68 protein-coding genes, 1 rRNA gene and 1 other annotated feature (1 of these 70 running past the window's edge) are annotated in these 55,895 nt (G+C 44.0%); of the genes, 1 reads left to right on the top strand and 68 read right to left on the bottom strand.

The window, feature by feature from the left end:
- A protein-coding gene (locus tag M3204_RS21155; RefSeq protein ID WP_251487450.1) for a hypothetical protein crosses the window boundary here: on the top strand, positions 1-445 show its 3' portion. The gene continues 272 nt to the left of window position 1, outside the view; 445 of the gene's 717 nt are visible here — the last part of the coding sequence; the start codon falls outside the window, past its left edge; its stop codon occupies positions 443-445.
- A 291-nt stretch (positions 446-736) separates the two neighbouring features.
- On the opposite strand, the gene rpsI is transcribed toward M3204_RS21155, so the two are convergent.
- The 68 genes from rpsI to rrf form a co-directional block, all read right to left on the bottom strand.
- Entirely contained in the window at positions 737-1,129 is a 393-nt protein-coding gene (gene rpsI, locus M3204_RS21150) for a 30S ribosomal protein S9 (protein WP_125482115.1), read from the bottom strand.
- A gap of 20 nt (positions 1,130-1,149) precedes the next feature.
- The gene (gene rplM, locus M3204_RS21145) at positions 1,150-1,587 is read right to left on the bottom strand and encodes a 50S ribosomal protein L13 (RefSeq protein ID WP_251487446.1); all 438 of its coding nucleotides are present in this window, start codon (positions 1,585-1,587) and stop codon (positions 1,150-1,152) included.
- A gap of 194 nt (positions 1,588-1,781) precedes the next feature.
- On the bottom strand, positions 1,782-2,528 hold the full coding sequence (gene truA, locus M3204_RS21140; RefSeq protein ID WP_251487443.1) for a tRNA pseudouridine(38-40) synthase TruA: 747 nt from the start codon (positions 2,526-2,528) through the stop codon (positions 1,782-1,784).
- 4 nt (positions 2,529-2,532) lie between these two features.
- Entirely contained in the window at positions 2,533-3,330 is a 798-nt protein-coding gene (locus M3204_RS21135; RefSeq protein ID WP_251487440.1) for an energy-coupling factor transporter transmembrane component T family protein, read from the bottom strand.
- Positions 3,327-4,196 (bottom strand): energy-coupling factor ABC transporter ATP-binding protein, encoded by an 870-nt coding sequence (locus M3204_RS21130; RefSeq protein WP_251487437.1) that lies wholly within the window; start codon positions 4,194-4,196, stop codon positions 3,327-3,329. Before M3204_RS21130 ends, M3204_RS21135 begins: the two co-directional genes overlap by 4 nt.
- Positions 4,172-5,011: an energy-coupling factor ABC transporter ATP-binding protein gene (locus M3204_RS21125; RefSeq protein ID WP_251487434.1), complete on the bottom strand. Its 840-nt coding sequence runs from the start codon at positions 5,009-5,011 to the stop codon at positions 4,172-4,174. Before M3204_RS21125 ends, M3204_RS21130 begins: the two co-directional genes overlap by 25 nt.
- 422 nt (positions 5,012-5,433) lie before the next feature.
- Positions 5,434-5,796 (bottom strand): 50S ribosomal protein L17, encoded by a 363-nt coding sequence (rplQ, locus tag M3204_RS21120; RefSeq protein ID WP_041966509.1) that lies wholly within the window; start codon positions 5,794-5,796, stop codon positions 5,434-5,436.
- An 82-nt stretch (positions 5,797-5,878) separates the two neighbouring features.
- Entirely contained in the window at positions 5,879-6,823 is a 945-nt protein-coding gene (locus tag M3204_RS21115) for a DNA-directed RNA polymerase subunit alpha (protein ID WP_251487431.1), read from the bottom strand.
- Positions 6,824-7,000: 177 nt separating this feature from the next.
- A complete protein-coding gene (gene rpsK, locus M3204_RS21110; RefSeq protein WP_023626407.1) occupies positions 7,001-7,390 on the bottom strand; it encodes a 30S ribosomal protein S11 in 390 nt (129 codons plus the stop codon).
- Between the two features lie 24 nt (positions 7,391-7,414).
- Positions 7,415-7,780, bottom strand: a complete 366-nt coding sequence (gene rpsM / locus M3204_RS21105; RefSeq protein WP_251487428.1) for a 30S ribosomal protein S13 — start codon at positions 7,778-7,780, stop codon at positions 7,415-7,417.
- 23 nt (positions 7,781-7,803) lie between these two features.
- Positions 7,804-7,917, bottom strand: a complete 114-nt coding sequence (rpmJ, locus tag M3204_RS21100; RefSeq protein WP_003156543.1) for a 50S ribosomal protein L36 — start codon at positions 7,915-7,917, stop codon at positions 7,804-7,806.
- A gap of 35 nt (positions 7,918-7,952) precedes the next feature.
- Positions 7,953-8,171: a translation initiation factor IF-1 gene (gene infA, locus M3204_RS21095; RefSeq protein WP_075980338.1), complete on the bottom strand. Its 219-nt coding sequence runs from the start codon at positions 8,169-8,171 to the stop codon at positions 7,953-7,955.
- 228 nt (positions 8,172-8,399) lie between these two features.
- Positions 8,400-9,146: a type I methionyl aminopeptidase gene (map, locus tag M3204_RS21090; protein WP_251487425.1), complete on the bottom strand. Its 747-nt coding sequence runs from the start codon at positions 9,144-9,146 to the stop codon at positions 8,400-8,402.
- On the bottom strand, positions 9,146-9,796 hold the full coding sequence (locus M3204_RS21085; RefSeq protein WP_251487422.1) for an adenylate kinase: 651 nt from the start codon (positions 9,794-9,796) through the stop codon (positions 9,146-9,148). The genes map and M3204_RS21085 overlap by 1 nt, the downstream gene beginning before the upstream one ends.
- A 57-nt stretch (positions 9,797-9,853) precedes the next feature.
- Positions 9,854-11,149, bottom strand: a complete 1,296-nt coding sequence (secY, locus tag M3204_RS21080; RefSeq protein ID WP_251487418.1) for a preprotein translocase subunit SecY — start codon at positions 11,147-11,149, stop codon at positions 9,854-9,856.
- Positions 11,149-11,589: a 50S ribosomal protein L15 gene (rplO, locus tag M3204_RS21075; protein WP_251487416.1), complete on the bottom strand. Its 441-nt coding sequence runs from the start codon at positions 11,587-11,589 to the stop codon at positions 11,149-11,151. Before rplO ends, secY begins: the two co-directional genes overlap by 1 nt.
- 31 nt (positions 11,590-11,620) lie before the next feature.
- Positions 11,621-11,803, bottom strand: a complete 183-nt coding sequence (gene rpmD / locus M3204_RS21070) for a 50S ribosomal protein L30 (RefSeq protein ID WP_023626413.1) — start codon at positions 11,801-11,803, stop codon at positions 11,621-11,623.
- Between the two features lie 13 nt (positions 11,804-11,816).
- Positions 11,817-12,317, bottom strand: a complete 501-nt coding sequence (gene rpsE, locus M3204_RS21065) for a 30S ribosomal protein S5 (protein WP_251487413.1) — start codon at positions 12,315-12,317, stop codon at positions 11,817-11,819.
- A 24-nt stretch (positions 12,318-12,341) separates the two neighbouring features.
- Positions 12,342-12,701, bottom strand: coding sequence for a 50S ribosomal protein L18 (gene rplR / locus M3204_RS21060; RefSeq protein ID WP_251487410.1), 360 nt, complete (start codon positions 12,699-12,701; stop codon positions 12,342-12,344).
- Positions 12,702-12,733: 32 nt separating this feature from the next.
- Complete coding sequence (gene rplF, locus M3204_RS21055; protein ID WP_251487405.1) at positions 12,734-13,270, bottom strand: 50S ribosomal protein L6; 537 nt, start codon at positions 13,268-13,270, stop codon at positions 12,734-12,736.
- 31 nt (positions 13,271-13,301) lie between these two features.
- Positions 13,302-13,700 (bottom strand): 30S ribosomal protein S8, encoded by a 399-nt coding sequence (gene rpsH / locus M3204_RS21050; protein ID WP_079504257.1) that lies wholly within the window; start codon positions 13,698-13,700, stop codon positions 13,302-13,304.
- A 30-nt stretch (positions 13,701-13,730) separates the two neighbouring features.
- Positions 13,731-13,916 (bottom strand): 30S ribosomal protein S14, encoded by a 186-nt coding sequence (gene rpsN, locus M3204_RS21045; protein WP_009499044.1) that lies wholly within the window; start codon positions 13,914-13,916, stop codon positions 13,731-13,733.
- A 25-nt stretch (positions 13,917-13,941) separates the two neighbouring features.
- Entirely contained in the window at positions 13,942-14,481 is a 540-nt protein-coding gene (gene rplE / locus M3204_RS21040; RefSeq protein WP_251487402.1) for a 50S ribosomal protein L5, read from the bottom strand.
- Between the two features lie 26 nt (positions 14,482-14,507).
- Complete coding sequence (gene rplX, locus M3204_RS21035; protein WP_207503075.1) at positions 14,508-14,819, bottom strand: 50S ribosomal protein L24; 312 nt, start codon at positions 14,817-14,819, stop codon at positions 14,508-14,510.
- A 34-nt stretch (positions 14,820-14,853) separates the two neighbouring features.
- The gene (gene rplN, locus M3204_RS21030) at positions 14,854-15,222 is read right to left on the bottom strand and encodes a 50S ribosomal protein L14 (RefSeq protein WP_251487400.1); all 369 of its coding nucleotides are present in this window, start codon (positions 15,220-15,222) and stop codon (positions 14,854-14,856) included.
- Positions 15,223-15,262: 40 nt separating this feature from the next.
- Positions 15,263-15,526: a 30S ribosomal protein S17 gene (gene rpsQ, locus M3204_RS21025; RefSeq protein ID WP_251487396.1), complete on the bottom strand. Its 264-nt coding sequence runs from the start codon at positions 15,524-15,526 to the stop codon at positions 15,263-15,265.
- A 19-nt stretch (positions 15,527-15,545) separates the two neighbouring features.
- Positions 15,546-15,746, bottom strand: coding sequence for a 50S ribosomal protein L29 (rpmC, locus tag M3204_RS21020; protein ID WP_023626422.1), 201 nt, complete (start codon positions 15,744-15,746; stop codon positions 15,546-15,548).
- Complete coding sequence (gene rplP / locus M3204_RS21015; protein WP_251487393.1) at positions 15,736-16,170, bottom strand: 50S ribosomal protein L16; 435 nt, start codon at positions 16,168-16,170, stop codon at positions 15,736-15,738. Before rplP ends, rpmC begins: the two co-directional genes overlap by 11 nt.
- 1 nt (position 16,171) lies before the next feature.
- A complete protein-coding gene (rpsC, locus tag M3204_RS21010) occupies positions 16,172-16,828 on the bottom strand; it encodes a 30S ribosomal protein S3 (protein WP_251487375.1) in 657 nt (218 codons plus the stop codon).
- A 3-nt stretch (positions 16,829-16,831) separates the two neighbouring features.
- Entirely contained in the window at positions 16,832-17,173 is a 342-nt protein-coding gene (gene rplV, locus M3204_RS21005) for a 50S ribosomal protein L22 (RefSeq protein WP_023626425.1), read from the bottom strand.
- Between the two features lie 18 nt (positions 17,174-17,191).
- Positions 17,192-17,470 (bottom strand): 30S ribosomal protein S19, encoded by a 279-nt coding sequence (gene rpsS / locus M3204_RS21000; protein ID WP_251487372.1) that lies wholly within the window; start codon positions 17,468-17,470, stop codon positions 17,192-17,194.
- 57 nt (positions 17,471-17,527) lie between these two features.
- Entirely contained in the window at positions 17,528-18,358 is an 831-nt protein-coding gene (gene rplB, locus M3204_RS20995; protein ID WP_251487369.1) for a 50S ribosomal protein L2, read from the bottom strand.
- 29 nt (positions 18,359-18,387) lie between these two features.
- Positions 18,388-18,672, bottom strand: a complete 285-nt coding sequence (gene rplW / locus M3204_RS20990) for a 50S ribosomal protein L23 (protein WP_125482137.1) — start codon at positions 18,670-18,672, stop codon at positions 18,388-18,390.
- Positions 18,672-19,295 (bottom strand): 50S ribosomal protein L4, encoded by a 624-nt coding sequence (rplD, locus tag M3204_RS20985; RefSeq protein WP_251487366.1) that lies wholly within the window; start codon positions 19,293-19,295, stop codon positions 18,672-18,674. The genes rplW and rplD overlap by 1 nt, the downstream gene beginning before the upstream one ends.
- Before the next feature lie 26 nt (positions 19,296-19,321).
- Complete coding sequence (gene rplC / locus M3204_RS20980; protein ID WP_251487364.1) at positions 19,322-19,951, bottom strand: 50S ribosomal protein L3; 630 nt, start codon at positions 19,949-19,951, stop codon at positions 19,322-19,324.
- 37 nt (positions 19,952-19,988) lie between these two features.
- Complete coding sequence (gene rpsJ / locus M3204_RS20975) at positions 19,989-20,297, bottom strand: 30S ribosomal protein S10 (protein WP_207503082.1); 309 nt, start codon at positions 20,295-20,297, stop codon at positions 19,989-19,991.
- A 756-nt stretch (positions 20,298-21,053) separates the two neighbouring features.
- Positions 21,054-22,241, bottom strand: a complete 1,188-nt coding sequence (tuf, locus tag M3204_RS20970) for an elongation factor Tu (protein WP_251487361.1) — start codon at positions 22,239-22,241, stop codon at positions 21,054-21,056.
- A 123-nt stretch (positions 22,242-22,364) separates the two neighbouring features.
- Entirely contained in the window at positions 22,365-24,443 is a 2,079-nt protein-coding gene (gene fusA, locus M3204_RS20965) for an elongation factor G (RefSeq protein ID WP_251487356.1), read from the bottom strand.
- A 48-nt stretch (positions 24,444-24,491) separates the two neighbouring features.
- Entirely contained in the window at positions 24,492-24,962 is a 471-nt protein-coding gene (gene rpsG / locus M3204_RS20960) for a 30S ribosomal protein S7 (RefSeq protein ID WP_251487353.1), read from the bottom strand.
- A 41-nt stretch (positions 24,963-25,003) separates the two neighbouring features.
- Positions 25,004-25,426 (bottom strand): 30S ribosomal protein S12, encoded by a 423-nt coding sequence (gene rpsL / locus M3204_RS20955; RefSeq protein ID WP_251487350.1) that lies wholly within the window; start codon positions 25,424-25,426, stop codon positions 25,004-25,006.
- Positions 25,427-25,527: 101 nt separating this feature from the next.
- Positions 25,528-25,776 (bottom strand): 50S ribosomal protein L7ae-like protein, encoded by a 249-nt coding sequence (locus M3204_RS20950; RefSeq protein WP_251487347.1) that lies wholly within the window; start codon positions 25,774-25,776, stop codon positions 25,528-25,530.
- Between the two features lie 175 nt (positions 25,777-25,951).
- Positions 25,952-29,551, bottom strand: a complete 3,600-nt coding sequence (gene rpoC, locus M3204_RS20945) for a DNA-directed RNA polymerase subunit beta' (protein WP_251487344.1) — start codon at positions 29,549-29,551, stop codon at positions 25,952-25,954.
- Between the two features lie 113 nt (positions 29,552-29,664).
- The gene (gene rpoB, locus M3204_RS20940; RefSeq protein ID WP_251487341.1) at positions 29,665-33,228 is read right to left on the bottom strand and encodes a DNA-directed RNA polymerase subunit beta; all 3,564 of its coding nucleotides are present in this window, start codon (positions 33,226-33,228) and stop codon (positions 29,665-29,667) included.
- Between the two features lie 244 nt (positions 33,229-33,472).
- The gene (locus tag M3204_RS20935; protein WP_251487338.1) at positions 33,473-34,075 is read right to left on the bottom strand and encodes a class I SAM-dependent methyltransferase; all 603 of its coding nucleotides are present in this window, start codon (positions 34,073-34,075) and stop codon (positions 33,473-33,475) included.
- Between the two features lie 248 nt (positions 34,076-34,323).
- The gene (rplL, locus tag M3204_RS20930; protein ID WP_079504276.1) at positions 34,324-34,686 is read right to left on the bottom strand and encodes a 50S ribosomal protein L7/L12; all 363 of its coding nucleotides are present in this window, start codon (positions 34,684-34,686) and stop codon (positions 34,324-34,326) included.
- 55 nt (positions 34,687-34,741) lie between these two features.
- Positions 34,742-35,242, bottom strand: a complete 501-nt coding sequence (gene rplJ / locus M3204_RS20925) for a 50S ribosomal protein L10 (protein ID WP_251487335.1) — start codon at positions 35,240-35,242, stop codon at positions 34,742-34,744.
- A gap of 32 nt (positions 35,243-35,274) precedes the next feature.
- Positions 35,275-35,412 (bottom strand) — a sequence feature (ribosomal protein L10 leader region).
- 50 nt (positions 35,413-35,462) lie between these two features.
- Positions 35,463-36,155 (bottom strand): 50S ribosomal protein L1, encoded by a 693-nt coding sequence (gene rplA / locus M3204_RS20920; protein WP_251487331.1) that lies wholly within the window; start codon positions 36,153-36,155, stop codon positions 35,463-35,465.
- A 190-nt stretch (positions 36,156-36,345) separates the two neighbouring features.
- A complete protein-coding gene (gene rplK, locus M3204_RS20915; RefSeq protein ID WP_023626445.1) occupies positions 36,346-36,771 on the bottom strand; it encodes a 50S ribosomal protein L11 in 426 nt (141 codons plus the stop codon).
- Between the two features lie 171 nt (positions 36,772-36,942).
- Positions 36,943-37,476, bottom strand: a complete 534-nt coding sequence (gene nusG, locus M3204_RS20910) for a transcription termination/antitermination protein NusG (protein WP_251487467.1) — start codon at positions 37,474-37,476, stop codon at positions 36,943-36,945.
- 280 nt (positions 37,477-37,756) lie between these two features.
- A complete protein-coding gene (gene secE, locus M3204_RS20905) occupies positions 37,757-37,939 on the bottom strand; it encodes a preprotein translocase subunit SecE (protein ID WP_251487328.1) in 183 nt (60 codons plus the stop codon).
- Between the two features lie 51 nt (positions 37,940-37,990).
- A complete protein-coding gene (gene rpmG / locus M3204_RS20900) occupies positions 37,991-38,140 on the bottom strand; it encodes a 50S ribosomal protein L33 (protein WP_207503092.1) in 150 nt (49 codons plus the stop codon).
- Positions 38,141-38,268: 128 nt separating this feature from the next.
- Positions 38,269-38,919 carry an RNA polymerase sporulation sigma factor SigH gene (sigH, locus tag M3204_RS20895; protein ID WP_251487325.1) on the bottom strand — a complete coding sequence of 217 codons (651 nt, stop codon included), beginning with the start codon at positions 38,917-38,919 and terminating at the stop codon, positions 38,269-38,271.
- A gap of 68 nt (positions 38,920-38,987) precedes the next feature.
- Entirely contained in the window at positions 38,988-39,497 is a 510-nt protein-coding gene (locus M3204_RS20890; RefSeq protein WP_251487321.1) for an NYN domain-containing protein, read from the bottom strand.
- Between the two features lie 2 nt (positions 39,498-39,499).
- Complete coding sequence (rlmB, locus tag M3204_RS20885; RefSeq protein ID WP_251487466.1) at positions 39,500-40,279, bottom strand: 23S rRNA (guanosine(2251)-2'-O)-methyltransferase RlmB; 780 nt, start codon at positions 40,277-40,279, stop codon at positions 39,500-39,502.
- Between the two features lie 198 nt (positions 40,280-40,477).
- A complete protein-coding gene (locus M3204_RS20880; protein WP_251487465.1) occupies positions 40,478-40,882 on the bottom strand; it encodes a Mini-ribonuclease 3 in 405 nt (134 codons plus the stop codon).
- Positions 40,883-40,885: 3 nt separating this feature from the next.
- Positions 40,886-42,283, bottom strand: coding sequence for a cysteine--tRNA ligase (gene cysS, locus M3204_RS20875; RefSeq protein ID WP_251487317.1), 1,398 nt, complete (start codon positions 42,281-42,283; stop codon positions 40,886-40,888).
- The gene (gene cysE, locus M3204_RS20870; RefSeq protein ID WP_251487314.1) at positions 42,273-42,959 is read right to left on the bottom strand and encodes a serine O-acetyltransferase; all 687 of its coding nucleotides are present in this window, start codon (positions 42,957-42,959) and stop codon (positions 42,273-42,275) included. Before cysE ends, cysS begins: the two co-directional genes overlap by 11 nt.
- 439 nt (positions 42,960-43,398) lie before the next feature.
- Positions 43,399-44,856 carry a glutamate--tRNA ligase gene (gene gltX, locus M3204_RS20865; RefSeq protein WP_251487286.1) on the bottom strand — a complete coding sequence of 486 codons (1,458 nt, stop codon included), beginning with the start codon at positions 44,854-44,856 and terminating at the stop codon, positions 43,399-43,401.
- Between the two features lie 81 nt (positions 44,857-44,937).
- A complete protein-coding gene (gene ispF / locus M3204_RS20860; protein ID WP_251487283.1) occupies positions 44,938-45,414 on the bottom strand; it encodes a 2-C-methyl-D-erythritol 2,4-cyclodiphosphate synthase in 477 nt (158 codons plus the stop codon).
- A 55-nt stretch (positions 45,415-45,469) separates the two neighbouring features.
- Complete coding sequence (ispD, locus tag M3204_RS20855; protein WP_251487281.1) at positions 45,470-46,165, bottom strand: 2-C-methyl-D-erythritol 4-phosphate cytidylyltransferase; 696 nt, start codon at positions 46,163-46,165, stop codon at positions 45,470-45,472.
- A 270-nt stretch (positions 46,166-46,435) separates the two neighbouring features.
- A complete protein-coding gene (locus M3204_RS20850; RefSeq protein WP_251487278.1) occupies positions 46,436-47,521 on the bottom strand; it encodes a PIN/TRAM domain-containing protein in 1,086 nt (361 codons plus the stop codon).
- Positions 47,522-47,807: 286 nt separating this feature from the next.
- Entirely contained in the window at positions 47,808-48,881 is a 1,074-nt protein-coding gene (disA, locus tag M3204_RS20845; RefSeq protein ID WP_251487274.1) for a DNA integrity scanning diadenylate cyclase DisA, read from the bottom strand.
- A gap of 4 nt (positions 48,882-48,885) precedes the next feature.
- Entirely contained in the window at positions 48,886-50,265 is a 1,380-nt protein-coding gene (radA, locus tag M3204_RS20840) for a DNA repair protein RadA (protein WP_251487271.1), read from the bottom strand.
- A gap of 210 nt (positions 50,266-50,475) precedes the next feature.
- Positions 50,476-52,914 (bottom strand): ATP-dependent protease ATP-binding subunit ClpC, encoded by a 2,439-nt coding sequence (clpC, locus tag M3204_RS20835; protein WP_251487268.1) that lies wholly within the window; start codon positions 52,912-52,914, stop codon positions 50,476-50,478.
- Positions 52,915-52,918: 4 nt separating this feature from the next.
- The gene (locus M3204_RS20830; RefSeq protein ID WP_251487265.1) at positions 52,919-54,001 is read right to left on the bottom strand and encodes a protein arginine kinase; all 1,083 of its coding nucleotides are present in this window, start codon (positions 53,999-54,001) and stop codon (positions 52,919-52,921) included.
- A gap of 2 nt (positions 54,002-54,003) precedes the next feature.
- Positions 54,004-54,552: a UvrB/UvrC motif-containing protein gene (locus M3204_RS20825; protein ID WP_251487264.1), complete on the bottom strand. Its 549-nt coding sequence runs from the start codon at positions 54,550-54,552 to the stop codon at positions 54,004-54,006.
- 29 nt (positions 54,553-54,581) lie between these two features.
- Positions 54,582-55,043, bottom strand: a complete 462-nt coding sequence (locus tag M3204_RS20820) for a CtsR family transcriptional regulator (RefSeq protein WP_251487262.1) — start codon at positions 55,041-55,043, stop codon at positions 54,582-54,584.
- A gap of 590 nt (positions 55,044-55,633) precedes the next feature.
- Positions 55,634-55,749: ribosomal RNA gene (gene rrf, locus M3204_RS20815) — 5S ribosomal RNA — on the bottom strand.
- Between the last annotated feature and the right edge of the window lie 146 nt (positions 55,750-55,895).

Below are 55,895 nucleotides of genomic sequence, written 5' to 3'. Positions count from 1 at the left end.
CGATGCTGTTCACGAGGGTTTCCACGACTACATAAATGATGACAATGAAGATCTCGATGTCATTTATGCAGCGGATGATGATGACACATTATACGTGGATACCTATGAAGATGGCGATATAAATGAAATGGATGAAGATGAAGAACAAGAACTCTATGTGGCTGAATTTGCAGACGAGGACGATATCTTTGAAGTAATAGATGTGGAGTGGGAAACTCCAGAGGTCACAGCTTTCTTGAAAGAAGATGAAGTAGAAGTGACGTACCAGTTTGGACTTGTACAGGAAACAGGAGACGGAGTACTGCGCCGCATAAACCGTATATGGACTGAGGATGATGAAATAATCAAAGACGAAACAAACTTTATTTTCACGAAAGAAGAAGCTTCCACGATCATTGCGATGATTGCTAGCCATATGGAATCCATGCAGGGATACGAAGATTAAAGCATGAAGACGGAGGTATCTACTGATTTCCTCCGTCTTTTTAATTGATTTCGCCTAATTCCTCAATCATTATGTTTATTTTCAGGCCTTTTTCAGGCATGAGAAATTTTTATTGGCGATTTTCAAAATTTATTGGCGATAAAAACTTTTTATTGGCGATATCCACACACTTATTGGCGAAAATCAAAGTTTATTGGCGAACTGGAAATTCTTCGTGTTTTTTCCAGTTTGCAATTCCCACAAAAAAAGACCCCCAACCAAAGGTTGAGAGTCTTTCCGAAGCGCCAAAAATTAACGCTTTGAGAACTGAGGTGCACGACGAGCGCCTTTAAGACCGTATTTCTTACGTTCTTTCATACGAGCGTCACGAGTCAGTAGTCCTGCACGCTTAAGTGTTGGACGGAATTCTGGGTCAGCTTGAAGTAACGCACGAGCGATACCGTGGCGGATTGCGCCAGCTTGACCAGTGTATCCACCGCCATTTACGTTTACAAGGATATCGTAGCTTCCTACAGTTTCAGTAGCCACAAGTGGCTGCTTAACTACTTCACGTAATGCTGCGAATGGGATATAGTTTTCAATTTCACGATCGTTGATTGTAATTTTTCCAGTGCCTGGTACTAAACGAACTCGTGCAACGGAGCTCTTACGACGACCGGTACCGATATATTGAACCTGTGCCAAGTTAATTACCTCCTTAATTATTATCCGCGAAGTTCGTAAACTTCAGGTTGTTGTGCTTGATGTGGATGCTCGTTTCCAGCATATACATGAAGCTTTCTAAACATTTGGCGTCCAAGAGAGTTCTTTGGAAGCATACCTTTGATTGCAAGTTCAAGCATCTTTTCAGCGTAGTTAGTACGCATTTCAAGAGCTGTTCTTTGCTTCAATCCACCTGGGTGCATTGTGTGGCGGTAGTAGATTTTGTCAGTCAATTTCTTACCTGTAAGTTCGATCTGAGAAGCGTTGATGATGATAACATGATCACCAGTGTCAACATGTGGTGTGAAAGTTGGTTTATGTTTACCACGTAGAATAGCTGCAACTTCAGTTGAAAGGCGACCTAGAGTCTTGCCTGCAGCGTCAACTACGTACCATTTACGCTCGATATTGTTGGCATTTGCCATAAACGTTGTACGCATGAGTTTCCCTCCTAAATAGTCAAAAAAAAATCAAGTTCATTTGTGAGTATATTTTCAAACACGATAAAGCTCTTCCGGGGCTGATCGTGGGTTTAAAATACATACATATGATATATTAACCTGTGGTTGAGAGATTGTCAACACCAGGATTAGTTGTCATAATGTTTTTTTAAAATTAATTTCCTATTTGATATTCAATCCTCATCATAGAAAACCTTCCAAAGGTACAATCCATGACCAGGGGCTGTCTTTCCGGCGAGTGTGCGATCCTTACTTTCCAGGAGCCCTTGCATCGTACCTGCTGCTCTCCTGCCATTCCCGACCTCTAGAAGCGTGCCTACGAGGATTCTAACCATATTGTATAGAAACCCATTGCCGACAAACCTGAATACAAGCATGCCATTCTCTTCGTAAAAATCTATTTCCTTCAATGTCCTGACGCGGTCTTCCACTTCCGTTTTCGCGGAGCAAAAACTGGTAAAGTCATGCGTGCCGAGCAGTTGCTTGCTGGCTTCCCTCATTGCATCATAATTGAGCTCTAGAGGATATTGGTACGCATAATTCCGCTGGAAAGGGTCTCGATGCTTGGATAGCAGCAGAAAGTACCGATATTCCTTCCCTGACGCATCAAAGCGGGCATGGAATTCCTGTTGGACAATTTCCGCTGAGCTGACGGCAATGTCGGCAGGAAGCAATGAATTCAGGGCAATTTGCCACCTGGCAGGCTCTATTTCGAGCGATGTGTCAAAATGGATAACCTGCCCGCGGGCATGGACTCCCGCGTCTGTTCGGCCCGATGCACTCACCCTGATATGCTCGCCCTTATTAAGCTTCGTCAGAGTCTTTTCAATTTCACCCTGCACCGTCCGCTTTCCAGGCTGGACCTGGTAACCGGAAAACTGAGTGCCATCATATGAAACGATACATTTTAATCGCGGCATTTCATTACCCTCTTAAAACAATTAATAGAATCGTGACTGCAGCCAAAAATAGAATCATGCCTGTATCAGCCATGCCCCATGTCAGCTGTCGGTATTTTGTGCGTCCTTCGCCGCCCTTATAGCCTCTTGCCTCCATTGCGACAGCCAGCTCCTCTGCCCGCTTGAACGAGCTGATGAACAGCGGGATCAATAATGGCACGATTGCTTTGATCCGTTCTTTGATGGGACCGCTGTTATATTCTACCCCTCTGGCAGTTTGTGCCTTCATGATCTTATCCGTTTCTTGCATGAGCGTCGGAATGAACCTCAAAGATATGGACATCATCAGCGCCAGCTCGTGAACGGGAAAATTAACCTTCTTTAATGGATTTAACAACGTTTCCAGACCGTCGGTAATTTCGATCGGAGTCGTCGTCAATGTTAATAGAGAAGTAATGAGAATCAGCAGGAAAAAACGCAATGAAATAAATATACCCTGCCTGATTCCTCCCTCATAAATTTTCAGCCAGCCTAATTCAAATACTATGTCGCCTTCTTTTGTCATGAAGATATGGAGCAGGAAAGTAAAGACAACCAGAAGGAAAATCGGTTTCAACCCCCCGTACAGGAATCTTGGAGAGATTTTTGACATCCCGACCATGATAAATGTATAAGCCGCTAAAATTCCATATGTCCATGCATTATTGGCGATAAAAACGACACAGACAAACAGGAAGACAATAATAAGCTTGGAGCGGGGGTCCATCCGATGCAGGATTGAATCTCCTGGCACATAGCGGCCAAAGATCATTTTCTCCATCATTTCAATCCGCCCCCTTCCAAAAACTCAGCAACCATTTCAGCGAGTTCATCCTCAGAAAGACTGATTTTCTTGAATTTCGTTTTGAAGGATTCTTCAATCCTCAACTGCAACCCTACCACTTCCGGAACATCTAGGCCCAATTCGATCAATGCCTGCGGATTGGAGAAAATCAGTTCAGGCGTTCCTTTTGTAAAAACTTTGCCTTGATGCATGACGACAATCTCGTCCGCATAGCGCGCTGCGTCCTCCATGCTATGGGTCACGAGAACCGTTGAAAGGTTTTTCTGTTTATGAAGACTATAAAATAAATCCATAATTTCTTTTCGTCCACGCGGATCCAATCCTGCAGTCGGCTCGTCCAGAACAATGACCTCTGGCTCCATCGCCAATACCCCGGCAATTGCCACGCGGCGCATCTGCCCGCCGGACAAATCGAAAGGCGATTTCTCAAGGATCTCTTCAGACAATCCAACTAAATTAATCGCGGCCCTTGCTCTTGCCTTCGCTTCCTTCTCTGAGACTCCGAAATTCATCGGTCCAAACATGATATCTTTTTCGACGGTCTCTTCAAATAACTGGTGTTCCGGGAACTGAAAGACAATGCCTACCTTTTCTCGGACACCCTTTAGATTCTTTTCCTTCCGCTTAGCCCTGATTTCTCTGCTTCCGATTACCACAGAACCTCTCGTTGGCTTTAAAAGAGCATTTAAATGCTGTAGCACGGTTGATTTTCCGGAACCGGTGTGGCCAATGATCGCCAGATAGGTTCCTGAAGGAATGTCAATCGATACATCGGAAATGGCAAGGCGCTCGAACGGAGAATCAGCCTGGTAACGATATTCTACATTTTTGAGTGAGATGTCCATAGTTCAGTCACCAGCTCTTCTTCTGTTAAATAAGATTTTGTTAGTCCAATTCCTTTTTGACGCAGCTTTTTGCTCATTTTAACCGGGAAGGGGATATCCAGTCCCAGTTTAATCAGCTCTTCGTCCATTTCAAAAATTTCTTCAGGAGTACCTTCACGGTAAAGCTTCCCTTTATTCATAACGATGATCCTGTCCGCCTTCGCAGCTTCCTCAAGGTCATGTGTAATGGAGATGACCGTAATGTTCTCACGTGTTTTTAGTTCCCTTACTGTTTCGATAACTTCTGCACGGCCGCGCGGATCGAGCATCGACGTTGCTTCATCCAATATGATGATCGACGGCTGCAAGGCAAGGACGCCTGCAATCGCGACCCGCTGTTTTTGGCCGCCAGACAGATGGTGCGGCTCTTGATTTAGAAAGGTTCCCATTTTGACTTTATCAAGTGAAGTCTGCACGCGATCGACCATGATTTCTCTTGGCACTCCGTGATTTTCCAGACCAAAAGCCACATCATCCTGAACCGTTGTCCCAACGAATTGGTTATCAGGATTTTGAAAAACCATTCCAACATTTTTTCTTATATCCCAGACTGTCTCCTCTGAGAGAGTAATCCCACATACTGAGATTGTACCTTCCTGAGGAAATTGCAGCCCGTTTAACAATTTGGCCAGTGTTGACTTGCCCGAACCATTATGGCCAACTATCGCCAGCCATTCACCTTCATATATATCAAAACTGATATTATTCAAGGCAGGATCCTGCTGCCCTTCATAACTAAATGACACATTTTCGATGCTCACAAGGGGCTTGCTCATCTCCATCCTCCTCTCAACTCTTCTTTTCTCGCTCTGCTCTATATATTGTCGAGACTGTTTTTTTGGATACCAGAAAAAATCTCTCCATATAAAAAAAGCCTGCACCTCTCCCCGAGCGGAAACGATCCGCAAATTACTGTGTCCTTGAACGGACTGGGGAGAAGTGCATGAGCTAGACGAGACAGGCAGAAAAGCTCCGGTGAAGGAGTGGTCGATCACCGATTCAGGACAAGGGAATAAGTCCTGAAGTAACCGGACTTCTAAAGGCCAGTGAACTTTCCTTCTTTAAAAGCCTGCTCATCATAACGCTCGTTTTGGCTTGTGCTGCTCTATTCATTTTTTTGCCATTGGTGTAAGAAAAAAAGGGGATGAAACAAGTTTGTATAAACTGTCCATCGCCCTTGCCCGAGTGTTTAAAGATATTAAACTAACTCGATAATTACCATTGGCGCACCGTCGCCGCGGCGTGGTCCAAGTTTCATAATACGAGTGTATCCACCTTGGCGCTCAGCATAGCGTGGAGCGATGTCAGCGAATAATTTTTGAACTGCATCTTGGTTAGTTTCAGCGTTTGCAACTTCATTGCGAACCCAAGCAGAAGCTTGACGGCGAGCATGAAGATCTCCGCGCTTTCCAAGAGTAATCATTTTTTCAACAACTGAACGAAGTTCTTTCGCACGTGTTTCAGTAGTTTCAATACGCTCATTGATAATCAAATCTGTTGTTAAGTCACGGAGCATTGCTTTACGCTGGGCACTTGTGCGTCCTAACTTTCTGTATCCCATGAGTGTTTCCCTCCTTTGTTGAAGTCATAAGCCGGCATTTCGTTGAGACTGACAGCAAAATGCCTAGTTAATCTGCAATTAACTAGTCATCTTTACGTAAGCCTAAGCCTAGCTCTTCTAGTTTTGCTTTTACTTCTTCTAATGATTTTCTGCCAAGGTTACGTACTTTCATCATATCTTCCTCTGTCTTGTGAGCAAGCTCCTGGACAGTGTTGATACCAGCACGCTTTAAGCAGTTATATGAACGAACAGAAAGGTCAAGTTCTTCAATTGTCATTTCCAGAACTTTTTCTTTTTGATCTTCTTCTTTTTCAACCATGATCTCAGCATTTTGAGCTTCGTCAGTCAGGCCGACAAAAATGTTCAGATGCTCAGTCAGGATTTTTGAGCCTAGTGCAATTGCTTCCTTAGGACCTGTGCTGCCATCTGTCCAAACATCGAATACCAGCTTGTCATAATTCGTCATTTGCCCTACGCGAGTGTTTTCTACTTGATAAGATACACGTGAAACCGGTGTATAGATTGAGTCGATTGGAATGACACCGATCGGCTGGTCTTCCCGCTTGTTTTGATCAGCAGGTGTGTAACCACGGCCTCTGCGAGCAGTCAAACGCATACGCAATGATCCTTTGCTAGAAAGAGTCGCAATGTGAAGATTCGGATTAAGAATTTCAACATCACTGTCATGCGTGATTGCAGATGCAGCAACTGGACCTTCGCCCTGTAAATCGATTTCGAGTGTCTTCTCTTCATCAGAGTAGATTTTCAACGCTAATTTCTTAACGTTTAAAATGATTGATGTAACATCTTCTACGACGCCTTCAATTGTTGAGAACTCATGAAGTACTCCATCGATTTGAATCGATGTAACAGCTGCACCTGGGAGTGAGGATAATAGGATACGACGTAAGGAGTTACCCAAAGTTGTACCATATCCACGCTCAAGCGGTTCTACGACAAACTTGCCGTACTTGGCATCATCGCTGATCTCAACCGTTTCGATTTTTGGTTTTTCTATTTCGATCATCAAATATACCCTCCTTCAAAACGTCGAAACCCCGGCTGGTTTTGCACCACACCGAAATTCCCCCATGTATACGTTCCCGTCTGTGCACAACAACTGGACTTAATTATTTCTGTATACCTAGAAAATATTTGTATCATATCCCATTATAGACAGGACTACAAATTCTATACAGAAAAATTAAACACGGCGACGTTTTGGCGGGCGGCAGCCGTTATGTGGAACTGGAGTTACATCTTTGATCGCTGTAACTTCAAGGCCTGCTGCTTGAAGAGCACGGATTGCTGCTTCACGGCCAGCACCTGGTCCTTTAACAGTTACCTCTAAAGTTTTCAAACCATGTTCCATTGAAGTTTTAGCTGCAGTTTCTGCTGCCATTTGTGCTGCGAATGGAGTGGATTTACGTGAACCCTTGAAACCAAGCGCACCTGCACTAGACCATGATAATGCGTTACCATGTACGTCTGTAATAGTTACGATAGTATTGTTGAAAGTTGAACGAATATGCGCAACTCCACTTTCAATATTCTTTTTGACGCGGCGTTTGCGTGTATTAGTTTTACGAGCCATTTAAATGTTACCCTCCTTTACGGATTATTTTTTCTTGTTAGCTACAGTCTTACGAGGACCTTTACGAGTACGTGCGTTGTTCTTCGTGTTTTGTCCGCGAACAGGCAATCCACGACGATGACGCAAGCCACGGTATGAACCGATTTCCATTAGACGTTTGATGTTTAATGAAATTTCACGGCGAAGGTCACCTTCAACCTTTAGCTTGTCGATAATATCACGGATTTTGTTAAGTTCTTCTTCTGTAAGATCGCGAACACGAGTGTCTTCAGAAACACCAGCTTCAGCAAGAACCTTCACAGCAGTTGAACTTCCGATTCCGTAAATGTATGTTAAAGAAATAACTACACGCTTTTCACGTGGAATATCTACACCAGCAATACGTGCCATCTAGATGCGCACCTCCTTTATTATTAACCTTGTTTTTGTTTATGTTTAGGGTTTTCACAGATCACCATTACTTTGCCTTTTCTGCGGATAACTTTACACTTTTCACAGATTGGCTTAACAGATGGTCTCACTTTCATTACTCTAACCTCCTTGATAGTACGGAGTCACGGTTTTATTTAAAGCGGTAGGTAATTCTTCCGCGAGTCAAATCATATGGAGAAAGCTCAACTGTTACTTTATCTCCAGGCAGGATCCGAATGAAGTGCATTCTGATTTTGCCGGAAACATGAGCCAACACTGTATGACCATTCTCTAATTCTACCTTAAACATTGCATTCGGCAAAGTTTCAGTTACTGTGCCTTCGATTTCAATTACATCATCTTTCGCCATGTACTGGTCTCCCTTCTTAATTCGAATACGTATTAAATCATATACCCCACGTTCGCGGAGTTCAGCTTTCTATTTGTGACACTATCTAAACAGCAAGCAATTGACAACATTGATGAGAAAATACTCAACCTTATGATTATATCATAAAGCTGGCATCCCGTCCGCATGGAAATTACAATTTGCCTTTTTAAAAGACTAAAAACAGAATCAGGTGTCGACCACTATCAATTAGGCTTTTGTCAAAATCTCAAAACCAGTTTCAGTGATCGCAATTGTATGCTCGAAGTGGGCACACATTTTACCGTCAACCGTTACGACAGTCCAATCATCGGCTAACGTTTTTACATAGCGGCTTCCTGCATTAACCATTGGTTCTACGCATAGAACCATTCCAGGCTTCAGCCTAGGACCCTTGTTTGGCGGGCCGTAGTGTGGAATTTGCGGGTCTTCATGCAATTCTTGCCCAATTCCATGGCCGACATACTCGCGAACAATAGAAAAGCCTTCTGATTCCACATACGTTTGAATCGCATGGGAGATGTTCGAAAGACGTTCTCCTGGCTTGGCTTCTTTCAAGCCCCTGAACAGAGACTCTTCAGTAACGTCCAATAGACGCTGCGATTCTTCATCAATACTGCCTACCGGATAAGTCCAAGCAGAGTCCCCGTGGTATCCGTTGTACTTCGCGCCGATATCAATGCTGATGATCTCGCCTTCCTTTAGAACTCGTTCTCCAGGAATCCCGTGAACTAGTTCGTTATTGACGGATGCACAGATGCTGCCGCGAAAACCATTATAACCTTTAAAAGAAGGAGCTGCACCTTGTTTGCGGATAAAATCTTCAGCAATGGCATCCAGTTCTTTAGTTGTAATGCCAGGAGCAATATGCTTCTTCAACTCCTGGTGTGTCAACGCTACAATGCGACCTGCTTCTCGCATAATTTCTATTTCACGAGGGGTTTTGCAGATGATCATTATTTTAAGCCCCCAAGCAATTCTTCGATATCAGCAAATACGACATCAATGTCCTGCTGACCGTTGATATTGCGTAAGTAACCTTTATCTTCATAGAAGTTCAACAGTGGCTTAGTTTGCTGGATGTTAACATCCAAACGGTTCTGGACTGTTTCAGCATTGTCATCAGCACGCTGATAAAGCTCGCCGCCACAACGGTCACAAACGCCTTCCTGAGAAGGTGGATTGAAGACGAGGTGGTAAGTAGCCCCACAGTTTTTGCAAATCCTGCGTCCTGTTAAACGCTCCATTAAAATACTTTGATCTACATCGATGTTAATGACATAATCGATTTTCTTTCCAAGATCAGCGAGCATAGTGTCCAGTGCTTCAGCCTGTGCAACTGTGCGCGGGAATCCGTCTAAAAGGAATCCATTTCCACAGTCGTTTTTGCTTAAGCGCTCACGGACGATCCCGATTGTAACTTCATCAGGAACCAGCTCTCCTTTGTCCATAAACGATTTTGCCTGTAATCCAAGTTCCGTTCCTTCTTTGATAGCTGCACGGAACATATCTCCTGTTGAGATATGAGGGATGTTGTATTTCACAACAATTTTATCGGCTTGCGTGCCCTTACCGGCACCCGGAAGCCCCATCAGAACCAAATTCACAAGATTTCCCCCCTCAGTCTCTATTTAAAGATTCAGGGAACTTAGGTCCCCTAAATCTTATTTAATAAAGCCTTTATAGTGGCGTTTTACAAGTTGAGCTTCAAGCTGCTTCATTGTTTCCAGCGCAACGCCGACAACAATCAGCAAACTTGTTCCGCCAATCTGTACGGATTGAGGCAGACCAGCAAATTTTATGAAAAATACTGGCAGCACAGAAATAACTGAAAGGAAGATCGCGCCGACAAGAGTCAAGCGGTACAAAACTTTCGTCAAGTATTCCTGTGTGTTTTTACCAGGACGGATGCCCGGCACATATCCACCTTGCTTCTTCAGGTTTTCGGCAACTTGTTCAGGATTCACTTGGATGAACGCATAGAAATACGTGAACGCCACGATTAGAGCTACATAGACGACCATACCGATCGGCTGTGTGTAATCAAACGTCTTCTGGATCCAAAGTGTCACATCATTCGTGCCAAAGAACTGAGCGATTGTCGGAGGTGTAACGACAAACGAGATTGCAAAGATAACCGGGATGACACCAGCAGCATTCACTTTCAAAGGAAGGTGAGTGTTCTGGCCGCCAACAGCGTTGTTCCCTGCGCTCATGCGTTTAGCGTACTGGATCGGTATTTTGCGTGTTGCCTGCTGGATGAAAATTACACCAACAATGATTGCGATAACAGCTAAAAGAATTAACAAAACAGTAACAATACGCAAGAACAAAGCGTCGCCTGCATCCGCAAACTGTTGTGCATAAATCTGGTTAGCCATTGTCGGAAGACCAGCAACAATACCTGCAAAGATAATGATTGAAATACCGTTACCTACGCCTTTTGATGTGATCTGCTCACCTAACCACATAAGGAATGCAGTTCCGGCGGTCAAGACCGTAGCAATCAGCAAGTAAGTTCCGATACCAGCATTTTGGATTAATAATCCGCCTGCCATATTATTAAAGCCATAAGACATACCGAGTGCCTGGATAAAACCAAGAACGATCGTGAAATAGCGGGTAAACTGAGCTAATTTACGGCGTCCGACTTCTCCTTGTTTGGACCATTCAGTAAACTTTGGCACAACATCCATCTGTAAAAGTTGAATGATGATCGAAGCAGTGATATACGGCATGATTCCCATCGCGAAGATGGAGAAGTTCTGCAGCGCACCGCCGCCGAATGTATTAAGCACTCCGAAGACACTCATGTCATCCTGTGCTTTTAAAATATCTGCATTAACGTTCGGGACAGGAATAAATGTCCCAAAACGAAATACTATCAACATTAAAAGGGTGAAGAAGATTTTATTTCTAATTTCACCCACGCGCATAAAATTGGAGATTGTCTGGAACATTAAATCACCTCAGTTTGACCGCCGGCAGCTTTAATCGCTTCTTCGGCTGCAGAGGAGAACTTATGAGCTTTAACAGTTAGTTTCTTTTCCAAGCTTCCCTTAGCAAGTACTTTCACACCTGCTAATTCTTTCTTGACAAGACCTGTCTCAATTAAAAGTTCTGGAGTCACTTCAGTTCCATCTTCGAATACATTTAGAGCATCAAGGTTAACGACTGCATATTCTTTGCGGTTGATGTTTGTGAAACCGCGTTTTGGCAAGCGTCGGAATAAAGGAGTTTGACCACCTTCAAATCCAAGGCGTACACCGCCGCCAGAACGAGCGTTTTGACCTTTATGACCTTTACCAGCAGTCTTACCTTGTCCAGAACCGATACCGCGTCCAAGACGCTTGCGTTCTTTACGGGAACCTTCTGCAGGCTTTAATTCATGAAGTTTCATGTTGGCACCTCCTTATTTTAAAAAGGTTAAATTATTTTTCGTTTACAGTAACAAGATGAGAAACTTTGTTGATCATGCCGCGGATAGCTGCATTATCTTGCTGCTCAACTGTTTGATTCATTTTACGTAAGCCAAGAGCCTTAACTGTTTCACGCTGATCTTGCGGACGGCCGATCAAGCTGCGAGTGAGGGTAATTTCTAATTTGTTAGCCATTTGATTTCCCTCCTTATCCTAACAGTTCTTCCACAGATTTACCGCGTAACTTTGCTACGTCTTCTGCACGCTTAAGTTGCTTTAAGCCGTCAAGAGTTGCACGTACCATGTTGATTGGTGTGTTAGTTCCTAGTGATTTAGAAAGGATGTCAGCAACACCAGCTAATTCTAGCACCGCACGAACTGGTCCACCAGCGATAACTCCAGTACCTTCTGAAGCAGGCTTCAAAAAGATTTCACCAGCACCAAAGTGTCCGATTACTTGGTGTGGAATTGTTGTACCAACCATTGGTACTTGGATTAGGTTCTTCTTCGCATCTTCGATAGCTTTGCGAATCGCTTCAGGTACTTCTTGTGCTTTACCAGTACCCATGCCGACATTACCGTTTTTATCTCCTACTACTACAAGAGCAGAAAAACGGAAACGACGTCCACCTTTTACAACTTTCGCAACACGGTTAATCGTAACTACGCGTTCTTCAAGTTCAAGTTTGTTTGGATCAATACGACGCATCTTTGTATGTCCCTCCTTTTTTTATTAAAATTCTAAGCCGTTTTCGCGGGCAGCATCAGCAAGTGCCTGTACGCGACCATGATAGAGGTATCCGCCACGGTCAAATACTACTGATTTGTAACCTTTTTCAACAGCGCGCTGAGCGATAAGTTCACCGATCTTCTTAGCTGCTTCAAGGTTATTGCCTTCAACATTAACTTCTTTATCTAAAGTAGAAGCACTCGCTAGAGTTACTCCCTTTACATCGTCAATTAATTGAGCGTAAATGTGCTTGTTTGAACGGAACACATTTAGACGAGGACGAGCTTCAGTTCCGCTAAGTTTCGCACGTACACGACCATGTCTTTTACGGCGAGTAGCGTTTTTATCAGCCTTCGTAATCATTTACGTCACTCCTTTCGTTAACCTATGCGGCATTACTTACCTGTTTTACCTTCTTTGCGGCGTACAAATTCGCCTTCATAACGAATACCTTTGCCTTTGTATGGCTCTGGCGGACGTACGTCACGGATGTTAGCAGCTAATGCGCCAACACGCTCTTTGTCAGTTCCTTTAATGATGATCTTTGTATTAGAAGGAACTTCGATTTCAAGGCCTTTTTCTGCCTCGATTTCTACTGGATGAGAGTATCCTACGCTAAGTACAAGTTTGTTGCCTTGCTTTGCAGCACGGTAACCAACCCCGATTAGCTCAAGACCTCTTTCGAATCCTTTAGATACACCTTCAACCATGTTAGCAAGAATCGCGCGAGTCGTTCCGTGCAGTGCACGATGTTCTTTTGCTTCAGATGGACGAGAGATGTTGATTACGTTATCTTCAACCTTAATTTCGATATCAGCGTGAAAAGTACGAGACAATTCACCTTTTGGTCCTTTAACTGTTACGTTGTTGTTATCAAGAGTAACAGTTACACCAGCTGGAATTTCAATTGGTTTTTTACCTACGCGTGACATTTGTTGCACCTCCATTCATTCAGAAAATCTATTACCAAACGTATGCTAAAACTTCTCCGCCAACTTGCTTTGCGCGAGCTTCTTTGTCAGTTAAAACGCCGTTTGAAGTTGAAACTAATGCGATTCCTAAACCGTTAAGTACCTTAGGTACTTCGTTTGATTTTGCATAAACGCGAAGTCCTGGCTTGCTGATTCTCTTAAGACCAGTGATAACACGCTCGTTGTTTGCACCGTACTTCAAGAAGATACGGATGATACCTTGTTTGTTGTCTTCGATATATTCAACATCACGTACGAAACCTTCACGCTTAAGGATCTCAGCGATTTCTTTTTTCATGTTAGAAGCAGGTACTTCTAATTTTTCGTGACGTACCATATTCGCATTACGAATACGAGTAAGCAAATCTGCAATCGGATCTGTCATGACCATTTAATTTACCTCCTTCCAGAGCTTTCAGTTTTACCAGCTAGCTTTTTTCACACCAGGAATTTGTCCTTTGTATGCTAATTCACGGAAACAAATACGGCAAAGCTTAAATTTGCGGTATACAGAGTGCGGACGGCCGCAGCGCTCACAGCGAGTGTACTCTTGTACTTTATATTTAGGCGTGCGTTTTTGTTTCGCAATCATTGATTTCTTAGCCACGTTTTCGCCTCCCTCTTATTAGAGATTACTTTTGAAATGGCATTCCGAATTGTGTTAATAGTTCACGAGCTTCTTCATCAGTGTTAGCAGTCGTTACAATAACAATGTCCATGCCACGAACTTTATTTACTTTATCGTAATCAATCTCAGGGAAGATCAATTGTTCTTTAACACCAAGTGTGTAGTTACCGCGTCCGTCGAAAGACTTCTTAGAGATACCGCGGAAGTCACGTACACGTGGTAAAGAAACTGAAATTAACTTGTCGATGAATTCGTACATGCGCTCTCCGCGAAGAGTTACTTTCGCGCCGATTGGCATACCTTCACGAAGGCGGAAACCAGCGATTGATTTCTTAGCGCGAGTCACGATTGGCTTTTGGCCTGTGATTGTTGCTAATTCTTCAACTGCAGTATCAAGAGCTTTAGCATTGGCAACTGCTTCACCAACACCCATGTTGATTACGATCTTATCAAGCTTCGGAACTTCCATGATTGACTTATAGTTAAATTTGCTCATAAGAGCAGGAGTGATTTCAGTGTTGAACTTTTCTTTTAGGCGGTTCATCGATTGTACCTCCCTTCTTCAATAGACTATTTATCTAGAACTTCACCGGATTTTTTAGCAACGCGTACCTTCTTGCCGTTTTCAACTGTGTAACCAACTCGGGTTGGCTTACCAGACTTCGCATCGATAGGCATTACGTTTGATACATGGATAGGTGCTTCCTGGTTTAAGATTCCACCCTGTGGATTCACTTGAGAAGGCTTAGCGTGTTTTTTCACGATATTGATTCCTTCTACAAGAACACGGCTTTGCTTAGGATAAGCTTCAAGGATGATCCCTGTTTTGCCTTTGTCCTTACCAGAGATGACCATTACTTTGTCACCTTTTTTTACATGCATCTGTGTGCACCTCCTTAAAGGCATTTGAAATAGATTATAGTACTTCTGGAGCTAATGAAACGATTTTCATGAAGTTGTTTTCACGAAGCTCACGTGCAACTGGTCCGAAGATACGAGTTCCACGAGGGCTCTTATCATCACGGATGATTACACAAGCATTCTCGTCAAATTTGATGTATGAACCGTCTGTACGGCGCATACCAGTCTTTGTACGAACAATTACTGCTTTAACAACGTCACCTTTTTTAACAACGCCACCTGGTGTTGCTTGTTTTACTGTGCAGACGATAACGTCACCGATATTAGCAGTCTTACGGCCAGAACCGCCTAGAACCTTAATAGTCAGAACTTCACGAGCACCTGAATTGTCAGCAACTTTTAAACGTGTTTCCTGTTGGATCATGCGAGTAACCTCCCTTCGGAATAAACCTTAATCCGAACAATTAGATAATAACAGCTTTTCCCACCACTTCTACTAGGCGGAAACGTTTTGTGGCAGATAGCGGACGAGTTTCCATGATACGTACTACGTCGCCGATTTTTGCCTCATTTTGCTCATCATGAGCCTTAAACTTCTTAGAGTATTTTACACGCTTGCCGTATAATGGATGCTTTTTGTATGTTTCAACAAGAACAGTAACAGTTTTGTCCATCTTGTCAGATACTACGCGTCCAGTATAAACTTTGCGTTGGTTGCGTTCACTCATTGTGAGAACCTCCTCTCAATTATCTGTTAACGCCGATCTCTCGTTCACGAATTACAGTTTTCATGCGAGCAATCGCTTTGCGTACTTCACGAATGCGAGCTGTATTTTCAAGTTGTCCAGTCGCTAATTGAAAGCGCAGGTTGAATAGCTCTTCTTTTAAAGATTTAACTTTTTGTTCAATTTCAGCAGTGGTAAGGTCACGAATGTCATTAGCTTTCATTAGATTCACCACCAATTTCTTCTCGTTTAACAAACTTGCACTTTACAGGAAGCTTGTGTGCTGCAAGGCGTAATGCTTCACGTGCGATCTCTTCAGAAACGCCAGCTACTTCGAACATTACTTTGCCTGGTTTAACAACTGCTACCCAGCCTTCAGGAGCACCTTTACCGGAACCCATTCGCACCTCTAGAGGCTTTGCAGTGTAAGGCTTATGAGGGAAAATTTTGATCCAAACTTTACCGCCACGTTTCATGTAACGAGTCATCGCAATACGGGCAGATTCGATCTGACGGTTTGTGATCCATGAAGCTTCCATAGCTTGCAAACCGAATTCACCGAAGTTCACTTCAGTACCGCCTTTTGCTTGACCGCGCATTTTACCACGGTGTTGACGGCGATATTTAACGCGTTTTGGCAATAACATATTATTTGCCTCCTTCCTCAGTTTTCTTCTTCGTAGGAAGGACCTCTCCACGGTAAATCCATACTTTTACGCCAAGTTTTCCGTAAGTTGTATCTGCTTCAGCAGTAGCGTAATCGATATCGGCACGAAGAGTATGAAGTGGAACTGTTCCTTCGCTGTATTGTTCTGAACGAGCGATGTCTGCTCCGCCAAGACGGCCAGATACCATTGTCTTGATACCTTTAGCGCCTGCACGCATAGCACGTTGGATAACTTGCTTTTGAGCACGACGGAAAGATACACGGCTTTCTAATTGACGAGCGATATTCTCAGCAACCAATTTCGCATCAATATCAGCTCTTTTAATTTCAAGAATGTTTATATGAACACGTTTGCCAGTAAGTTGGTTTAACGCTTTGCGAAGAGCTTCAACCTCAGTACCGCCCTTACCGATCACCATTCCAGGCTTAGCAGTGTGGACAGTTACATTTAAACGGTTTGCAGCACGTTCGATCTCTACTTTAGAAAGAGAAGCATCGCGTAAACGCTTTGTGATGTACTCACGAACCTTAAGGTCTTCGTGTAAAAGATCAGCGTAGTCTTTGCCTGCGTACCACTTGGATTCCCAATCACGGATGATTCCGATACGCAAACCGACTGGATTTACTTTTTGACCCACTGATTATCCCTCCTTCTTTTCTGATAAAACGATAGTAATATGGCTAGTACGTTTGTTAATTGCACTTGCACGGCCCATAGCACGTGGACGGAAACGTTTTAACGTTGGTCCTTCATTTGCATACGCTTCGGATACGACAAGGTTATTAACATCCATTTCATAGTTGTGCTCTGCGTTTGCTAATGCAGATTTCAACACTTTATCTACGATTGGAGAAGCAGCTTTTGGGGTAAGGTTTAAGATAGCTACCGCTTCACCAACTTGCTTTCCTCGAATTAAATCTAGAACTAGTCGAGCTTTACGAGGAGCAATACGAACTGTTCTTGCAACAGCTTTAGCTTGCATTTGGATGCCCTCCTCTCATTAACGTCTTGTTTTCTTATCGTCATTTCCATGACCTTTGTAAGTACGAGTTGGAGCGAATTCTCCAAGCTTGTGGCCTACCATGTCTTCAGTGACATATACAGGAACATGTTTACGACCATCGTAGACAGCAATCGTGTGTCCGATGAATTGTGGGAAGATCGTTGAACGGCGAGACCAAGTTTTAACAACTTTCTTGCCTTCAGTTTCATTTAACTTTTCGATCTTTGTGATTAAGTGATCATCAACAAAAGGTCCTTTTTTTAAGCTACGACCCATGAGTGAACCTCCCTTCGTGATTGCCCTACGGTTCCCGCGAACCGTAGCTCAATCCCGTTATTTTTTACGACGACGAACAATAAACTTATCGGATTTGTTTTTCTTCTTACGAGTCTTGTAACCAAGAGTCGGCTTGCCCCAAGGAGACATTGGTGATTTACGTCCGATTGGAGAGCGTCCTTCACCACCACCGTGTGGGTGATCGTTAGGGTTCATTACAGATCCACGAACAGTTGGGCGCTTGCCTAACCAACGATTACGACCTGCTTTACCGATGTTGATCAATTCGTGTTGTTCGTTACCAACTTGACCAACAGTTGCACGGCACTCAGAAAGGATCATACGTACTTCGCCTGAGTTCAAACGAATCAATACATATTTGCCTTCTTTACCAAGAACCTGTGCTGAAGTTCCTGCAGAACGAACTAATTGTCCGCCTTTACCAGGCTTCAATTCGATGTTGTGTACTACTGTACCAACTGGGATGTTAACTAGTGGAAGAGCATTACCTACTTTAATGTCAGCTGTTGGGCCAGACATAACTTCCATACCTACTTCTAGGTTTTTAGGAGCTAGGATATATCTCTTTTCACCATCTACATAATTAATTAACGCAATGTTTGCTGAACGGTTTGGATCATACTCAATTGTGGCAACGCGTCCTGGAATGCCATCTTTTGTACGTTTAAAGTCGATGATTCTGTACTGACGCTTATGGCCGCCACCTTGATGACGAACAGTTAACTTACCCTGGTTGTTACGACCGCCTTTTCTGTGCAACGGAGCAAGCAAGGATTTTTCCGGCTTGTCAGTTGTAATTTCAGCAAAATCAGATGCTGTCATATTACGACGACCGTTGGAGGTAGGTTTGTACTTTTTAATCGCCATTTCGTTTCCCTCCTCTTCTAATTAAGTTTTTATACTTCGAAGAATTCGATTTCTTTGCTGTCTTGAGTAAGTTTAACGATAGCTTTACGACGCTTGTTTGTATAACCGCCGAACTTGCCCATACGTTTGAACTTACCTTTGTAGTTCATGATGTTAACTTTTTCAACTTTAACGCCGAAAATAGTTTCGATCGCATCTTTAACTTGTGTCTTATTCGCTCTTGTATCAACTTCGAAAGTATACTTCTTCTCAGTCATAAGATCTGAAGAACGTTCTGTAATAACGGGGCGCTTAATGATATCGCGTGCATCCATTATGCAAGCACCTCCTCTACTTTTTCAACAGCTGCTTTTGTCATGATCAGCTTATCATGATTTAAAACATCTAGTACGTTAATTCCATCGGCAGCAACAACAGTTACTCCTGGAATGTTACGTGCAGATAGAGCAACGTTTTCTTCTAAACCTGCTGTTACGATCAAGGCTTTAGTGTTAACTGAAAGACCTTTTAGTACGTTTGTGAATTCTTTTGTCTTAGGAGCGTCAAAAGCAAGGCTTTCAAGAACTAAGATGTTTTCAGCTTGTACTTTAGATGATAGAGCAGATTTAATAGCTAAACGACGTACCTTTTTAGGTAATTTATAGCTGTAGCTGCGTGGAACAGGACCGAATACAGTACCGCCGCCGCGCCATTGTGGAGAACGAATAGATCCTTGACGAGCACGTCCAGTACCTTTTTGTTTCCAAGGCTTGCGTCCACCGCCCGCTACTTCAGAACGAATTTTAGTTTTATGAGTTCCTTGACGTAATGAAGCTCTTTGCATTACTACTGCTTCAAACATTACGTGGTTGTTAGGCTCAATACCAAATACTGTGTCGTTAAGTTCGATTTCTCCAACTTGTGAACCAGCTTGGTTAAATAATGCTACTTTAGGCATTCTTGTTTCCTCCTTTCCTGTGAAAATTACTTAGCTTTTACAGCGCCTTTAATTTTTAAAAGGGCTTTTTTAGCACCAGGAACGTTCCCTTTGATTAGAAGAAGGTTACGTTCTGCGTCAACTTTAACGATTTGCAGGTTTTGAACAGTGATCTGATCTCCACCCATGCGTCCAGGTAATAGTTTACCTTTGAAAACACGGTTTGGAGCAACAGGACCCATTGAACCAGGGCGGCGGTGGTAACGAGAACCGTGAGCCATTGGTCCGCGAGATTGTCCGTGGCGCTTGATTACACCTTGGAAACCTTTACCCTTAGAGATTCCTGTAACATCTACCATTTCGCCTTCTGCGAAAATATCAACTTTGACTTCCTGACCAACTTCATAGCCTGCTAAGTCAACTCCGTTAATTTCTTTTACGAAGCGCTTAGGAGCAGTGTTTGCTTTTGAAACGTGGCCTTTTTCTGGTTTGTTAGAAAGCTTTTCGCGCTTGTCTTCAAAGCCAAGCTGTACCGCTTCGTAACCATCTGTTTCAACAGATTTCACTTGAAGCACTACGTTTGGAGCAGCTTCTACCACTGTTACCGGGATAAGGTCGCCGTTTTCAGCAAATACTTGAGTCATACCGATCTTTCTTCCTAAGATTCCTTTGGTCATTTCAGTCACACCTCCTGTGAATTATAATGTTTTATTATTAAAGTTTGATTTCGATATCTACACCTGATGGCAGGTCTAAACGCATTAGTGAATCGACCGTTTGTGGTGTCGGATTGATGATGTCAATCAGACGCTTATGCGTACGCATTTCAAACTGCTCACGAGAATCTTTGTACTTGTGCACCGCACGAAGAATTGTGTAAATCGTCTTTTCAGTAGGTAGTGGGATTGGACCAGACACCGCCGCACCAGAACGCTTTGCTGTTTCAACAATTTTCTCTGCTGATGTATCAAGAATTCTGTGATCATAAGCTTTCAAACGTATACGAATTTTTTGTTTTGCCATTACTTTCCCTCCTTTTCGCCTATTTTTAAAATAGACATTCTCAGCGAAAATTTCCCACACACTCGCCATGGCAAAGCGGCCGGGTGTGTCAGCAACCTTTCGCATCATCGCAGTCAAAGACCAACATTGTCTATTATACATAAAACATAACTCAAACGCAACATCTATTCCGCAATTTCATTATGTTCAACACACTTTTACTATTATAGCTGGCGTTTGAGTATTTTACAAGTGGCGGAGAAGATTTCTAACTATTTGGACGTGGAGAAAATAATTCCTTTTAATGCGGTTTATATTATATAGAAGAAACTGATTCGAGGATTTCCTATTAGGGGAGATGGTTAGTTGCTAAACACGTGATCCAGTAAGGAGAAATGTCACTTTTCCAGTTTAAGATAGGCATTTTAATTAGTATGTGGCGATAAATTCTCTTTCTTCTCTTTTATGGGTACATTAATCTTCTTTATGTGACGATAAACTTTCTTGCTTCCCTTTTATGTGCACATTATTGCTTTTTATGTGACGATACATTTCCTTTCTTATCTTTTACGGGTACATTATTGTTCTTTCTCCCCTTCCGCTTTTTTATATGGTCACATATAAAGTGATCAACCAGTCTTTCTTAGATCTTGAGGGATAGTATTTTAAATATCAATGAGTCGCAGCGAATTGTATATTTAAATCAAATCTTATCAAAATAAATTTAAACGCAAAAAAGCAGCTGGATCGTCATCCAGCTGCTTTGTATCAATAAAATTATTCTTGGATAGTTGCAACTACGCCAGCGCCTACAGTACGGCCGCCTTCACGAATTGAGAACTTAGTTCCTTCTTCGATCGCAACTGGAGCGATTAGTTCAACAGTCATTTCGATGTTGTCGCCAGGCATAACCATTTCTACGCCTTCAGGAAGGTTACAGATACCTGTAATATCAGAAGTACGGAAATAGAATTGTGGACGGTAGTTAGTGAAGAATGGAGTATGACGTCCACCTTCTTCTTTAGAAAGAACATAAACTTCAGCTTTGAACTTTGTGTGTGGAGTGATTGATTTTGGCTTAGCCAAAACCTGTCCACGCTCGATTTCTTCACGTGCTACACCACGAAGAAGTGCACCGATGTTATCTCCAGCTTCAGCATAGTCAAGAAGCTTACGGAACATTTCTACGCCTGTAACAGTTGTAGATTTTGGCTCTTCAGTGAAACCAACGATTTCGATTACGTCACCAACGCGTACTTGTCCACGCTCAACACGGCCAGTAGCAACTGTTCCACGTCCTGTGATTGAGAAAACATCCTCAACAGGCATCATGAAAGGCTTGTCAGTGTCACGTGTTGGAGTTGGGATGTACTCATCAACAGCGTTCATAAGTTCAACGATCTTCTCTTCCCAAGCAGCTTCGCCTTCAAGAGCTTTAAGAGCAGAACCTTTGATTACTGGGATGTCATCGCCAGGGAATTCATAATCAGAAAGAAGGTCACGAACTTCCATTTCTACTAATTCAAGTAGCTCTTCGTCATCAACCATATCACACTTGTTCATGAATACAACAAGGTAAGGTACGCCTACCTGACGAGAAAGAAGGATGTGCTCACGAGTTTGTGGCATTGGGCCGTCAGTTGCAGATACAACTAGGATTCCGCCGTCCATTTGTGCAGCACCAGTGATCATGTTTTTAACATAGTCAGCATGTCCTGGGCAGTCAACGTGTGCATAGTGACGAGTTTCAGTTTCGTACTCAACGTGTGCAGTAGAGATTGTGATTCCACGCTCGCGCTCTTCTGGAGCAGCATCGATTTGGTCATAACCTTTTGCTTCAGCACCGCCAGCTTTTGCAAGAACAGAAGTGATTGCAGCTGTTAAAGTTGTTTTACCATGGTCAACGTGACCAATTGTACCAATGTTAACGTGTGGCTTGGAACGATCGAATTTAGCTTTTCCCATTAGAAAAATCCTCCTTTAATATATGAAAATTAAGTATATTTTAAAGTGCTGTGAAATAGGTAAACCTATCCCACAGCGTATTCTTACATTAGTAGTTATACTTGATTAAAAGATGAAAATCAATTATTCACCTTTATTTTTTTTGATGATTTCTTCAGAAACTGATTTTGGAACTTCTTCATAGTGATCGAAGTGCATTGAGAATACGCCGCGACCTTGTGTGCTTGAACGAAGAGCAGTTGCATAACCGAACATTTCTGAAAGTGGAACCATCGCACGAACTACCTGTGCATTACCACGAGCATCCATACCTTCGACGCGTCCGCGACGAGCAGTGATCATACCCATGATATCACCTAGGTATTCTTCAGGGATAACAACTTCAACCCTCATGACTGGCTCAAGAATTACAGGCTTACATTTTGAAGCAGCATTCTTAAGTGCCATTGAAGCAGCGATTTTAAACGCCATTTCAGAGGAGTCAACATCGTGGTAAGAACCATCGAATAGTCTTGCTTTGATGTCAACTAGTGGATATCCTGCAAGAACTCCACGGTTAAGTGAATCTTCTAATCCAGCTTGTACTGCAGGGATGTATTCACGTGGAACAGTACCACCAACGATGCCGTTCACGAATTCAAAGCCTTTTCCTTCTTCGTTTGGCGCGAACTCAATCCAAACGTGTCCGTATTGACCGCGTCCACCAGACTGACGAGCGAATTTACCTTCAACAGAAGCTGATTCGCGGAAAGTTTCACGGTAGGCAACCTGAGGTGCACCAACGTTTGCTTCCACTTTAAATTCGCGACGCATACGGTCAACGATGATATCAAGGTGAAGCTCTCCCATTCCAGCGATGATAACCTGTCCAGTTTCCTGGTCTGTATGGGCGCGGAATGTCGGATCTTCTTCTTGAAGCTTTTGCAATGCTGTCGTCATTTTATCCTGGTCTGCTTTAGACTTAGGTTCAACTGACAACTGGATTACTGGTTCAGGGAAGTTCATTGATTCCAAGATCACAAGGTTCTTTTCATCACATAAAGTGTCACCTGTAGTAGTATCCTTTAAACCTACAGCAGCTGCAATATCACCCGCGTAAACCTTTGAGATTTCCTGACGGCTGTTCGCATGCATTTGAAGGATACGTCCGATACGCTCACGCTTGCCTTTAGTTGAGTTCTGAACATATGAACCAGACTCAAGAGTACCAGAGTAAACGCGGAAGAACGTTAATTTTCCAACATAAGGGTCAGTCATAACTTTAAATGCTAGAGCAGAGAATGGCTCGCTGTCATCTGAATGACGCTCAACTTCTTCTTCTGAATCCGGAAGTGTACCTTTGATAGCTGGTACATCTAGTGGAGATGGAAGGTAGTCGATTACTGCGTCAAGCATTAGCTGAACACCTTTGTTTTTGAATGCTGAACCACAGATAACTGGGTAGAATTCAACGTTTGTAGTACCTTTACGGATAGCAGCTTTAATCTCTTGGATTGTAAGCTCTTCTCCGCCAAGGTATTTTTCCATTAATTCTTCATCAAGCTCAGCAACCGCTTCAACTAACTTTTCACGGTATTCTTCAGCCTGAGCTTTGTATTCTTCCGGAATTTCACCTTCAGTAATTTCTGTACCAAGGTCATTACCGTAGAAGATTGCCTTCATTTCGACTAAGTCGATGATTGCTTCGAACTCATCCTCAGCCCCGATAGGAAGCTGGATTGGGTGAGCGTTAGCTTGAAGACGATCGTGTATAGTATTAACAGAATAAAGGAAGTCCGCACCCAGCTTATCCATTTTGTTAACGAATACTACGCGTGGTACTCCGTAAGTTGTAGCTTGGCGCCAAACTGTTTCTGTTTGCGGCTCAACACCGGACTGCGCATCAAGTACAGCAACTGCTCCATCAAGTACACGAAGTGAACGTTCAACTTCAACAGTGAAGTCTACGTGTCCAGGAGTGTCAATGATGTTAACGCGGTGTTCTTTCCATGAAGCTGTTGTTGCAGCAGAAGTGATCGTGATTCCACGCTCTTGTTCCTGCTCCATCCAGTCCATTTGAGAAGCACCTTCGTGAGTTTCACCGATTTTATGAATACGGCCTGTATAATATAGAACACGCTCAGTTGTTGTTGTTTTACCAGCATCAATGTGAGCCATGATTCCAATATTACGAGTTTTTGCTAAGGAGAACTCTCTTGCCATTTGGTCTTTCTCCTTCCTAGTATAAGGGTTTTTAGAATGAAGGTAAGATTACCAACGATAGTGAGCGAATGCTTTGTTTGCTTCCGCCATTTTGTGTGTATCTTCGCGCTTCTTAACAGAAGCACCAGCGTTGTTGGCTGCGTCAAGAATTTCGTTAGCAAGACGCTCTTCCATTGTTTTCTCTCCACGAAGACGTGCATAGTTCACTAACCAGCGAAGACCTAAAGTTGTACGGCGGTCTGCACGCACCTCGATTGGTACTTGATAGTTAGCTCCACCTACACGGCGTGCTTTTACTTCTAGAACAGGCATGATGTTCTTCAGTGCTTGTTCAAACACTTCCAAAGGCTCTTTGCCTGAACGCTCACGAATGATATCAAAAGCTGAATAAAGGATCTTTTGTGATTTACCTCTTTTGCCGTCGATCATCATTTTATTGATTAAACGAGTGATAAGCTTTGAGTTGTAAATCGGATCCGGCAATACGTCTCTCTTTGCAACAGGACCTTTACGTGGCATGTTTATTTCCTCCTTTCAGAAAGGCTAATTAGTTTGTTTTATTATTTCTTTGCTGCTTTTGGTCTCTTAGTTCCGTACTTAGAACGGCCCTGCATACGGTTGTTTACACCAGCAGTATCAAGAGCACCACGAACGATGTGATAACGTACACCCGGTAAGTCCTTTACACGTCCTCCGCGGATAAGAACAACACTGTGCTCTTGAAGGTTGTGCCCGATACCAGGGATATAAGCAGTTACCTCGATTCCGTTAGTCAAACGTACACGAGCGTATTTACGCAACGCTGAGTTTGGCTTCTTTGGAGTCATTGTACCAACACGAGTACATACACCACGCTTTTGTGGAGATGATACGTTTGTTTGTGCTTTTTTGAAGCTGTTATAACCTTTATTTAGCGCAGGAGATTTTGACTTCTCCTCTTTTGTGCTACGTGGCTTGCGCACTAATTGGTTAATTGTAGGCATGATTTTTTCCTCCCTTCATTTTTTTGTAAGCCCACACATCCAGGTGGTTCATTTTTTTACAAAAAACAAAGTTTTTACAGTCATTTCTGTAAAAACAGTTTTTACTTGGTTATCGCTACAGCTGCCGCACCTACTGCAATCCCGCATGCCTTCCCCAGTTTTTTCATAGAGTCGACATAGGTGATGGCGGAGTTCATTTCCCTGGCCGTACGCAATAGTTCTGCCGTCACTTTCGCGTCTGCATCCCTTGCAATCACCAGTTCCATTACTTCGCCTGCTTTCAGGGCTTTAACTGTTTGCTTTGATCCTACTATGATCTTTTTAGCCTGAGCTACTTTTTCATAAGACATGATATCCTCCAAAGTAACCGGAAAATAGGAGCACCTTTGAAATATTAACATTTCATTCTGTTGATGTCAACCGCATTTGAAAAAAAATATCAAGATACATAACTTTTATTCATTATTTTTACTTTAAAAACGCGGCACTTTCTTTTTAATAGAAAGCACCGCGCATGTTATTTCTTTACTCTACAGTGATTACATCAGCATTTTCTTCTTCCATGGTGATAGGCTCAGCTCTTCTGTAACGCTGCATGCCAGTTCCAGCTGGAACAAGTTTACCGATGATAACATTCTCTTTCAAGCCGAGAAGCTCATCGCGCTTGCCTTTGATTGCAGCATCTGTAAGCACTCTTGTTGTTTCCTGGAAGGAAGCAGCTGACAGGAATGAATCCGTCTCAAGTGATGCTTTTGTGATACCAAGCAATACTGGACGTCCTGTTGCTGGCATTTTGCCATCAAGAAGTGCTTTGCGGTTAGCGTCAGTGAACTGATGGATCTCAAGCAATGTGCCTGGAAGTACATCTGTTTCACCCGCATCGATCACCCTGATTTTGCGCATCATCTGGCGAACCATTACTTCTACGTGCTTATCGCCGATTTCAACACCCTGCATACGGTATACCTTTTGAACTTCTTTCAACAGGTATTCCTGCACGGACTGAACATCTTTGACTCTTAGGAGTTCTTTAGGGTCGATTGATCCTTCAGTAAGCTCCTGTCCGCGAGCTACATGATCATTTACAGCAACCTTCAGGCGAGCTGTATATGGTGCAGTGTAAGTGCGGCTTTCGATTTCACCCTGGACAACGATTTCCTGCTGGCGGTCTTTTCCTTCGTTGATGCCGACTACGACACCTTCAAGTTCAGAGATGACAGCTTGACCTTTAGGGTTACGTGCTTCAAACAATTCCTGGATACGCGGAAGACCTTGTGTAATATCGTCTCCTGCAACACCGCCGGTATGGAATGTACGCATCGTAAGCTGCGTACCAGGCTCTCCGATAGACTGGGCTGCGATGATACCAACTGCTTCGCCCACTTCAACTTCCTGGCCAGTAGCAAGGTTGCGTCCGTAACATTTCTTACAAACACCATGGCGAGTGTTACATGTGAAGGCAGATCGGATCCAGACTTCTTCGATTCCTGCTTCTGTTACTTCAACAGCCAAGTCTTCTGTAATCAACCCATTTTCAGGTACAATCACAGCCTTGGTCTCCGGATGTTTGATTGCCTTTCTTGCATAACGGCCGATTAAACGCTCATCTAGAGGTTCGATTACTTCGGTACCGTCTTTAAGTGATCTGATAAATAAGCCTCTGTCCGTTCCGCAATCATCTTCGCGAACGATGACATCCTGGGCAACGTCTACAAGTCGGCGAGTCAGGTAACCTGAGTCTGCTGTCTTAAGCGCTGTATCCGCAAGACCTTTACGAGCACCGTGAGTGGAAATGAAGTATTCCAATACTGTCAGACCTTCACGGAAACTTGATTTGATTGGCAATTCAATGATTCGTCCAGCCGGGTTGGCCATCAGACCACGCATACCAGCAAGCTGAGTAAAGTTAGATGCGTTACCACGGGCACCAGAGTCACTCATCATGAAGATTGGGTTTGTTGTATCAAGTGATTTCATTAGTTTGGCCTGGATTACATCCTTGGCCGCACTCCAAATGGAAATAACTCGGTCATAACGCTCATCCTCGGTGATTAGACCGCGTCTGAACTGTTTTAGGACATTATCAACTTTAGTTTGTGCATCCGAGATAATCTCTTGCTTTTCTTTAAGAACCACGATATCAGCTACACCGACCGTAATACCCGCTTTAGTGGAGTATTTGAAGCCAAGATCCTTCATGCGGTCAAGCATTTTTGATGTTTCAGTAATCTTGAAGCGCTTGAACACTTCAGCAATGATATTACCAAGAATTTTCTTCTTGAACGGATCAACTAACGGCATAGACTTGATAACTTCCTTGATATCTGCGCCTTTTTCAACAAAATACTTCTCAGGAGTCTTCTCCTCTAGATTTTGTTTAGATGGCTCATTGATATAAGGGAATGACGCTGGAAGGATTTCGTTAAAAATCAGCTTACCAACAGTCGTGATCAAGAGCTGGCCATTTTGCTCTTCAGTGAATGTCTGGTTGCCAAGAGATGCTGCGGCAACAGCTACACGTGTATGAAGATGCACATAACCATTCTGGTACGCAATCAATGCTTCGTTTGCATCCTTGAAGACCATACCTTCCCCAACAACGCCTTCTCTTTCCAAAGTCAGGTAGTAGTTACCTAAAACCATATCCTGTGAAGGAGTAACAACTGGCTTTCCGTCTTTCGGGTTCAGGATGTTCTGGGCTGCAAGCATCAATAGACGAGCTTCAGCTTGAGCTTCAGCCGACAGCGGAACGTGGACAGCCATCTGGTCACCATCAAAGTCAGCGTTATACGCTGTACATACTAGCGGGTGAAGACGGATTGCGCGTCCTTCTACTAACGTTGGCTCAAACGCCTGGATTCCCAATCTGTGAAGAGTTGGGGCACGGTTAAGCAATACTGGGTGCTCTCTGATTACATCTTCAAGAACATCCCAAACCTCAGGGCTAACACGCTCAATTTTACGTTTAGCAGACTTAATGTTGTGTGCTAAACCTTTTTGCACTAATTCTTTCATTACGAATGGCTTGAACAGCTCAAGTGCCATTTCTTTAGGCAGACCGCACTGGTACATTTGCAGGTTTGGACCTACTACGATAACCGAACGGCCTGAGTAGTCAACACGCTTACCAAGAAGGTTTTGACGGAAACGTCCCTGCTTACCCTTAAGCATGTGCGATAGGGATTTCAATGGACGGTTACCAGGACCTGTTACCGGACGGCCACGGCGGCCGTTATCGATCAAGGCATCAACAGCCTCCTGAAGCATACGCTTTTCATTCTGGACGATGATGCTAGGAGCACCAAGGTCAAGAAGACGCTTTAGGCGGTTGTTACGGTTGATTACACGGCGGTACAAATCATTTAAGTCGGATGTCGCAAAACGTCCGCCATCTAACTGAACCATTGGGCGAAGCTCCGGCGGAATGACAGGAAGTACATCAAGGATCATCCATGATGGTTCATTGCCTGATCCACGGAAAGCTTCAACGACCTCAAGACGTTTGATCGCACGAGTACGGCGCTGGCCTTGCGCAGTTCTTAGCTCTTCTTTCAGCATGTCAGCTTCTTTATCAAGGTCGATATCCGAAAGCAGCTTTTTGATTGCTTCTGCTCCCATCGCGGCCTGGAATTTGTTTCCGTATTTTTCACGGTATGCGCGGTATTCTTTCTCGGATAACAACTGCTTCTTTTCAAGGGCAGTGTCACCTGTTTCAGTTACCACGTAAGAAGCGAAGTAAATAACTTCTTCCAACGCACGCGGAGACATGTCAAGAACAAGTCCCATGCGGCTAGGAATACCTTTGAAATACCAAATGTGAGAAACAGGAGCCGCAAGTTCGATATGCCCCATTCTTTCACGACGGACTTTAGCGCGAGTTACTTCAACACCGCATCGGTCACAGACTACGCCTTTATAGCGAACTCTCTTGTACTTTCCGCAATGACATTCCCAGTCCTTAGTCGGTCCGAAGATACGCTCACAGAATAAGCCGTCTTTTTCTGGTTTTAAAGTACGATAGTTGATTGTTTCTGGCTTTTTAACCTCACCGAAAGACCATGAACGGATCTTGTCAGGTGAAGCGAGGCCGATTTTCATGTACTCAAAATTATTAACGTCTAGCAAGGGGCCTACCTCCCTTTTAATCTAGGGTTTTACCCTTATGGCCATCCAAAAAGGAACACACGTGGACAATACTGTTATTCAACTGTTTGTACACGTGTGCCAATTAGATGGTCCTATTCTTTCATTCCTACTTTTTCAGAATTCATTTCTTCTGGTTCTGGAGCAATTGTCAATGTTTCAGCATGCTGCAGTTCTTCTTCATCGTCGAAGTCGCGCATTTCGATTTCTTTTTCATCGCCTGACAGGATCTTAACGTCCATACCCAGACTCTGAAGTTCCTTCATCAATACCTTGAATGACTCAGGTACGCCTGGTTCAGGAACATTTTCACCTTTTACAATTGCTTCGTATGTCTTAACACGTCCAACAACGTCATCGGACTTGACAGTTAAAATTTCCTGCAATGTATATGCAGCGCCGTATGCTTCAAGCGCCCAAACCTCCATCTCCCCGAAACGCTGTCCGCCGAACTGGGCTTTACCGCCGAGTGGCTGCTGTGTAACAAGTGAGTATGGTCCAGTAGAACGGGCGTGAAGCTTATCGTCTACCATGTGGGCTAGCTTGATCATGTACATGACACCGACAGATACACGGTTGTCGAACGGTTCGCCTGTACGTCCATCATAAAGGATGGTTTTTGCGTCACGGGCCATGCCGGCTTCCTCGATCGTTGCCCATACATCTTCCTCACGGGCTCCGTCAAATACAGGAGAAGCAACATGGATTCCAAGGTAACGCGCCGCCATTCCAAGGTGGAGTTCAAGCACCTGACCAATATTCATACGTGAAGGAACCCCTAGAGGGTTAAGCATGATATCGACTGGTGTGCCATCCGGAAGATAAGGCATATCTTCTTCTGGAAGGATCTTCGAGATAACCCCTTTGTTACCGTGGCGTCCGGCCATCTTATCACCTTCAGAAATCTTACGCTTCTGAACGATGTAAGCACGGACTAACTGGTTTACACCTGGAGGAAGCTCATCGCCATCTTCGCGGTTGAACACTTTGACGTCGAGGACAATACCGCCGCCGCCGTGCGGAACACGCAATGATGTATCACGGACTTCCCTTGCTTTTTCACCGAAGATTGCATGCAAGAGACGTTCTTCAGCTGTCAATTCAGTAACCCCTTTAGGTGTTACCTTACCAACAAGAAGATCTCCGTCTTTCACTTCGGCACCAACACGGATGATTCCACGCTCGTCAAGGTTTCTTAATGCATCTTCCCCGACGTTTGGAATGTCGCGTGTGATTTCTTCAGGCCCAAGCTTAGTATCTCGAGACTCTGATTCGTATTCTTCTATATGGATCGATGTATAAACATCATCTTTAACAAGGCGCTCACTCATGATGATCGCATCCTCGTAGTTATAACCATTCCATGTCATGAATCCAACAAGAACGTTACGTCCAAGGGCAAGTTCACCTTTTTCCATTGATGGGCCGTCAGCAAGGATCTCTCCTTTAACAACACGGTCACCAAGGCTTACGATTGGGCGCTGGTTATAACAAGTACCCTGGTTGGAACGGATGAACTTAAGCATACGGTATTTATCAAGGTCACCCTTAACTTCCTGGCCGTCTACTTCTTTGACGCGGCGAACCCATACTTGGCGCGCTTCCACGTGTTCTACGATTCCTTCATGCTTACAGATGACTGCAGCACCGGAATCCTTTGCATTCACGTGCTCCATTCCCGTTCCTACAATCGGCGCTTCTGGCTGCATCAACGGAACAGCCTGACGCTGCATGTTCGCACCCATCAGAGCACGGTTGGAGTCATCGTTTTCCAAGAACGGAATACACGCTGTCGCTGCGGATACAACCTGTTTAGGCGATACGTCCATGTAATCGACGCGGTCGCGCTTAACGACAGTGTTTTCACCGCGGAAACGGGCAATAACTTCTTCATCTATGAAGGATCCGTCTTCAGCAAGACGTGCATTTGCCTGGGCAACAACATAATTGTCTTCTTCATCAGCTGTTAAGTAATCAAAGTGGCTTGTCACTTTTCCTGTTTCAGGGTCAACACGGCGGTATGGAGTCTCAATGAAACCAAAACGGTTAACCTTCGCGAAACTTGAAAGCGAGTTGATCAAACCAATGTTCGGACCTTCAGGCGTTTCAATTGGACACATACGTCCGTAGTGGGAGTAGTGAACGTCACGCACTTCGAAACCAGCGCGTTCACGCGTAAGACCACCAGGTCCCAATGCAGAAAGACGCCTTTTATGTGTTAATTCAGCCAGCGGGTTTGTCTGGTCCATGAACTGTGAAAGCTGTGAACTTCCAAAGAACTCTTTAATGGACGCAATTACCGGGCGAATATTGATCAATTGCTGAGGTGTAATCGTGTTTGTGTCCTGGATGGACATTCTTTCGCGGACTACACGCTCCATTCTGGACAAACCAATTCTGAATTGATTCTGAAGCAGCTCACCTACAGAACGAAGGCGTCTGTTTCCTAAATGGTCGATATCATCCGTGTCGCCTACACCATGCAACAAGTTAAAGAAGTAGCTGATTGAAGAAATGATATCAGCAGGCGTAATATTTTTAATTGGTTCAGGGACATAGGCATTTGCTAAAACATTAATTTCTTTCTCGCCTTCAACATCGTTCGGAGAGTAGATTTTAATGCTTTGCAGCGTTACATCCTCTTCAACCACGCCGCCATATGGGCTGAAATTCTTGAAGCCAACATTCTTCTCCAACGCAGGAATGATCTTATCAAGTGTACGGCGATCCAAAGTCACGCCTTTTTCCGCGATAATTTCACCTGTTTCAGGATCAACTAATGTTTCGGCAAGCTTCTGCCCGAATAAACGGTTTTTAATATGAAGCTTTTTGTTAATTTTATAACGCCCTACATTTGCAAGGTCATAGCGCTTTGGATCAAAGAATCTTGATACCAGAAGGCTCTTTGCATTGTCAACTGTAGGCGGTTCGCCTGGACGTAGACGCTCATAAATTTCAAGAAGCGCTTTTTCTGTGCTTTCCGTATTGTCTTTTTCAAGAGTGTTACGGATATATTCGTTATCACCGATCAGATCAATGATTTCTTGATCAGAACCGAACCCTAATGCACGCAAAAGAACCGTAACAGGGAGCTTCCTCGTACGATCTATCCTTACATATACAACATCCTTGGCGTCTGTTTCATACTCTAACCAAGCGCCTCGGTTCGGAATAACGGTAGCAGAGAATCCCCTTTTCCCGTTTTTATCAAGCTTCCCGCTGTAGTACACACTTGGTGAACGCACTAACTGGGAAACGATAACCCTTTCAGCACCGTTGATCACAAACGTGCCAGTTTCTGTCATAAGCGGGAAATCACCCATGAAAACATCCTGGTCCTTAACTTCGCCTGTTTCTTTATTCACAAGGCGGACCTTTACTCGCAACGGCGCGGAGTAAGTGACGTCTCTTTCTTTGGATTCTTCCACTGGATATTTCGGTTCGCCAAGACTGTAATCGATAAACTCTAGCGATAAGTTACCAGTAAAGTCTTCAATCGGTGAAATGTCCTGGAACATTTCCCGGAGGCCCTCATCAAGAAACCACTGATAGGAAGAGGTTTGAATTTCAATTAAATTCGGCAATTCCAAAACTTCACTGATGCGAGCATAACTTCTACGTTGGCGGTGTCGTCCATACTGAACTAGTTGACCTGTCAACTGATTCACCCCTCAAATCAAGCGTTATTATTCATCTATCCATGTCTTGTCCATGAAGTTTCCTCCATTTCCAAAGACAAAAAGAAAAAGGGTTTTCACCTAAAAACCACATTTCCTGCAACGAACAATTATTTTGTTAGTTTTCCCTTAATGCCCAAAATTATACAACTTTCGATGAAATTAGCAGACGAAAGGAAACTAATATATTGGCATTTTATAATATTAACATAGCGGTTTTCTCACGTCAACATTTTACAGATTTGAGAATAAAGTATCCTTTACTTTTCGCCGCAATGTCAACCTGGCCAAATAGTTCTTTCATTTTTTCCATCGCGGACGGCGCACCCTGTTTCTTTTGGATGACCACCCAGAGTTCTCCGCCTTCAGCTAGATGCAGGAAACTTTGTTCAAAAATATCATGCACTACCTTTTTGCCGGCACGGATCGGAGGATTAGTAAGGATTGCGTTGAACTCCTTTTCTTCCACTCCTGTCAAGCGGTCACTTTCATAGATTTCCACATTTTCTATTTTATTTTCTGCCGCGTTATCCTCAGCAAGCATAATCGCTCTTTCATTGACATCCACCATGTGAACCGTTGCATCCGGATAAGCTTTAGCCAGCGAAAGTCCGATTGGTCCATAGCCGCAGCCAACATCAAGGATTAAACCAGTCTCATTTTTCAAATCGAAAGTATCGATCAATAATCGGGATCCAAAATCAACTTCCTTTTTCGAAAAAACGCCGCTGTCCGTTTTGAAGCGGAAGCTGTTTCCTTTCAATTCACTTTGCCATTTCACAGGGTTGCTTTCGGTGCCGGGTTTACGGGAGTAATAATGTTCAGTCAAAATCTCTCACCTCCATGGGGAATCATTTGAAGAATGCGATCGCGGATTGCATTGCTACTGCGGTAGTATAAAATATTTGAAATCAAAAAGCAAAAAAAGCAGAAAAGCGGAAGCGCCTTGGTCAGCCCCGACAAGCGCTGGAGCTAGACATTTCTCGAAATTAATGTCTTATTATTTCATTCGCTTACCAAAGACTAAAAGCGAAAAAAAAGCTCGCTTTAGCAGCGAGCTTTTTATTGTAAGGTTGATTACTTAACTTCGACGTTAGCTCCAACTTCTTCAAGCTTAGCTTTGATTTCTTCAGCTTCTTCTTTAGAAACGCCTTCTTTAAGAGCTTTAGGAGCGTTGTCAACAACTTCCTTCGCTTCTTTAAGTCCAAGACCAGTGATTTCACGAACAACTTTGATAACCTTGATCTTCTGGTCGCCAGCAGATGCAAGAACTACGTCAAATTCAGTTTGTTCTTCAGCAACAGCTCCAGCAGCTCCACCCATCATTGCAACTGGTGCAGCAGCAGTTACGCCGAATTCTTCTTCGATTGCTTTTACTAGATCGTTAAGTTCTAAAACAGTCATGCTTTTAACTGCTTCAATGATTTGTTCTTTAGTCATTTTAATTTCCTCCTTGATAATGGTTGTTTTTTATTGTTAAACCGTAAAAATTAACTTACGCGCCTTGTTCTTCCTTCTGGTCCGCAACTGCTTTTGCAGCAAGAGCAAGATTGCGAATTGGTGCTTGAAGCACGCTGAGTAGCATAGAAAGTAAGCCTTCGCGAGACGGCAGGTCTGCAAGAGCCTTGATTTCTTCTACTGTAACGATGTTGCCTTCAACTACACCCGCCTTGATTTCAAGAGCGTCATGCTTTTTAGCGAATTCGTTAAGAATTTTAGCTGGAGCTACTACATCTTCAGTACTGAACGCGATTGCGTTAGGACCAGTTAGAGATGCGTTTAAGTCAGCTAATTCTGCAGCTTCAGCAGCACGGCGTGCCATAGAGTTTTTGTAAACTTTGAATTCTACGCCAGCATCACGAAGCTCTTTACGAAGTTCAGTTACTTCAGAAACTGTAAGTCCGCGGTAATCAACAACGATTGTTGATTTGCTTTCTTTTAGTTTGCCAGCAATCTCGTCAACGATTTGCTTTTTTACTTCAATAACTTTGCTCATCCTTACACCTCCTGTAGATTTCTGCATTCATACCGATCAAATAAAAACCTCCGCATCTGGACAGACGCGGAGGAAGTATACAATAGCAAGTAGTGTTGCTCTATCGTATGACCTCGGCAGGTTATTAAGCGATAAGCCCCTGCTGTCTGCGGTACAAATGTTATTTTATTTTCACAACAAGAAGAATTATATCTAACGCTTCTTTAATTGTCAAATACTATTATTTTACAGTTGAAGGATCTACTTTAACGCCAGGTCCCATAGTAGTAGAGATCGTAACGTTCTTCATGTAAGTTCCTTTAGCTGCAGCAGGCTTAACCTTCATCATAGTTTCGAAGATAGTGCTGAAGTTTTCAACAAGCTTCTGGTCTTCGAAAGAAACTTTTCCGATAGGTACATGGATGTTACCAGATTTGTCAACGCGGTATTCTACTTTACCTGCTTTGATTTCGTTAACAGCTTTCGTTACATCGAAAGTAACTGTGCCTGTCTTAGGGTTTGGCATTAAGCCTTTAGGTCCCAATACGCGGCCAAGCTTACCAACTTCACCCATCATGTCAGGAGTAGCTACGATAACATCAAAGTCGAACCAGCCTTGCTGGATCTTGGTGATGTATTCTGCGTCGCCAACATAATCTGCGCCAGCAGCTTCTGCTTCTTTTAATTTTTCGCCTTTAGCGAATACTAGAACACGCTGAGTTTTACCAGTTCCGTTTGGAAGCACAACTGCTCCACGGATTTGCTGGTCAGCTTTCTTAGGGTCTACACCCAAACGGAAAGCAGCTTCAACAGTCGCGTCAAATTTTACAGTGCTTGTCTTTTTAGCAAGCTCAACTGCTTCTGCAATTGTATAAGCTTGAGAGCGGTCTACAAGCTTAGCAGCTTCTAGATACTTTTTGCCTTTTTTAGCCATTTTTATTTCCTCCTATATTGTGGTTTTAACGGAATAACCTCCCACGATGAAAAGCGGAGGCGCCTATTCTCCGGCGCCGGAGCTTAACAACGAAAAGCGAAGGCGCCATATAGGCGCCGTATCATACAGATAAAAGGTTGCGAGTGAAATCTAATTCAGCAACGCAACCCATCAATCTTTGCAGCAGAAATTAGTCTTCGATCGTGATTCCCATGCTGCGTGCAGTACCTTCAACCATACGCATTGCTGCTTCAACGCTAGCTGCGTTAAGGTCAGGCATTTTCTGTTCAGCAATCTCACGTACCTTATCACGCTTGACTGTTGCTACTTTATTACGGTTTGGTTCACCAGAACCAGACTGGATTCCAGCTGCTACTTTCAAAAGAACTGCAGCAGGGGGAGTTTTCGTAATAAATGTAAATGAACGGTCTTCAAAAACCGTAATTTCAACAGGAATGATTAGTCCAGCTTGATCAGCTGTGCGAGCGTTAAACTCCTTACAGAATCCCATGATATTAACACCGGCTTGACCTAGTGCAGGTCCAACTGGTGGTGCCGGATTGGCTTTACCAGCAGGGATTTGTAACTTAACCATCTTAATTACTTTTTTAGCCACGAGACACACCTCCTTAAAGTCCGTGATGTGGTAATAGGGGATTGCCCCTCCCACTCATAACAAAAGTCTTTATATTAAATAAAGAACTTGACATAGATCTGTCAATCGTCCAAGACATACTGACCTATGAAATATTAACACTTTTTAAAATTGATTTCAAGCTATTTCAAATTATAATTTTTGAATCTGTGAAAATTCAAGTTCAACAGGAGTGTCACGGCCGAACATATTGACAAGAACTTTAAGCTTCGCCTTATCCTTATCGATCTCTTCAATCGTGCCAGTGAAGTTAGTAAATGGCCCTTCGCTGACCTGGACAGTTTCGCCAAGCTCGAAGTTGATATCGAATTTCTTTTCTTCGACACCCATGCGCTTAAGGATGAATGTTACTTCTTCAGGCAATAGCGCCGTTGGCTTTGAACCTGCACCTGAAGAGCCTACAAACCCAGTAACGCCCGGAGTGTTACGCACCACGTACCAAGAGTCGTCTGTCATCACAATTTCTACAAGGACATACCCTGGGAATGTCTTGCGCTTTACTACTTTCTTCTTGCCATTTTTGAAATCAGTTTCTTCTTCTTCAGGCACAATCACGCGAAAAATCTTATCTTGCATGCCCATTGTTTCAACACGCTTTTCAAGATTCGTCTTGACCTTATTCTCATAGCCTGAGTAAGTATGAACTACATACCAGTTTTTTTCCATCATCGAGGACTAAATCGTCCATCCCTCCCCACATCTAAATGCTCATTCGCAATCGAAAAGCGCAAGCGCCTCGGTCAGCCCCGGCAGACATAGGCTGGCTTCCACAGGAAATACTGATTTCCGGAGAGAGCCGACTTATGACCCAAGGGGCCAGGCACTCGAACTAGAAACTAGTCTAAGTGCGCAATGTTAACTTTTTCAAGCAAATAAAAAACCCGTTATCCGGGCTTTTAAACTTGTCCTGCGTTATATTTTCCATTATACCATGAGTTCTTGGTTGTTATTCAAGAATTAAGCGAATCAATTCAGAAATACCAAGGTCCAGCACTGCAAAGAAAAGTGCAGCAAAAGCAACTGTAGACAAAACCGTAATTGTATAACGAGTCAGCTCTTTGCGCTTTGGCCAGCTGACCTTTCTCATTTCACGTCCAACTTCACTGAAAAACGTAGTGATGCGCTGCATTTTGTAACCTCCAACTTATCGGAATTCCATATGATGATCTATCTGAAAACCTTATTTAGTTTCCTTATGAACTGTATGGGCACCGCAGTTGCTGCAGTACTTTTTCAGCTCTAAACGTTCTGTTTGAGTTTGCTTGTTGCTCGTTGTAGAATAATTGCGCGAGCCACATTCCACACAAGCAAGAGTCACCTTTTTATTCATCTGGACACCTGCTAACAATAATAAGATATCTATTATATCTTTAAAAATGTAACATGGCAGCTAGATTGTGTCAATAAGTGGTTCTGAGATTAAAAGTCAGTTTTGTGGCTATTTTTTGGCAATTCAGCTTACACTGACAGTTCTCTCAGCTCAAGATATCTCTCAAGCTTCCGCTTTACTCTCTGAAGAGCATTATCGATCGACTTGACGTGGCGGTTCAGCTCTTCAGAAATTTCCTGATAAGATTGTCCGTCCAAATATAATGCGAGCACTTTTCTTTCGAGATCGCTGAGCAACTCTGACATTTTCACTTCAATCTGGTCAAATTCTTCCTGGTTGATAAATAACTCTTCGGGGTCCATCACTTTCGCACCGGATAATACATCCATCAGCGTCCTGTCCGATTCCTCGTCATAGATTGGCTTGTCCAAGGAAACATAGGAATTCAGAGGGATGTGTTTTTGCCTGGTGGCCGTTTTGATTGCCGTAATGATCTGACGGGTAATGCAAAGCTCGGCAAATGCCTTGAATGATGTAAGCTTGTCCTCGCGGAAATCACGGATTGCCTTATATAAGCCAATCATTCCTTCCTGCACGATGTCCTCTTTGTCTGCTCCGATCAAAAAGTAAGAACGTGCTTTAGCCCGAACGAAATTCCTGTACTTGTGAATCAAAAAATCAAGCGCATCACTTTCTCCTCTGTGCACCGCTTCAATAATTTCTTCATCCTCTAGCAATAAATAGACCTCATTTAAACGATTCCCGATGTCAGCACTCATTTCGATCCCCCCGCCCGCACATACAGATAGAAATATTATACAGCAGGCTTTTTTAAGGCGTCAACAGGTCAATGTTCTCCTCTGCGCCATTTTTCAAAAATTTCTGCCACTTCTTTTGTAAGCGGAATCTTGGCGCTTGGCTTTTTTTCCTGGATGATCTTCACTTTTTTTTCTATTTTTTTCCCAATTAAATTTGTTTCTGTCAGGAGCTCACGTGCCGATTTTCTCAGTGCTCCCTGTCCAAAAATCGCCCATTGCTCCGTATAGTCGGAGGTAGCTACATGGATTTGCGTTTTACGGTTGCTCAGTGCGATCGCCAGCTTTTCAATCCGTTCATCAGCCGTTTCACTCTCTTTTGTAAAAATAACTTCAACCTTGTAGTTTTGGTATTTTTTTTGATTTCCTGACACAAAATGCGCGTCAAAAACAATGATGACACGAAACCCTGTATAGGCCTGGTATTCAGCCATGATTTCCACCAGCCGGTCCCTGGCGGCAGATAGCTCTTTCTTTTTCAGGCTGTTCAGCTCCGGCCAGGCGCCAATGATGTTGTAGCCGTCAACAAGCAGGATGTCCATCCTTATTCCCCTAGCGGTTGTCGTTTACGGTAAACTTCATACATCAGCAATGCCGCAGCAACAGATGCGTTTAAGGAGGTTACATGCCCAACCATCGGAAGACTTAACAGGAAATCACACTTATCACGGATGAGCCTGCCCATTCCTTTTCCTTCACTGCCAATCACAAGGCCTAAAGGCATTTTCCCATCGATTTGACGGTAATCCTGTTTTGCCGACGCATCAGTTCCTGCTATCCAGACGCCACGTTCCTTCAATTCATCGATGGTCTGAGCCATGTTTGTGATTCTGACAACCGGGATATACTCAATCGCTCCTGTTGAAGACTTGGCAACCGTTGAGGTCAACCCAACCGCTCTTCTCCGTGGAATAATGATGCCATGCGCCCCTGAGGCGTCCGCTGTCCTCATGATTGAACCGAGGTTATGAGGGTCTTCAATCTCATCAAGAAGCAGGAAGAAAGGAGCTTCACCTTTCTTTTCGGCCGCTGCAAACAAATCATCGATTTCTGCGTATTCATAGGCTGCCACCTGGGCAATGACTCCTTGATGGATGCCTTCAGTAAGCTGGTCAATTTTCTTCTTCGGTACGAATTGGACCATCACATTGGCTTCCCTTGCCATCCCGATCACCTGTTGCATTTGACCGCTTTGCGAGCCTTCCGCAATCAGGATTTTATTAATATCTCGTTCGGATTTCAGCGCTTCAATTACCGGGTTCTTTCCAATGATGTAATCCTGGTTTTCGTTCTCGTTCTGGAATTGTTCAGGCTTTTGTTTCATTTTCGGGTTTTGGTCCCGTTTTTGGTCGTGTTTCGGTTCCTGGCTTCTGGCTGGTTTTCGTTTTGGATTCTCATCCTGTTTCTGTAACTGGTTCCTGGCAGGCTTTCGCTTCTGGTTTTCATCCTGTTTCTGCCTGTTGTTCCGGTTCTGTTTTTGTTTCTGGTTCTGGTTCTGGCTCATATGGAATGTTCCTCCCTTCTATTCTTCAGCAAGTGCAAATACCGTGGAAATCAGTTCCTCTATCCGTTTCATATTTCCTGCCAGATACAAAGAACCGATTAACGCTTCAAATGCTGTGCTGTAACGGTATGTTTGGACATCGGTGTTTTTTGGGACAGATCCTGACTTCGCATTCCTGCCTCTTTTTACAATCGTTATTTCTGATTCAGACAATATTTCCATCTCCAAAAGCTTGTGGAGGAATTTCGCCTGTGATTTTGCCGATACATAAGCTGTCGCTTCTTTATGCAGCTGGTTCGGCCTGACCTTCCCGCTTTGCAGGAGATGATGCCGTACATATTGTTCATAGACGGCATCACCCATGTAGGCAAGGGCAAGACTGTTCAATTGTTTTTCATCTACTTTTTGTTCGTAATGCAGCATCATTTAGCCTCTTTTCCATCTGATGCCTTGCGGAGTGTCTTCGATGATGATATTCATTTCCTTCAGCTGGTCGCGAATTTCATCAGCAAGCTTGAAGTTCCTGTCTTTGCGGGCCTGTGTGCGCTTTTCGATCAGGGCTTCAATTTCCTCATCAAGCAGCTCTTCGTCCTTTAGAGAAAGGCCAAGCACGCCAAACAATGTTTCGAATTCATTCATGAATGCCTTGATCACATCTTCTGACGTGTTTTTTTCCATCAAATATAAATTCGATAGCTTAGAAAGCTCAAACAGGATGGACACTCCATTGGCTGTATTGAAGTCATCATCCATTTCATTAATGAATTGCTCACGGAGCGCCGCAATTTTATCCAGCCATTCCTGATTATTGTCCGTAAGGTTAGCGCTCGCACCCATGCGATGCTTTAAATTCTGGTAAGAAGTCTTCAGCCGCTCAAAGGCAGCCTTTGTATTTTCAAGCAGCTCTTCACTGTAGTTGATTGGATTTCGGTAGTGTACCGACAGCATGAAAAACCTTAAAACCTGCGGATCATGCTTTTTAATGATGTCATGGACAGTGACGAAATTGCCAAGTGACTTTGACATCTTTTCATTGTCGATGTTGATATAGCCATTATGCATCCAGTAGTTAGCGAACGTTTTTCCTGTCAAAGCCTCGGATTGGGCAATTTCATTTTCATGGTGAGGGAAGGCTAAGTCCTGGCCGCCGGCATGGATATCGATCGTATCGCCAAGATACTCCCTCGCCATTGCCGAGCATTCGATGTGCCAGCCCGGACGGCCTTGGCCCCATGGGCTATCCCAGGAAATCTCGCCCTCTTTAGCCGTCTTCCAAAGCACGAAGTCAAGCGCATCCTGTTTCTTTTCACCCACCTGGATCCTTGCTCCAACCTTCAGCTCATCGATTGACTGGTGTGAAAGCTTCCCATAATCATTGAATTCTCTCGTCCTATAATAGACGTCGCCGCCAGACTCGTATGCAAATCCTTTTTCAATCAATGCGCTAATAAACTCAATGATCAGCTCCATCGTTTCCGTTACCCTTGGGTGTGCATCGGCTGTTTTGCAGCCAAGCGCGTGGACATCTTCAAAATATGCATTGATGAAGCGCTCAGCAACGGTCGGTACGTCCACGCCCAATTCATTAGCGGCTTTAATTAGCTTGTCATCAACATCCGTGAAATTTGAAACAAAGCGGACATTGTAGCCCCGGAATTCAAGATAGCGCCGGACCGTATCGAAAACGATGGCCGGGCGGGCATTTCCAATATGGATGTAGTTATAGACGGTAGGTCCGCAAACATACATTTTCACTTTTCCCTCTTCTAGAGGGATAAACTCTTCTTTATTTCGAGTAAGCGTATTATAAATTTTAATTCCCATTCTCCATGCCCCTTCCTTGCTTCACTTCTTCCAATTCATTTTGTAATTTAACCAGTTCGAGTTCTTTTTTCAGTTTTAATAATTCCGTCTCGATATCTTTGCATCTGTCAGCTACCGGATCCGGCAAATCGCGGTGATTGAAGTCTTTTTTGACCCTGACGCCATCCTGGATGACGATCTTCCCAGGTATGCCGACAACGGTAGAGTTCGGCGGCACATCTTTAAGAACGACCGATCCGGCACCTACCTTAGAATTTTCTCCAATCGTGATCGAACCTAAAACCTTCGCTCCTGTAGCGATCAATGCATTGTCCTTTACAGTTGGATGGCGTTTGCCTTTTTCTTTTCCGGTTCCGCCCAGGGTCACTCCCTGGAATACCGTTACATTGTCACCAATCTCACAGGTTTCGCCAATTACGACACCCATCCCGTGGTCGATGAAGAAACGCCTGCCGATCTTCGCTCCCGGGTGGATTTCAACCCCCGTGAAAAAGCGGCTTATTTGCGAAATCACTCTTGCGATAAAATAAAATTTCCGTTTATAGAAAGCATGTGCCAACCGATGGGACCAAATCGCATGCAGTCCGGCATATGTCAAAACCACTTCCAGTGCGCTCCTGGCGGAAGGATCCTGGTCAAAGACAACTTCAAGGTCTTCTTTAAACATTTTAAACACGGTGAAATCCCCCTTCTCATAAGAATTTGATGTAATTCAAGAATGTCACCCTTTAGGTATGGCTTACCAAAAAATTAAAAAAAGCGCCCCTGTCGTAAACGACAGAGACGCTTGGTATGCGCGGTTCCACTCTGTTTAGGCACGCTTTAAAGCAAAATGCAGCCTCAACTTTCACCTGTTAACGGGAGGTCCCGCCCAAAACTACTAAGACAGCATTGTCTTTTCATCAAGAGACTCAGAGGCGCATTTCAAAAAATGAGGGGCCTGAACCACTTTCAGCCGGTGATGGTTCTCTCTAACAAGCGTCATCCTTCTACTTTTCCTCTTCAACACTTTAGAATGTATGGAATTACTCTTACTATATTATATTTTTGCTCATCTGTTAACTATAACACACTAAAAAAGTTATTAGCCTAATCCCTGGATGATTGTTTTACGCTCAGCCTAATAGCTTCTGGACTCTTTCGCGCACTTTTTCTTTGCCGATCAGTTCCATCGCAAGCATCAGGTCTGGTCCATGAGTCTGGCCAGTCGCAGCCGCCCTGACAGGCATGAACAGCTTCTGTCCCTTTTGGCCGGTCGCTTTTTGGACAGCCTTAACTGCAGCCTTGATCGAATCAGCCTTGAATTCCTCAAGCTGGTCAATTTCTGCAAGGAACGCTCTCAGAACTTCTGGAACCTGCTCCCCTGCGAGGACCTCTTTTGCTTCCTCGTCATAGTTTACCTCATCACGGAAAAATAAATCCGACATCTCGACGATTTCTGCTCCAAAGCTCATTTTATCGTGGTACAAAGAGATCAGGCTGCGGACCCATGCATCCTCTTCGTCAGTACGGCCCTCGCTGACTTTTCCGGCTTTGAGGAGATGCGGCAGCGCAAGCTCGACAACACGGTCCAAATCAGCCTTTTTCATGTACTGGTTGTTCATCCAGGCAAGCTTCTGCTGGTCAAAAAGCGCTGGCGATTTTGAAAGCCTTGCTGGATCAAATATGTCTATGAATTCATCCTTGGAGAAAATCTCTTCTTCCCCAGACGGAGACCATCCAAGCAATGTAATGAAGTTGAATAATGCTTCAGGCAAGTAACCCAGCTCTTCGTATTGCTCGATAAACTGGATGATTGACTCATCACGCTTGCTCAGCTTCTTGCGGCTTTCATTAACGATCAAAGTCATGTGGCCGAATACTGGCGGCTCCCAGCCAAACGCTTCATAAATCACAAGCTGCTTTGGTGTATTGGAAATATGGTCATCCCCGCGAAGGACATGGGAAATCTTCATCAAATGATCATCAAGGACAACAGCATAGTTATAAGTAGGCGTGCCATCCTTCTTTACGATGACAAAATCGCCCATTCCATCAGATTCAAAGCTTACCTCGCCTTTTACCATATCTTCGAATGCGATGATCTTTCCTGCAGGCACCTTGAAGCGAAGGCTCGGCTGACGTCCTTCTTTTTCAAACTGCTCCCGCTGCTTAGGAGTCAAATGGCGGCACTTTCCTGAATAATGAGGAGTCTCATTGCGTGCAGCCTGCTCTTCACGTTCTGCCTCAAGTTCTTCCTCTGTGCAATAACACTTATATGCAAGTTCTTTTTCCACCAGCTCTTGATTGTACTGTTCATAAATATGATTACGCTCTGACTGACGATAAGGTCCATATTCCCCGCCGACATCAACGCTCTCATCCCAGTCGATTCCAAGCCATTGAAGATACTTCAGCTGGCTTTGCTCTCCGCCCTCGATATTGCGTTTCTTGTCAGTATCTTCAATGCGGATGATGAACTTCCCGCCTCTGTTGCGTGCGAATAAGTAATTGAATAATGCTGTACGGGCGTTCCCGATATGTAAATGCCCCGTCGGACTCGGCGCATAACGCACTCGAATATCTGATGACATAGTGAATCCTCCTCTAATATAGCTGACCATTATTGTATCATTTTCGATAGGGAAAGCGGAAGTGGCTTGGACAATTGGTTTTTAGGCTTTTTTCAGTAAAACAACAGCCTGTGCTGCAATGCCTTCTTCCCTGCCGGCGAATCCCAGCTTTTCCGTCGTTGTCGCTTTCACATTCACCTGATCGGGAGTTCCCTCCAATAAATCAGAAATCCTGTCGCGCATCGCCCCGATATGCGGCGCCATCTTTGGTTTTTGCGCGATGATCGTGCAGTCGATGTTAACAAGCTCATATCCTTTTTCCTTCACAATCTTCCATACATGTTCAAGCAATTTTGCAGAGTCCGCATCCTTGAACTCAGGGTCGGTATCCGGGAAGTGCCTGCCGATGTCTCCCTCTCCGATCGCTCCGAGGCACGCATCTGCAACAGTATGCAAAAGCACATCCGCGTCAGAGTGGCCCAGCAAACCCTTTTCATATGGAATGGTAATTCCGCCAATAATCAGCGGGCGTCCTTCCGTCAGCTGATGCACATCAAATCCTTGTCCAATTCGAAACATATTGAATAACTCCTTTTATATATAGGCTGTATTAGCTTATTAAAATAAACTCTTGTTAAACACCGGATTCTATCCTCTTGCGCAAAATAGCTTCGGCGAAGTATAAGTCTTCTGGTGTTGTCAGCTTTATATTATCATAGTCACCTTCAATGATGGAGACTTGGTGCGGAAGTCTTTCGACAAGGCTGGATTCATCCGTGCCGATAAATTGCTCCTCCAATGCCTTGTTATGGGCTTCCAGCAAGACTGAAACTCGAAAAGCCTGCGGGGTTTGGACAGCCCACAAGCTTGAACGTTCAACCGTTTCGAGTACCTGGCAGTTGACCGCCTTTTTGATCGTATCTTTAACCGGCACAGCAACGATTGCGCCGCCTTCCTTATCTGCTGCTTCCACCAGCCTGTGGATTGTTTCCACTTTTATAAATGGCCGGGCTGCATCATGGACAAGCACGACACCATCGAATGATCCAACCGCTTTAAGTCCGTTATAAACACTGTCCTGGCGTTCCTTGCCGCCAACGACCAATGAAGATACTTTATGAATTCCATACTGTGCTAATAAAAGCTTGAATTCAGCCTCATCATCCGGATGGATGGCGAGAATGATGCCTGAGCACGCTGGGTCTGCTTCAAACACCTTTATAGTATGGATCAGAACAGGAATTCCTTCTAATGTTAGCAGAAGCTTATTCTTACCTGCCCCCATTCTCTTGCCCTGTCCCGCTGCCGGGAGTATGACCTGGTACGGCATGCTGAAAACTCCAATCTATTTTTTACATTAGTCTGTTTCGCTTCGTATTAAATTTTCATTGAGAATTATCCGAAAGAAGAATAAAGAAAAGCATCAACGTTTGCGAATAGATTTTTACAGATGAACGGGCAGTTGAGCCCCATTATCACGCCTTCAATGATTCCATGAAGGAAATGGGGAATTCAACTGCCCATAAAGGCTTGATCCGTCTTCGAACGAATCAAATTATAGTGCTTTTTCCAGTCGTATTGCCGCTAAGCAAGAATCAGCTTATAACGCTTTTTCCAACAGCTTTGGTTTGGCAAAAATCATCCTGCCAGCCGATGTCTGCAGTACGCTCGTCACTAATACGTCGATGCGCTTTCCAATATAATCGCGGCCTTCTTCGACGACGATCATCGTACCGTCATCAAGATAGGCAACACCCTGATTATATTCCTTTCCATCCTTGATTACCTGGATGTTCAGTTCTTCTCCAGGAAGGACGACTGGTTTTACCGCATTGGCGAGGTCATTAATATTCAACACGGCAACCTTCTGCAATTCACATACTTTATTCAGGTTGAAATCATTCGTAACGACAACGCCATTTGTCAGCTTTGCCAGTTTCACAAGTTTGCTGTCCACTTCCTGGATGTCGTCAAAATCGCCTTCGTAAATCTCTACCTTAATCTTAAGTTCCTTTTGAATGCGATTAAGGATGTCCAGTCCGCGGCGTCCGCGATTGCGCTTCAGCACGTCGGATGAATCGGCAATATGCTGCAATTCCTCAAGGACAAACTGCGGGATTACGATTATGCCTTCAAGAAAACCCGTCTGGCAGATATCGGCAACTCTTCCATCAATAATCACACTTGTATCAAGGATTTTCCACTCTCTTGCGCGTTCTTCTTTTTCCAGCTCTTCTTCAGTGCCCTTTTTCTTCGATTTTGAGAACAATCCAAGCAGCTCATCACGCTTTTTAAAGCCAACCTGGAAGCCTAGATAACCGAATAAAAGTGTAAGGAGAGTCGGGGCAACTGTGTTCACCACCGGCACCTGGATTGCATTTAGGGCAAAGCCAATTAAAAATGCCACAAGCAAACCAAAGAAAAGGCCGACACTTCCGAAAATAACGTCAGTGATTGGGGCTTTTATAAGCGACTCTTCAGCCCACTTCACAAAATTGGTCACATAGTCTACAGCCCAAAAAGTAAGAAGATAAAAAATAAGTGCGCCCAATACAGCAGTAACATAAGGGTTATTGATGAGAGTTATGTCTCCCATGCTCATTAATGATAATAAATCAGGAATTAAGAATATACCAAGCGTTCCCCCAATAATAAGGAAGCAGGCTTGAATGATACGTCTTAACATCCTTTCACCTCCTTTTACTCATTATAAACAACTTCCAAATTTTGAAACCCTGCACTTTATAAGATTTTTATTTACCATATGAAACTACTTTAAAAAAGCCTATTTTTTAAGCCCCAAATGATAATACGTTTAAATCTGGGTAAAGGTTACGTAAATAGCCCAATTAAATTACAAAATAAAAGATTTAGTATTATCCTCCTGCTTTTAATAGGATTAAATCACATCTTAAAAGTAGCATCGAGCCATAATGGTGTCAATTTAAAAGCGGTGAGCCAACACGATTCCATTACATTTGGCGGTCTGCCATAAGCTGATCCCTGATAAGCTTGAACCCTTCTTTAATTTTTCTGGCCCTTACCTCACCAATACCCTCAACGTCATCCAGCTCTTCAACTGTAGCCGAAATTATATTCGTGAGCTTACTAAACCTCTTAATTAAATTTTCGATAATGACCATCGGCAGCCGCGGTATCTTATTAAGCATCCGGTACCCTCTTGGACAGATGAATTCATCCATATGGACATAACCCTGGTACCCGAGCATTTTTAAAATTGTCGAATCCTCAATGACCCCGGACTTCGAGAACCCCTGGAAACGAGCCATCACTTCCTCTGGCTTGACTTCCGGTTCGGCAGTATAATCCTTGATGACAAGCAAGGCTTCCCTTTCCATTTCAGATAATATTTCCTGCATCTGCAGGCGGATCAGCCTTCCTTCCATGCCGAGCTCGCTTAAATACGTCAGCAGTTCAGTTTTGATCCTCAATACCATTTCGAACCGGTGGATCACCTGCAGCAGGTCATTATAGGTAACCAAATCTTCATACTCTAGGATTCCCAGATTAGTGATACTCTGCTCTAGCACCACCTTATATTTTTCCAGCGTCTGGATCGCCTGGTTGGCCTTTGTTAAAATAACACCGATCTCCTTCAAGGCGTAGCGGAGATTGCCTTGATAAAGGGTAATCACATTCCTTCGCTGAGAAATCGCGATGACGAGCGCCTTCGTCTGCCTTGCCACCCTTTCGGCAGTCCTGTGCCTCATCCCTGTTTCCGTTGAAGGAACTAGCGTATCCGGGGCAAGCTGGGCGTTGGCGAACAATATTTTGCTGCCCGTTTCATTCAGGATGATCGCACCATCCATTTTCGCCAGTTCATATAAAAAGCTCGGGCTGAACCTGCAATTAATTTCAAAGCCGCCATCAACAAGATTTTTGACTTTTTCATTGTAGCCAAAGACAATCAGCCCGCCGGTATTGGCACGGAGAACATTATCGATTCCTTCCCTGAGGGGAGTTCCCGGAGCGATAAATTGAAGGATCTCACCTAATTGTTTTTCTTCAAGGTCTTTGTGTTCCAATCCATCAACCCCCTAAGGTGACTTTTAATGCATGGCTGACAGATGAGACGCCAATTAGCTCTACTCCCTTAGGAGGATTCCATCCGCCAAGATTATTTTCCGGTAAGATAATTCTTTCAAAGCCCAGCTTAGCCGCTTCCTGGACACGCTGTTCGATCCTTGAGACCCTCCTGACTTCTCCTGTCAGGCCAACCTCGCCGATGATACAGTCAGAAGCCCGGGTCGGTTTGTCCCTGAAGCTTGAGGCAATGCTGACGGCCACGGCAAGATCGATTGCTGGTTCATCCAATTTCACCCCGCCGGCAACCTTCAAGTACGCATCCTGGTTCGCCAGCAGCAGTCCGACGCGTTTCTCAAGTACCGCCATCAACAGCGAGACCCGGTTATGATCGATTCCGGTAGCCATCCTTCTTGGATTCCCGAAGCTCGTCGGCGAGATCAGCGCCTGGATTTCGACTAAAACAGGGCGCGTGCCTTCCATTGATGCCACAACAGTTGAGCCCGATGCCCCCTGGGACCTCTCTTCTAAAAATATTTCCGAAGGGTTCGCCACTTCTTCCAGACCGGCTTCCTTCATCTCGAAAATGCCCATTTCGTTCGTCGATCCAAAGCGGTTTTTCACCGCCCTCAGGATCCGATACGTATGGTGCCTTTCTCCCTCGAAGTACAACACCGTGTCCACCATGTGCTCCAATAGTCTAGGACCGGCAATCGAGCCTTCCTTGGTGACGTGGCCAACGATAAAAATAGCGACACCCTTTGTTTTTGCAATCCTCATCAGTTCCGCCGTACATTCCCTCACCTGCGAAACACTGCCTGGAGCAGATGTAACCTCAGGATGGAAAATCGTTTGAATGGAATCGACAATCACAAAATCAGGTGTTGTACTATCGATTGTCATAGTAATTTCTTGTAAATTCGTTTCAGAATAGACGAGTAAATTCGGTGAGACCACACCAAGGCGATCCGCACGCAGCTTCGTTTGCCTCATAGATTCTTCCCCTGAAATATAGAGAACGGAATGATCCTTTTTAGCCAACTGAGATGAAACCTGGAGAAGAAGCGTTGATTTTCCTATCCCAGGATCTCCACCAATCAAAACGAGCGATCCTCTGACAACACCGCCGCCTAGCACACGGTTGAATTCATTAGAATCCGTGGTGATTCGGGGCTCGCTCACCGTTTCAATTGAGGTGATCGGCGTCGCCTTTGCCGCCACTCCTGTGTTGCCTGTGTTAGCGAAAGCCCCCCGTCTGTTCGACCCGGTGCTTTCCACTTCCTCCACCATCTTGTTCCACTGCCCGCAGCCCGGACATTTCCCCATCCATTTTGGAGATTCATAGCCACATTCCTGGCACATGAATTTCGTTTTTCTCTTTGCCATTTTCTTAGCCTCGCATCTCTCAATAAAAAGTTATTATCTCTATAATAATCCCAAACATTCAATAAAAGAAATGATTGCGACTTAAGCACATATGTAAATTTTTCTACTGTTAAATTATGTTCAAATATCAGACCCACAATTCCTTGAAATAGAAAAAAAGAGGTACACGTATTTAGTACGTATACCCCTTATTTTTACACGTTAAGCAACTTAAGCCTTCGCTGTGCCTTCTGGTGTTTTGACGACGAACTCGCCATTTTCGACATCAATGACAACATTTTGGCCTGTAAGGACCGTTCCCTTAAGCAATTCTTCCGACAGCTGATCCTCAATATGCTTCTGGATTGCCCTGCGCAATGGACGCGCGCCGTATTCAGGGTCATATCCCTCTTCTGAGATTTTATCTTTTGCAGCTTCTGTCAATTCAAGCTTGATTTCCTGCTCCTTCAAACGCTTCACAAGCTGGTCGGACATTAGTGTCACGATTTCTTTTAGATGTGGCTTTTCAAGGGCATGGAAGACAATGATTTCATCGATACGGTTAAGGAACTCAGGACGGAATGCTTTTTTCAGCTCTTCCATCACTTTGCCTTTCATATCTTTGTAATCCTGAGCGCCATCCTGGATGTTGAAGCCTACATATTTATTGCGCTTCAACGCTTCTGCACCGACATTTGAAGTCAGGATCATGATTGTATTGCGGAAATCGACTGTACGCCCCTTAGAATCTGTTAAACGGCCGTCTTCAAGGACCTGCAGTAAAATATTGAATACATCTGGATGTGCTTTTTCGATTTCATCAAGCAGGATGACTGAATAAGGTTTTCTGCGGACCTTTTCAGTCAGCTGGCCGCCTTCATCATATCCCACATATCCTGGAGGCGAACCGACAAGACGTGAAGTCGAATGCTTCTCCATGTACTCGGACATATCGACTCGGATCATCGCATCTTCATCGCCAAACATGGATTCAGCAAGTGCTCTTGCCAATTCCGTTTTACCAACACCTGTAGGCCCAAGGAAAATGAATGAACCGATCGGACGCTTAGGATCCTTCAGTCCTGCACGCGCACGCCTTACTGCCTTGGAAACCGCCTTAACCGCTTCCTCCTGGCCGATGACTCGAGAGTGAAGGATTTCTTCTAGGTTCAACAGTTTATCCGTTTCAGTTTGGGCGAGTTTTGATACAGGGATATTCGTCCAGCTGGAAACGACATTCGCAATGTCTTCCACTGTGACTTCACTGTTTTCCTTGCCCTGTTTTTCTTTCCAAGTTTTCTTCGTGTTTTCAAGCTGCTCACGCAAGCGCTGTTCCGTGTCTCTTAAAGAAGCAGCCTTTTCAAATTCCTGGCTTTGTACGGAAGCATCCTTCTCCTTGCGCACTTCCTCAAGCTTTACCTCAAGCTCTTTAAGATTTGGCGGAGTTGTGTAAGAGCGCAGGCGCACCTTTGATCCAGCTTCGTCAATCAAGTCGATTGCCTTATCCGGAAGGAATCGGTCAGAGATATAACGGTCAGACAATTTTACCGCTGCATCAATCGCTGCATCCGTAATCGATACTCTATGGTGTGCTTCATAACGGTCCCTCAGCCCTTTTAAAATCTGGACGGATTCCTCAGCAGTCGGTTCATCAACTGTGATTGGCTGGAAACGTCTTTCAAGCGCTGCGTCTTTTTCAATATACTTACGGTACTCATCTAATGTCGTTGCCCCGATACATTGAAGCTCACCACGGGCCAGTGATGGCTTAAGGATGTTGGAAGCATCAATCGCACCCTCAGCTCCGCCGGCACCAATCAATGTATGAAGTTCATCTATGAATAAAATGATATTTCCCGCCTGGCGGATTTCATCCATAACCTTCTTCAAGCGGTCTTCAAATTCTCCGCGGTACTTTGTTCCGGCAACTACGGTTCCCATATCAAGAGTCATGACGCGCTTATCACGCAGAATTTCAGGGACTTCATTGTTTACGATCTGCTGCGCAAGTCCTTCAGCAATCGCCGTTTTACCAACACCGGGCTCCCCGATCAGTACCGGATTATTTTTTGTCCGGCGGCTAAGCACTTCAATTACCCTTTGGATCTCCTTGCTGCGGCCGATGACAGGATCAAGGCTTCCTTCTCTGGCAATAGCAGTCAGGTCCCTTGCAAGACTATCAAGAGTTGGCGTATTGGCATTTGCCGTTCCGCCTCCCTGATGGCCAGAAGTTTCATTGCTTCCCAACAGCTGCAGTACCTGCTGGCGTGCTTTATTCAGGCTTACTCCAAGATTATTCAGTACTCTTGCAGCAACGCCTTCCCCTTCACGGATCAACCCAAGCAAGATATGTTCTGTGCCAACATAAGAGTGTCCGAGTTTCCTTGCCTCATCCATTGAAAGCTCGATGACCTTTTTAGCTCTTGGAGTATAGTGGATTGTCTGAGAAGTTTCCTGGCCACGGCCAATCAAATTCTCTACTTCCTTCTGGATTTTCTCTGCGCCCAGGCCTAATCCATACAACGCCTTCGCTGCGATACCTTCTCCTTCACGTACAAGGCCAAGTAAGATGTGTTCTGTACCGATATTATTATGTCCAAGGCGGATTGCCTCTTCCTGTGCGAGTGCCAATACTTTTTGTGCTCTCTCTGTAAATCGTCCAAACATCATAAGATCATCCTCCTGACTCTTCTTTTGATTCCATTTTCAAGCGTTCTCTTATTAAAGCGGCTCTGCGGATATCCCTTTCATCCGGCCTTAACGGGCCTCCCGCATACTGCTGTAAAAACCCTGGCTGAGTTAATATCATCAGTTCATTTAAAATCGATTTTGATATGTTTTTTATATAACCCATATCTATGCCAAGCCGGAGATCCGATAGACATCTTGCCGCTTCCTTCGTCTCGATGATCCGGCTGTTTGCAAGTGTTCCGTATGAACGAAAGACTCTGTCTTCTAATTGTATGTTCGAAGTTTTAGCTAATGCTTCCCGAGCTGACCTTTCCTGAGATATTATCTGACTTACAACGCTTTTCAAATCCTCTACGATGTCTTCTTCAGATTTCCCGAGCGTGATTTGGTTGGATATTTGAAAAATATTGCCGAGAGCTTCACTGCCCTCACCGTATATTCCCCTTACAACCAACCCTAGCTGGTTAATCGCCGGCACAATCCGATTCATCTGCTGCGTTAACACCAACCCCGGCAGATGCATCATTACCGATGCCCTCAAGCCAGTTCCGACATTTGTAGGGCAACTCGTCAAATAGCCAAATTTCTCATCGAAAGCATAGTTCACATGCTCCTCTAGCCAGTCATCGATTTCATTTGCAGCCTTCAAAGCTTCGCTAAGCTGAAAACCCGGAAATAAACATTGAATCCTGATATGGTCTTCCTCATTAATCATGATGCTGATTTCTTCATTTTCGGATAAAAGACACGCTCCATGGATCGAGTTTTCTGCTAGATTGGGACTGATTATATGCTTCTCAACGAGCACCCTTTTTTGTAGAGGCGGGATGTCGTCCATCTTGATCATTTCCAGCTGTCCAACATTCTGTATCGGAGTGTTGCTCACCCGCTCCATGATCGTGCCAATTACAGCCTCGGCCTCTCCATTCGTGAACAAGGTTGGAAAATTATATTCATCCAGATTTCGGGCAAAGCGGATGCGAGAGCTGAGGACGATATCCGAATCAGGACCATCATCGCTCATCCAGGAGCTGACGGCTTGACTGATAAACTTCTCTAACGACAAGTCTACTCCCCTCCCTCTTGACCTGCTGTCAATTTTCTTTCCAGTTCCCTGATCTGGTCCCTTGTCTCAGCAGCTTTTTCAAACTCTTCCTGCAAGATCAAATTTTTCAGAGATAGCTTTAAATCATCAATTGTCTTCCTTAAATGAAGATCTCCGCCAATTCTTTTAGGGATTTTACCATTATGAATGAAATTTCCGCTGTGGAGCCTGCGGATAATTGGTGTCAACTGCTCCCTGAAAGCATCATAGCAAGTGGCACAGCCGAACCGGCCTACTTTGACAAACTGTGGAAAAGTCATTGAACATTGCGGACATTGAAGAACTTGTTCAGCTTGGTAGGCTTCCTTCTTTTGCTCCGGAAAAGCAGGTTCCATATTCAACAAACCGGCAAGCAAGCTGTTGATTGCAAAACCAGGTCCGTTGTTCATCATAAACATCTCGCCTTTTTCTTGTGCGCATCTTTCACACAAATGCATTTCAGTTTTTTCGCCGTTTGAAAAATTCGTGAAGTGCAGCGTTGCCGGCCTTTGATTACACTCTTGGCAGATCATGCCCTCACCTCTTTACCTCTGCTCTGATATTATTTATATTTCAATGCCATCAACATTGCCTTTAACATTCTTGCGCGCAATTCATCACGCTGCGGCAGCTCAATATAGAGAACAGACCTGTCTAACACACTAAGCATGATTTTTGCTTCGCGAGTCGTCACAATATCTTCCTCCACAAGGCGGTAGATGACACCTTCAGCACTGCTTTGGGAAATCCGAGACTGAATCAAAGACAGTAAATCATCAATCAAGTGTGCATGATCATAAATCTGGACTTTGATGATGCGGATATATCCACCACCGCCTCTTTTACTCTCAACAAGATAGCCTCGTTCAATCGTGAACCTGGTATTGATGACATAATTGATCTGGGACGGCACGCACTGAAATTTATCGGCGATTTCACTTCGCTTGATTTCAACGATGTCCTTATCGCTCATTTCCAAAACCTGCTTGAGGTAATTTTCTATGATGTCCGATATATTCCTCACTAAACCTCCCCCTATCTGACTTTGACTATATTTGACATTAATTATACAAAAAAATTTTTGTCGTTGCAATTAATGCATTCGGATTTATTTTCTCCAAAATTATGTATGCCAAAACCTAGCAATTGGGGTGTGTTGGTTATTATACCCATTTTGAAGTGGATGGAAACTTATAATGAATCGATGTTAGGTATTTTTTCTTTCAGACTGGATGGCATATTATATGGGCATTTACACGGATTAGTGCCTGGATATTTTGGGGGAAGTGGTCGATATATTGGGGAAAGTGGTCGATATATCTTGAAATGTGGTCGATAAAATTATAATTTCGCTGATATAATGCAAAATCTGGTCGATATATTTCATTTATCGCCAATATAAAGCAAAACACGAAATAAAAAGAAGGTATGCATTGAGAAAGTTCTTATGTTGTTATCATTTTCTTGATTATTGTTTGGGAGATTAGATAGAAAAAGAGAGAATCAATTGAAAGGGGTGCAAAAAATAATATATTCTTGCTTTTTTAGAGGGTTCGTTTTCTAATGTAAAAGAAGAAACAAAAAAGAACAGCCAATACAGCTGTTCTTTCGTATGCCCGGCGGCGTCCTACTCTCACAGGGGGAAACCCCCAACTACCATCGGCGCTGAGAAGCTTAACTTCCGTGTTCGGTATGGGAACGGGTGTGACCTTCTCGCCATCGCCACCAGACTATTTGGTTTGAGGTTTTATTCCCTCAAAACTAGATAATGTTTGTAAGAAGAATTCAGAAGAAACGAGTAATCTATTTTGGTTAAGTCCTCGAACGATTAGTATCAGTCAGCTCCACACGTCACCGCGCTTCCACCTCTGACCTA

The sequence above is a fragment of the Mesobacillus subterraneus genome (genome assembly GCF_023715485.1).
GTDB lineage: Bacteria > Bacillota > Bacilli > Bacillales > Cytobacillaceae > Mesobacillus > Mesobacillus subterraneus_B.
This window is presented reverse-complemented; position numbering and strand designations above follow the sequence as displayed.

What these genes read in the sequence shown, in the direction of transcription:
- clpC (WP_251487268.1), bottom strand. Translation starts at nt 52,914, where the DNA reads ATGATGTTTGGACGATTTACAGAGAGAGCACAAAAAGTATTGGCACTC.
- rplN (WP_251487400.1), bottom strand. Translation starts at nt 15,222, where the DNA reads ATGATCCAACAGGAAACACGTTTAAAAGTTGCTGACAATTCAGGTGCT.
- rplE (WP_251487402.1), bottom strand. Translation starts at nt 14,481, where the DNA reads ATGAACCGCCTAAAAGAAAAGTTCAACACTGAAATCACTCCTGCTCTT.
- rplM (WP_251487446.1), bottom strand. Translation starts at nt 1,587, where the DNA reads ATGCGTACAACGTTTATGGCAAATGCCAACAATATCGAGCGTAAATGG.
- gltX (WP_251487286.1), bottom strand. Translation starts at nt 44,856, where the DNA reads ATGTCATCAGATATTCGAGTGCGTTATGCGCCGAGTCCGACGGGGCAT.
- radA (WP_251487271.1), bottom strand. Translation starts at nt 50,265, where the DNA reads ATGGCAAAGAGAAAAACGAAATTCATGTGCCAGGAATGTGGCTATGAA.
- M3204_RS21125 (WP_251487434.1), bottom strand. Translation starts at nt 5,011, where the DNA reads ATGAGCAAGCCCCTTGTGAGCATCGAAAATGTGTCATTTAGTTATGAA.
- rpsL (WP_251487350.1), bottom strand. Translation starts at nt 25,426, where the DNA reads ATGCCTACAATTAACCAATTAGTGCGCAAGCCACGTAGCACAAAAGAG.
- nusG (WP_251487467.1), bottom strand. Translation starts at nt 37,476, where the DNA reads ATGGAAAAAAACTGGTATGTAGTTCATACTTACTCAGGCTATGAGAAT.
- rplA (WP_251487331.1), bottom strand. Translation starts at nt 36,155, where the DNA reads ATGGCTAAAAAAGGCAAAAAGTATCTAGAAGCTGCTAAGCTTGTAGAC.
- rpsJ (WP_207503082.1), bottom strand. Translation starts at nt 20,297, where the DNA reads ATGGCAAAACAAAAAATTCGTATACGTTTGAAAGCTTATGATCACAGA.
- rlmB (WP_251487466.1), bottom strand. Translation starts at nt 40,279, where the DNA reads ATGAAACAAAAGCCTGAACAATTCCAGAACGAGAACGAAAACCAGGAT.
- M3204_RS20880 (WP_251487465.1), bottom strand. Translation starts at nt 40,882, where the DNA reads ATGCTGCATTACGAACAAAAAGTAGATGAAAAACAATTGAACAGTCTT.
- M3204_RS21135 (WP_251487440.1), bottom strand. Translation starts at nt 3,330, where the DNA reads ATGATGGAGAAAATGATCTTTGGCCGCTATGTGCCAGGAGATTCAATC.
- rplX (WP_207503075.1), bottom strand. Translation starts at nt 14,819, where the DNA reads ATGCATGTAAAAAAAGGTGACAAAGTAATGGTCATCTCTGGTAAGGAC.
- truA (WP_251487443.1), bottom strand. Translation starts at nt 2,528, where the DNA reads ATGCCGCGATTAAAATGTATCGTTTCATATGATGGCACTCAGTTTTCC.
- rplW (WP_125482137.1), bottom strand. Translation starts at nt 18,672, where the DNA reads ATGGATGCACGCGATATCATTAAGCGCCCCGTTATTACAGAACGTTCT.
- ispF (WP_251487283.1), bottom strand. Translation starts at nt 45,414, where the DNA reads ATGTTTCGAATTGGACAAGGATTTGATGTGCATCAGCTGACGGAAGGA.
- rpsQ (WP_251487396.1), bottom strand. Translation starts at nt 15,526, where the DNA reads ATGAGTGAACGCAACCAACGCAAAGTTTATACTGGACGCGTAGTATCT.
- fusA (WP_251487356.1), bottom strand. Translation starts at nt 24,443, where the DNA reads ATGGCAAGAGAGTTCTCCTTAGCAAAAACTCGTAATATTGGAATCATG.
- rplD (WP_251487366.1), bottom strand. Translation starts at nt 19,295, where the DNA reads ATGCCTAAAGTAGCATTATTTAACCAAGCTGGTTCACAAGTTGGAGAA.
- M3204_RS20825 (WP_251487264.1), bottom strand. Translation starts at nt 54,552, where the DNA reads ATGATCTGCCAAGAGTGTAATCAAAGGCCGGCAACGCTGCACTTCACG.
- M3204_RS21130 (WP_251487437.1), bottom strand. Translation starts at nt 4,196, where the DNA reads ATGGACATCTCACTCAAAAATGTAGAATATCGTTACCAGGCTGATTCT.
- M3204_RS20950 (WP_251487347.1), bottom strand. Translation starts at nt 25,776, where the DNA reads ATGTCTTATGAAAAAGTAGCTCAGGCTAAAAAGATCATAGTAGGATCA.
- rplF (WP_251487405.1), bottom strand. Translation starts at nt 13,270, where the DNA reads ATGTCACGCGTAGGTAAAAAACCAATTGAAATTCCAGCTGGTGTAACT.
- rplO (WP_251487416.1), bottom strand. Translation starts at nt 11,589, where the DNA reads ATGAAACTTCATGAATTAAAGCCTGCAGAAGGTTCCCGTAAAGAACGC.
- rplV (WP_023626425.1), bottom strand. Translation starts at nt 17,173, where the DNA reads ATGCAAGCTAAAGCTGTTGCAAGAACAGTTCGTATTGCTCCTCGTAAA.
- infA (WP_075980338.1), bottom strand. Translation starts at nt 8,171, where the DNA reads ATGGCGAAAGATGATGTAATTGAAATCGAAGGCACAGTAACTGAAACT.
- rpsE (WP_251487413.1), bottom strand. Translation starts at nt 12,317, where the DNA reads ATGCGTCGTATTGATCCAAACAAACTTGAACTTGAAGAACGCGTAGTT.
- rplJ (WP_251487335.1), bottom strand. Translation starts at nt 35,242, where the DNA reads ATGAGCAAAGTTATTGAAGTAAAAAAGCAAATCGTTGACGAGATTGCT.
- rpsH (WP_079504257.1), bottom strand. Translation starts at nt 13,700, where the DNA reads ATGGTCATGACAGATCCGATTGCAGATTTGCTTACTCGTATTCGTAAT.
- rpmD (WP_023626413.1), bottom strand. Translation starts at nt 11,803, where the DNA reads ATGGCTAACAAATTAGAAATTACCCTCACTCGCAGCTTGATCGGCCGT.
- rpmC (WP_023626422.1), bottom strand. Translation starts at nt 15,746, where the DNA reads ATGAAAGCTAATGACATTCGTGACCTTACCACTGCTGAAATTGAACAA.
- rplL (WP_079504276.1), bottom strand. Translation starts at nt 34,686, where the DNA reads ATGACTAAAGAACAAATCATTGAAGCAGTTAAAAGCATGACTGTTTTA.
- rpsM (WP_251487428.1), bottom strand. Translation starts at nt 7,780, where the DNA reads ATGGCACGTATTGCTGGTGTAGATATTCCACGTGAAAAGCGTGTAGTT.
- rplB (WP_251487369.1), bottom strand. Translation starts at nt 18,358, where the DNA reads ATGGCGATTAAAAAGTACAAACCTACCTCCAACGGTCGTCGTAATATG.
- secE (WP_251487328.1), bottom strand. Translation starts at nt 37,939, where the DNA reads ATGCAGCGCATCACTACGTTTTTCAGTGAAGTTGGACGTGAAATGAGA.
- rplQ (WP_041966509.1), bottom strand. Translation starts at nt 5,796, where the DNA reads ATGGGATACAGAAAGTTAGGACGCACAAGTGCCCAGCGTAAAGCAATG.
- rpsK (WP_023626407.1), bottom strand. Translation starts at nt 7,390, where the DNA reads ATGGCTCGTAAAACTAATACACGCAAACGCCGCGTCAAAAAGAATATT.
- M3204_RS20890 (WP_251487321.1), bottom strand. Translation starts at nt 39,497, where the DNA reads ATGGACATCCTGCTTGTTGACGGCTACAACATCATTGGCGCCTGGCCG.
- M3204_RS20850 (WP_251487278.1), bottom strand. Translation starts at nt 47,521, where the DNA reads ATGTTAAGACGTATCATTCAAGCCTGCTTCCTTATTATTGGGGGAACG.
- rplR (WP_251487410.1), bottom strand. Translation starts at nt 12,701, where the DNA reads ATGATTACGAAGGCTGATAAAAACGCTACTCGCCGTAAAAGACATGGT.
- rpsS (WP_251487372.1), bottom strand. Translation starts at nt 17,470, where the DNA reads ATGGGTCGTAGCTTAAAAAAAGGACCTTTTGTTGATGATCACTTAATC.
- cysS (WP_251487317.1), bottom strand. Translation starts at nt 42,283, where the DNA reads ATGGGAATTAAAATTTATAATACGCTTACTCGAAATAAAGAAGAGTTT.
- ispD (WP_251487281.1), bottom strand. Translation starts at nt 46,165, where the DNA reads ATGCCGTACCAGGTCATACTCCCGGCAGCGGGACAGGGCAAGAGAATG.
- tuf (WP_251487361.1), bottom strand. Translation starts at nt 22,241, where the DNA reads ATGGGAAAAGCTAAATTCGATCGTTCCAAGCCACACGTTAACATTGGT.
- rplC (WP_251487364.1), bottom strand. Translation starts at nt 19,951, where the DNA reads ATGACCAAAGGAATCTTAGGAAGAAAGATCGGTATGACTCAAGTATTT.
- sigH (WP_251487325.1), bottom strand. Translation starts at nt 38,919, where the DNA reads ATGAGTGCTGACATCGGGAATCGTTTAAATGAGGTCTATTTATTGCTA.
- rpmG (WP_207503092.1), bottom strand. Translation starts at nt 38,140, where the DNA reads ATGAATAAAAAGGTGACTCTTGCTTGTGTGGAATGTGGCTCGCGCAAT.
- rplP (WP_251487393.1), bottom strand. Translation starts at nt 16,170, where the DNA reads ATGTTATTGCCAAAACGCGTTAAATATCGCCGTCAACACCGTGGTAAA.
- rpmJ (WP_003156543.1), bottom strand. Translation starts at nt 7,917, where the DNA reads ATGAAAGTGAGACCATCTGTTAAGCCAATCTGTGAAAAGTGTAAAGTT.
- secY (WP_251487418.1), bottom strand. Translation starts at nt 11,149, where the DNA reads ATGTTCCAGACAATCTCCAATTTTATGCGCGTGGGTGAAATTAGAAAT.
- rpsG (WP_251487353.1), bottom strand. Translation starts at nt 24,962, where the DNA reads ATGCCACGTAAAGGTCCTGTTGCAAAGAGAGACGTATTGCCGGATCCG.
- M3204_RS21115 (WP_251487431.1), bottom strand. Translation starts at nt 6,823, where the DNA reads ATGATCGAAATAGAAAAACCAAAAATCGAAACGGTTGAGATCAGCGAT.
- map (WP_251487425.1), bottom strand. Translation starts at nt 9,146, where the DNA reads ATGATCATCTGCAAAACCCCTCGTGAAATAGAAATTATGCGAGAAGCA.